Source organism: Burkholderia sp. CCA53 (genome assembly GCF_001685525.1).
Lineage (GTDB): Bacteria > Pseudomonadota > Gammaproteobacteria > Burkholderiales > Burkholderiaceae > Burkholderia > Burkholderia multivorans.
The window spans coordinates 1-56,284 of sequence record NZ_BDDJ01000003.1 but is presented as its reverse complement, the minus strand read 5'-3'; the positions used below and the strand labels follow the sequence as shown (position 1 = coordinate 56,284).

The 56,284-nt window shown below is 66.6% G+C and carries 55 protein-coding genes and 2 pseudogenes (1 of these 57 cut by a window edge); 28 read left to right on the top strand and 29 right to left on the bottom strand.

Annotated elements, in window-relative coordinates; all coding sequences use genetic code 11:
- The 7 genes from BCR55_RS27005 to BCR55_RS26975 all read right to left on the bottom strand — a co-directional run.
- Positions 1-475 carry the 5' portion of a nitrogen fixation protein NifQ gene (locus BCR55_RS27005; protein WP_065496837.1) on the bottom strand. It extends 134 nt beyond the left edge of the window, so 475 of the gene's 609 nt are visible here — the first part of the coding sequence; the start codon lies at positions 473-475; the stop codon falls past the left edge of the window.
- Positions 472-897, bottom strand: coding sequence for a molybdopterin-binding protein (locus BCR55_RS27000; RefSeq protein ID WP_006399338.1), 426 nt, complete (start codon positions 895-897; stop codon positions 472-474). Before BCR55_RS27000 ends, BCR55_RS27005 begins: the two co-directional genes overlap by 4 nt.
- Positions 898-1,017: 120 nt before the next feature.
- Positions 1,018-2,523 carry an efflux transporter outer membrane subunit gene (locus BCR55_RS26995; RefSeq protein ID WP_065496835.1) on the bottom strand — a complete coding sequence of 502 codons (1,506 nt, stop codon included), beginning with the start codon at positions 2,521-2,523 and terminating at the stop codon, positions 1,018-1,020.
- Positions 2,520-3,485, bottom strand: coding sequence for an HlyD family secretion protein (locus BCR55_RS26990; protein WP_065497187.1), 966 nt, complete (start codon positions 3,483-3,485; stop codon positions 2,520-2,522). The genes BCR55_RS26995 and BCR55_RS26990 overlap by 4 nt, the downstream gene beginning before the upstream one ends.
- A gap of 7 nt (positions 3,486-3,492) precedes the next feature.
- Positions 3,493-3,705 carry a DUF1656 domain-containing protein gene (locus tag BCR55_RS26985; protein WP_006399335.1) on the bottom strand — a complete coding sequence of 71 codons (213 nt, stop codon included), beginning with the start codon at positions 3,703-3,705 and terminating at the stop codon, positions 3,493-3,495.
- Positions 3,706-3,739: 34 nt separating this feature from the next.
- Positions 3,740-5,872: an FUSC family protein gene (locus tag BCR55_RS26980; RefSeq protein ID WP_065496833.1), complete on the bottom strand. Its 2,133-nt coding sequence runs from the start codon at positions 5,870-5,872 to the stop codon at positions 3,740-3,742.
- Positions 5,869-6,348, bottom strand: coding sequence for a MarR family winged helix-turn-helix transcriptional regulator (locus BCR55_RS26975; protein ID WP_006405507.1), 480 nt, complete (start codon positions 6,346-6,348; stop codon positions 5,869-5,871). Before BCR55_RS26975 ends, BCR55_RS26980 begins: the two co-directional genes overlap by 4 nt.
- Before the next feature lie 405 nt (positions 6,349-6,753).
- Between BCR55_RS26975 and BCR55_RS26970 the strand changes: the two genes are divergently transcribed.
- The 8 genes from BCR55_RS26970 to BCR55_RS26935 all read left to right on the top strand — a co-directional run bounded on the left by BCR55_RS26970 (position 6,754) and on the right by BCR55_RS26935 (position 16,024).
- Positions 6,754-8,166, top strand: coding sequence for a PLP-dependent aminotransferase family protein (locus tag BCR55_RS26970; protein WP_006405505.1), 1,413 nt, complete (start codon positions 6,754-6,756; stop codon positions 8,164-8,166).
- A 117-nt stretch (positions 8,167-8,283) separates the two neighbouring features.
- Positions 8,284-9,255, top strand: coding sequence for a hydroxyectoine utilization dehydratase EutB (eutB, locus tag BCR55_RS26965; protein ID WP_065496831.1), 972 nt, complete (start codon positions 8,284-8,286; stop codon positions 9,253-9,255).
- 1 nt (position 9,256) lies between these two features.
- Positions 9,257-10,261: a cyclodeaminase gene (locus BCR55_RS26960; RefSeq protein ID WP_065496827.1), complete on the top strand. Its 1,005-nt coding sequence runs from the start codon at positions 9,257-9,259 to the stop codon at positions 10,259-10,261.
- Positions 10,262-10,271: 10 nt separating this feature from the next.
- The gene (gene doeA / locus BCR55_RS26955; RefSeq protein ID WP_006399328.1) at positions 10,272-11,480 is read left to right on the top strand and encodes an ectoine hydrolase DoeA; all 1,209 of its coding nucleotides are present in this window, start codon (positions 10,272-10,274) and stop codon (positions 11,478-11,480) included.
- 4 nt (positions 11,481-11,484) lie between these two features.
- Positions 11,485-12,525, top strand: a complete 1,041-nt coding sequence (gene doeB, locus BCR55_RS26950) for a N(2)-acetyl-L-2,4-diaminobutanoate deacetylase DoeB (RefSeq protein WP_006405502.1) — start codon at positions 11,485-11,487, stop codon at positions 12,523-12,525.
- A gap of 12 nt (positions 12,526-12,537) precedes the next feature.
- Positions 12,538-13,008: an Lrp/AsnC family transcriptional regulator gene (locus BCR55_RS26945; protein ID WP_006405501.1), complete on the top strand. Its 471-nt coding sequence runs from the start codon at positions 12,538-12,540 to the stop codon at positions 13,006-13,008.
- A 123-nt stretch (positions 13,009-13,131) separates the two neighbouring features.
- Positions 13,132-14,610: an NAD-dependent succinate-semialdehyde dehydrogenase gene (locus tag BCR55_RS26940; protein WP_065496821.1), complete on the top strand. Its 1,479-nt coding sequence runs from the start codon at positions 13,132-13,134 to the stop codon at positions 14,608-14,610.
- A gap of 19 nt (positions 14,611-14,629) precedes the next feature.
- Positions 14,630-16,024, top strand: coding sequence for an aspartate aminotransferase family protein (locus BCR55_RS26935; RefSeq protein WP_059936040.1), 1,395 nt, complete (start codon positions 14,630-14,632; stop codon positions 16,022-16,024).
- 195 nt (positions 16,025-16,219) lie between these two features.
- Here BCR55_RS26935 and BCR55_RS26930 read toward each other — a convergent pair whose 3' ends face one another.
- From BCR55_RS26930 to BCR55_RS26890, 8 genes are all read right to left on the bottom strand, one after another.
- Positions 16,220-17,152, bottom strand: coding sequence for an MBL fold metallo-hydrolase (locus tag BCR55_RS26930; RefSeq protein ID WP_065496819.1), 933 nt, complete (start codon positions 17,150-17,152; stop codon positions 16,220-16,222).
- 520 nt (positions 17,153-17,672) lie between these two features.
- The gene (locus tag BCR55_RS26920) at positions 17,673-18,425 is read right to left on the bottom strand and encodes an SDR family NAD(P)-dependent oxidoreductase (RefSeq protein ID WP_065496817.1); all 753 of its coding nucleotides are present in this window, start codon (positions 18,423-18,425) and stop codon (positions 17,673-17,675) included.
- A gap of 85 nt (positions 18,426-18,510) precedes the next feature.
- Entirely contained in the window at positions 18,511-19,026 is a 516-nt protein-coding gene (locus tag BCR55_RS26915) for an Ohr family peroxiredoxin (RefSeq protein WP_006405494.1), read from the bottom strand.
- A 25-nt stretch (positions 19,027-19,051) separates the two neighbouring features.
- The gene (locus BCR55_RS26910) at positions 19,052-19,807 is read right to left on the bottom strand and encodes an SDR family oxidoreductase (RefSeq protein ID WP_065496815.1); all 756 of its coding nucleotides are present in this window, start codon (positions 19,805-19,807) and stop codon (positions 19,052-19,054) included.
- Between the two features lie 205 nt (positions 19,808-20,012).
- A complete protein-coding gene (locus BCR55_RS26905; protein WP_006405491.1) occupies positions 20,013-21,020 on the bottom strand; it encodes a LysR family transcriptional regulator in 1,008 nt (335 codons plus the stop codon).
- 107 nt (positions 21,021-21,127) lie between these two features.
- The gene (locus tag BCR55_RS26900; RefSeq protein ID WP_053299133.1) at positions 21,128-21,529 is read right to left on the bottom strand and encodes a cupin domain-containing protein; all 402 of its coding nucleotides are present in this window, start codon (positions 21,527-21,529) and stop codon (positions 21,128-21,130) included.
- A 76-nt stretch (positions 21,530-21,605) separates the two neighbouring features.
- Positions 21,606-22,085 (bottom strand): carboxymuconolactone decarboxylase family protein, encoded by a 480-nt coding sequence (locus tag BCR55_RS26895; RefSeq protein ID WP_006399314.1) that lies wholly within the window; start codon positions 22,083-22,085, stop codon positions 21,606-21,608.
- A 188-nt stretch (positions 22,086-22,273) separates the two neighbouring features.
- On the bottom strand, positions 22,274-23,158 hold the full coding sequence (locus BCR55_RS26890; RefSeq protein WP_006411389.1) for an RNA polymerase sigma-70 factor: 885 nt from the start codon (positions 23,156-23,158) through the stop codon (positions 22,274-22,276).
- 64 nt (positions 23,159-23,222) lie between these two features.
- Between BCR55_RS26890 and BCR55_RS32825 the strand changes: the two genes are divergently transcribed.
- Positions 23,223-23,498: a hypothetical protein gene (locus BCR55_RS32825; protein WP_139094097.1), complete on the top strand. Its 276-nt coding sequence runs from the start codon at positions 23,223-23,225 to the stop codon at positions 23,496-23,498.
- Between the two features lie 66 nt (positions 23,499-23,564).
- Here the strand turns inward: BCR55_RS32825 and BCR55_RS26885 are convergent, their stop codons facing one another.
- The 4 genes from BCR55_RS26885 to BCR55_RS26870 all read right to left on the bottom strand — a co-directional run bounded on the left by BCR55_RS26885 (position 23,565) and on the right by BCR55_RS26870 (position 28,373).
- Positions 23,565-24,947, bottom strand: coding sequence for an MFS transporter (locus BCR55_RS26885; RefSeq protein WP_006411412.1), 1,383 nt, complete (start codon positions 24,945-24,947; stop codon positions 23,565-23,567).
- Positions 24,948-25,117: 170 nt separating this feature from the next.
- Positions 25,118-26,818 (bottom strand): dihydroxyacetone kinase family protein, encoded by a 1,701-nt coding sequence (locus BCR55_RS26880; protein ID WP_065496814.1) that lies wholly within the window; start codon positions 26,816-26,818, stop codon positions 25,118-25,120.
- A 221-nt stretch (positions 26,819-27,039) separates the two neighbouring features.
- Entirely contained in the window at positions 27,040-28,167 is a 1,128-nt protein-coding gene (locus BCR55_RS26875) for a sigma-54-dependent Fis family transcriptional regulator (protein WP_083211900.1), read from the bottom strand.
- Positions 28,164-28,373 (bottom strand): hypothetical protein, encoded by a 210-nt coding sequence (locus BCR55_RS26870; protein WP_065496812.1) that lies wholly within the window; start codon positions 28,371-28,373, stop codon positions 28,164-28,166. The genes BCR55_RS26875 and BCR55_RS26870 overlap by 4 nt, the downstream gene beginning before the upstream one ends.
- A gap of 91 nt (positions 28,374-28,464) precedes the next feature.
- Between BCR55_RS26870 and BCR55_RS26865 the strand changes: the two genes are divergently transcribed.
- The 10 genes from BCR55_RS26865 (at position 28,465) to BCR55_RS26820 (ending at position 38,630) form a co-directional block, all read left to right on the top strand.
- A complete protein-coding gene (locus tag BCR55_RS26865) occupies positions 28,465-29,418 on the top strand; it encodes a LysR substrate-binding domain-containing protein (protein ID WP_006405482.1) in 954 nt (317 codons plus the stop codon).
- 63 nt (positions 29,419-29,481) lie between these two features.
- A complete protein-coding gene (tcuA, locus tag BCR55_RS26860; RefSeq protein WP_065496810.1) occupies positions 29,482-30,891 on the top strand; it encodes an FAD-dependent tricarballylate dehydrogenase TcuA in 1,410 nt (469 codons plus the stop codon).
- Positions 30,878-32,092, top strand: a complete 1,215-nt coding sequence (tcuB, locus tag BCR55_RS26855; protein ID WP_065496808.1) for a tricarballylate utilization 4Fe-4S protein TcuB — start codon at positions 30,878-30,880, stop codon at positions 32,090-32,092. Before tcuA ends, tcuB begins: the two co-directional genes overlap by 14 nt.
- Positions 32,093-32,146: 54 nt before the next feature.
- Positions 32,147-33,469 (top strand): MFS transporter, encoded by a 1,323-nt coding sequence (locus tag BCR55_RS26850; protein WP_006405479.1) that lies wholly within the window; start codon positions 32,147-32,149, stop codon positions 33,467-33,469.
- A 230-nt stretch (positions 33,470-33,699) separates the two neighbouring features.
- Positions 33,700-34,650, top strand: a complete 951-nt coding sequence (locus tag BCR55_RS26845) for a ketopantoate reductase family protein (protein WP_065496805.1) — start codon at positions 33,700-33,702, stop codon at positions 34,648-34,650.
- Complete coding sequence (locus BCR55_RS26840) at positions 34,647-35,039, top strand: VOC family protein (protein WP_006405476.1); 393 nt, start codon at positions 34,647-34,649, stop codon at positions 35,037-35,039. The genes BCR55_RS26845 and BCR55_RS26840 overlap by 4 nt, the downstream gene beginning before the upstream one ends.
- A 2-nt stretch (positions 35,040-35,041) precedes the next feature.
- Positions 35,042-35,503, top strand: coding sequence for a MaoC family dehydratase (locus tag BCR55_RS26835; protein WP_006399299.1), 462 nt, complete (start codon positions 35,042-35,044; stop codon positions 35,501-35,503).
- On the top strand, positions 35,503-36,723 hold the full coding sequence (locus tag BCR55_RS26830) for a CaiB/BaiF CoA-transferase family protein (protein WP_065496803.1): 1,221 nt from the start codon (positions 35,503-35,505) through the stop codon (positions 36,721-36,723). The genes BCR55_RS26835 and BCR55_RS26830 overlap by 1 nt, the downstream gene beginning before the upstream one ends.
- Complete coding sequence (gene aroE, locus BCR55_RS26825; protein WP_006405473.1) at positions 36,723-37,583, top strand: shikimate dehydrogenase; 861 nt, start codon at positions 36,723-36,725, stop codon at positions 37,581-37,583. Before BCR55_RS26830 ends, aroE begins: the two co-directional genes overlap by 1 nt.
- A 141-nt stretch (positions 37,584-37,724) precedes the next feature.
- Positions 37,725-38,630: a LysR family transcriptional regulator gene (locus BCR55_RS26820; RefSeq protein WP_065496801.1), complete on the top strand. Its 906-nt coding sequence runs from the start codon at positions 37,725-37,727 to the stop codon at positions 38,628-38,630.
- Positions 38,631-38,906: 276 nt separating this feature from the next.
- On the opposite strand, the gene BCR55_RS26815 is transcribed toward BCR55_RS26820, so the two are convergent.
- From BCR55_RS26815 to BCR55_RS26785, 7 genes are all read right to left on the bottom strand, one after another.
- Complete coding sequence (locus BCR55_RS26815; RefSeq protein WP_053299123.1) at positions 38,907-39,296, bottom strand: carboxymuconolactone decarboxylase family protein; 390 nt, start codon at positions 39,294-39,296, stop codon at positions 38,907-38,909.
- A gap of 15 nt (positions 39,297-39,311) precedes the next feature.
- Entirely contained in the window at positions 39,312-40,724 is a 1,413-nt protein-coding gene (locus BCR55_RS26810; protein WP_065496799.1) for a cytosine permease, read from the bottom strand.
- Positions 40,725-40,822: 98 nt separating this feature from the next.
- Complete coding sequence (locus BCR55_RS26805; RefSeq protein ID WP_065496797.1) at positions 40,823-42,292, bottom strand: aldehyde dehydrogenase; 1,470 nt, start codon at positions 42,290-42,292, stop codon at positions 40,823-40,825.
- 12 nt (positions 42,293-42,304) lie between these two features.
- A complete protein-coding gene (locus BCR55_RS26800) occupies positions 42,305-43,342 on the bottom strand; it encodes an LLM class flavin-dependent oxidoreductase (protein ID WP_006405468.1) in 1,038 nt (345 codons plus the stop codon).
- Between the two features lie 11 nt (positions 43,343-43,353).
- Positions 43,354-44,289: a flavin reductase gene (locus tag BCR55_RS26795; protein ID WP_006399291.1), complete on the bottom strand. Its 936-nt coding sequence runs from the start codon at positions 44,287-44,289 to the stop codon at positions 43,354-43,356.
- A 1-nt stretch (position 44,290) separates the two neighbouring features.
- A complete protein-coding gene (locus tag BCR55_RS26790) occupies positions 44,291-45,109 on the bottom strand; it encodes an alpha/beta fold hydrolase (protein WP_006405467.1) in 819 nt (272 codons plus the stop codon).
- The gene (locus BCR55_RS26785) at positions 45,078-45,680 is read right to left on the bottom strand and encodes an amino acid synthesis family protein (RefSeq protein WP_006405466.1); all 603 of its coding nucleotides are present in this window, start codon (positions 45,678-45,680) and stop codon (positions 45,078-45,080) included. The genes BCR55_RS26790 and BCR55_RS26785 overlap by 32 nt, the downstream gene beginning before the upstream one ends.
- A 110-nt stretch (positions 45,681-45,790) precedes the next feature.
- Here BCR55_RS26785 and BCR55_RS26780 point away from each other — a divergent pair, with 110 nt between their 5' ends.
- From BCR55_RS26780 to BCR55_RS26745, 8 genes and pseudogenes are all read left to right on the top strand, one after another.
- Positions 45,791-46,081 (top strand): DUF1330 domain-containing protein, encoded by a 291-nt coding sequence (locus BCR55_RS26780; RefSeq protein WP_006405465.1) that lies wholly within the window; start codon positions 45,791-45,793, stop codon positions 46,079-46,081.
- Positions 46,082-46,214: 133 nt separating this feature from the next.
- The gene (locus BCR55_RS26775; RefSeq protein ID WP_172488739.1) at positions 46,215-46,904 is read left to right on the top strand and encodes a GntR family transcriptional regulator; all 690 of its coding nucleotides are present in this window, start codon (positions 46,215-46,217) and stop codon (positions 46,902-46,904) included.
- A 188-nt stretch (positions 46,905-47,092) separates the two neighbouring features.
- Positions 47,093-48,055 carry a flavin reductase gene (locus BCR55_RS26770; protein ID WP_006405462.1) on the top strand — a complete coding sequence of 321 codons (963 nt, stop codon included), beginning with the start codon at positions 47,093-47,095 and terminating at the stop codon, positions 48,053-48,055.
- 147 nt (positions 48,056-48,202) lie between these two features.
- Complete coding sequence (locus BCR55_RS26765) at positions 48,203-49,255, top strand: ABC transporter substrate-binding protein (RefSeq protein ID WP_065496795.1); 1,053 nt, start codon at positions 48,203-48,205, stop codon at positions 49,253-49,255.
- 140 nt (positions 49,256-49,395) lie between these two features.
- A complete protein-coding gene (locus BCR55_RS26760; protein WP_006405460.1) occupies positions 49,396-50,280 on the top strand; it encodes an ABC transporter permease in 885 nt (294 codons plus the stop codon).
- A 1-nt stretch (position 50,281) separates the two neighbouring features.
- Positions 50,282-51,082: an ABC transporter permease gene (locus BCR55_RS26755; RefSeq protein ID WP_006405459.1), complete on the top strand. Its 801-nt coding sequence runs from the start codon at positions 50,282-50,284 to the stop codon at positions 51,080-51,082.
- An 11-nt stretch (positions 51,083-51,093) separates the two neighbouring features.
- Positions 51,094-52,200 carry an ABC transporter ATP-binding protein gene (locus BCR55_RS26750; protein WP_065496793.1) on the top strand — a complete coding sequence of 369 codons (1,107 nt, stop codon included), beginning with the start codon at positions 51,094-51,096 and terminating at the stop codon, positions 52,198-52,200.
- 11 nt (positions 52,201-52,211) lie between these two features.
- Positions 52,212-52,875: pseudogene (locus tag BCR55_RS26745) on the top strand (GntR family transcriptional regulator).
- A gap of 84 nt (positions 52,876-52,959) precedes the next feature.
- Here BCR55_RS26745 and BCR55_RS26740 read toward each other — a convergent pair.
- Positions 52,960-53,346, bottom strand: coding sequence for a MerR family transcriptional regulator (locus BCR55_RS26740; protein ID WP_053299116.1), 387 nt, complete (start codon positions 53,344-53,346; stop codon positions 52,960-52,962).
- Positions 53,347-53,432: 86 nt separating this feature from the next.
- On the opposite strand from BCR55_RS26740, the gene BCR55_RS26735 reads away from it, so the two are divergent.
- A complete protein-coding gene (locus tag BCR55_RS26735) occupies positions 53,433-54,377 on the top strand; it encodes an alpha/beta fold hydrolase (RefSeq protein WP_065496791.1) in 945 nt (314 codons plus the stop codon).
- Between the two features lie 89 nt (positions 54,378-54,466).
- Here the strand turns inward: BCR55_RS26735 and BCR55_RS26730 are convergent, their stop codons facing one another.
- Together BCR55_RS26730 and pdxA are read right to left on the bottom strand one after the other, a co-directional pair.
- Positions 54,467-55,264, bottom strand: a complete 798-nt coding sequence (locus tag BCR55_RS26730) for a DeoR/GlpR family DNA-binding transcription regulator (protein WP_006405454.1) — start codon at positions 55,262-55,264, stop codon at positions 54,467-54,469.
- Between the two features lie 76 nt (positions 55,265-55,340).
- Positions 55,341-56,284, bottom strand: a pseudogene (gene pdxA / locus BCR55_RS26725) (4-hydroxythreonine-4-phosphate dehydrogenase PdxA); the annotation flags it as partial.

The following is a 56,284-nucleotide window of genomic DNA, read 5'->3' as shown; positions in this document are numbered from 1 at the left end:
GCGCCGCGACCGCAGGAAAATAGCGATCGAGCATCGTCGCGACCGCGTCGCGGCCGTCGAGCCCGAGATCGCGCCACAGATGATCACCGCGCAGACACGCATGCGCGATGATCGAAGCGACGCAGTCGGCGTCGTCGACCGCCACTGCAGCGCCGACATCGCGCATCAGCAGTGCATGCAAGGTCGCGACGAACGTGGCATGTGCGGGCGGCAAGGAGCGAACGATAAAAGGCGCTGCCAATGCCGCGGCGACGTCGCCGGACAGCGCCGGAAAATGTCGCGCGAGCAGCCGCATCAATTGCGCGTGCGACAGACCGAGCAGCGCGAGCTCGTTGCGGCGCGCGCGCGCCGCAACGAGCATGGCGAACAGTCTCGCGTCCGGATTGCGCTGATCGACCGCGCCCGACAGCAGCGACGGCAACGTCTCGGCGCCCGCCGCACACGCGCTCGCATCAACCGGCTTCGAATCCTTCACTCGATGCCGACGATCACGCTCGATGCCTTGAACATCGCCGTCGCGGCGCTGCCGCTCGCGAGTCCGAGTCGCTCGACGCTATCGTTCGTGACGATCGCGATGATCTCGGTGCCGCCGGCCGTCCTGATCGCGACCTCCGAATTCACGGCACCCTTCGCGACCGACGCGACGGTGCCCGCGATGCAGTTGCGCGCCGAGACCTTGCCGGCATCGACATCGACCATCACGATGACCGACGACGCCTTCACGAGCGCGAACGCTTTCGTGCCTGTCGACAGGCCGAGCGACGCGGCGCTGCCGTGCGTGATGACCGCGACGATCTCGAGGCCGTCCTGCGTGCGCAGCGTGATTTCGTCGTTGACGGCGCCCGTCTTGACGGCGCTGATCTGACCGGTGAATTGATTGCGGGCACTGGTTCGCATGGCGAGTCTCCGGGGACGGGCCGCATCGCGCGCGGCAAATGGACAACGAAAGTGCGGTCGAGTTTACCGCCGATGCGACCGGCGTGCGGCATTCGCCCTGCACGACACGCTTATCGCGCGTTATTCGCCGCGCCGTCCGCCGTCCGCCGTCGCCGGCCGTGCCGACGACGTCTCCTGCTGCGATGCAGCGGGCGTCGCGTCACCTTCCCATCCGCCGCCGAGCGCGAGAAACAATCTCACCTGATCGGCCGCGACCTGTCCTTCGGCGGCCGCGACTTGCGCGTGCACGCTGGTCAGCGTGCGTGTCGCGTCGAGATCGGCGATGAACGACTCGCGTCCGGCGCGATAGAGCCGATGCGTTTCGTCCGCGGAGCTGCGTGCCGACTCGTACGCGGTACGCAGTTCGTCCGCGCGCTGCACGTCGGCCGCATACGCGGCGAGGCTCGACTGCGTTTCGCGCAGCGCATTCAGTACGACGCCGTCGAAATGCGCGAGCGCACCGCCGGTCGCGGCTTCGGCCTCGCGCACACGCGCGCGCTGTCCGTTGACCGGAAAGGTCCAGCTGATCAGCGGGCCGAACGACCAGCGATTCGTCGTCGACGAGAAGAGATCGGCGGCGACGCCGACCGATCCCGCCGACGCGCCGATGCTGATCGACGGATACAGCGCGGCGGTCGCGACGCCGATGCGCGCAGTCGCAGCCGCAAGTTGACGTTCGGCCTCGCGCACGTCGGGACGGCGGCGCAGCAGCGCGGCGCCGTCGCCGATCGGAATCGGCCGGCGCAGCTTCGGCAGCCGTGCGCATTCGGTGACGGCCTTCGGCAAGTCGGCCGGTGCGCGCGCGAGCAGTGCGGCGAGTTGGTACTGCGCGATCTTGCGGCGGCTTTCGAAGCGCGGGATGTCGGCGGCGAGCGTGCGGACCTGCGTGACGCCGCGCGTCACCTCGGTCTGATTGCCGCGACCGACGTCACGCAGCCGCTGCGACAGCGCGACACGCTGCCGCTGCAGCGCGACCGATTGCTTCGCGATCTCGAGCTCCTCACCGGCCGAACACGCTTCGACGTAAGCGCGCACGACGTCGGCGACGACCGTGATGCGCGCGAGATCGGCGGCGGCCTGCACGGCCTCGCTGTCCGCGCGCGCCGCTTCGACGCCGCGCCGCAGCTTGCCGAACAGATCGATCTCGTACGACACGTTGATGCCGACCGACCCTTCGTTGACGACCGGCAGCTTGTTCTCGAGCAGATACTGCTCGGCCGATTCCTGCGCGCGTTGCACCGCGGCTTCGGTGCGGCCCGAGAAGCCGCCCTGCTGGTTCGCGACCTCGAGCGCCGCACGCGATCGCGCGAGATTGGCCGCCGCGACGCGCAGGTCGGTATTCGACGTCAGCGCGCTGCGCACGAGGTCGTTGAGCGCCGGATCGTCGTACAGCTGCCACCAGTTGCCGGGTACCGCATCGTGCGAAACGAGCGTCCCGTTCGCATCGTCGAGCGCGTGATTGGCAAGCGGTGCGTTCACGTACGCCTGCTGCGGCAGCGTGTAGTCGGGGCCGACCGATTTGCATGCGCCGAGCGCGAGGGCGAGCGGTGCAAGCGTCGCCGCGACGCGAAGACCGGGCCGCTTCATTGCGACGCTCCCGCCGCGCTGGCGGCCGTGCCGGACGCGGTAGGTGCGACAGGTGCGGCCGGCGCGACCGGCTGCGCGCGATCGCGGCGCCGCGCATCGGGCGCGCGCACGGCGACGGTCGCGGTGCGCCCCGCGATCATGCGGAAATCGTCCGGCACTTCGTCGAGCGCGACGCGCACCGGCACGCGCTGCGCGAGCCGCACCCAGCTGAAGGCGGGATTCACGTTCGGCAGCAGGTTCGACCCTTGCGTGCGGTCGCGATCCTCGATCGCCGCGACGATGCTCTGCACGTGACCGCGCAGCGAGTGCGGTTCGCCCATCACGAAGATGTCGACGGGCTGACCGATATGGATGCCGCGCAGCTTGGTTTCCTCGAAATAGCCGTCGACGCGGAACGAGTTGCGATCGACGACCGACAGCACGGCACGGCCGGCCGGCACGTATTCGCCGACGCGCGGTGCGCGATCGTTCAGATAGCCGTCGACGGGGCTCACGACGGTCGTGCGCTGCAGATTCAGCTTCGCGGTGTCGAGCGACACCTGCGCATCCTGCACCGCCGCTTCGCCTTGCTCGACGCGCGTGCGGCTCTCCTCGACCTGCTCGCTCGCGACGAGATTGCCGAGCTGCAGGTTGCGCGCATATTCGCGCTTCGCTTGCGCGAGCGTCGCGCGGCGCTGGGCGAGCGTCGCTTCGGCGAGCCGTTCCGCGAGCGCGTAGCGCGCGCGGTCGATCACGAACAACACCTGCCCACGCGTGACGGCCTGGTTGTCGGCGACTTCGACGGACGTGATCAGCCCCGACACGTCGGGCGCGACCTGAATTACGTCGGCGCGCACGTGCCCGTCGCGCGTCCATGGCGAGAACATGTAGTAGTCGATCACGCGCCATAGCACGAGCGCGGCGACGACGACGACGATCAGGGTGAGCAGGACCTGTCCTGCCGAGAGCCAGGGTTTTTTCACGTTCACGTTAGGTAGCCACGAAATGGTGGGACACGATCACGACGGCGGCGAATACGAACACGTAGATGCCGAGATCGAAGATCGAACGGTGCCAGACGAGGCGGTAGAAGCCGATGCGATCGAGCACGGTGCGCACGGCGACGTTGATCAGGTAGGCGATCAGCATCAGCACGAGCGGAGCGGGCACGAACACGCCGAGAATGTCGATTTCGCCGATCATGGTCGCGGTCGGAAAGTCGGGTAGGGAAGCGGCATCATGCCTGCGCTCCGTCGGGCGTTTGCGGCGCGCGCGTGGACGCGGCCGGATACAGCGACAGACGCAGGCCGACGAGCGCATGCAGCGCGTCGCGCAGCCGGCGATGCATGACCGGGATCGCGTGCCCGGCCGGCGGCGCATCGCCGGGCGCGGGTACCGCGCCGGGCAGATTGCGGCCGACCACGCGCCGCAGCGCATCGTCGATCGATTCGAGCAGCGCGGGCGGTACCGGCTGACGCGCGTTCGCCGCGGCGCAGCGCGCGTAGTGGTCGGTTACGCCGGCGAGCACGCGATCGATCGCGTCAGACAGATCGCCGGACAATTTGCGCCGCAGCCGGCGCAGATCGAGCGCGTTCAGCGCGATGCGCAGGTCGCGGAAGCTCTCGATCGACGGATGACGGTGGTCGTCGGAGGCGCCGAGACGCGGCAGCAGTTGCGTCACGCGATCGAGCATGCGCGACGCATGGTTGCGCTGGTCCTCGAGCGGTTGCGTCGAGGCCGAGCGTGCGACGTCCTCCCAGCCCGAGCGCAGCAGCCGCCGCACCGCGAGCTCGGCGCCGAACGGCCGCGTCGCGCGTGTCCACACGTAGGCGAACAGCAGTCCCGCGACGCCTGCAAGGTTGCTGTTCAGAAACACGAAGAAGTCGGCGTCGTAGGCGCCCTGGATGCTGACGAACGTCGCCGTGTTGACCGCGACGAGCATCGTGACCATGTTGAACTGCGGTCGCGGCAGCAGCGTGCCGATCAGGATGAACGGGCCCGCGAACATCAGCACGAGCATCGGGAAATCGTGCACGTGCGGCAGCACGACGAAGAGGTAAAGCCCCGCGAACACGACGCTCGCGGCCGTCGCGAGGAAGAACCGGAACACCATCGGCGCCGGTTCGTCGAGCGCCGCGAAGAAGCTGCACGCGACGGCCACGAGCGTGACGGCGCCGGCACCGTCGTGCCAGCCCGATTCGATCCACAGCCAGCATGCGAACACGATTGCGCCGACGACGGTCAGCGTCGAGAACAGCATCATGCCGCGATCGAAGAAGCGCTCGGTGCCGCCGAGCCGCCAGTGCCGGTAGCGCGGCTGCCACACGCCCGATTCGTTCGCGATCAGCGCGCGCAGCGAACGGCAGTCCTGCCAGATGTCGATCACCTGGCGCAGCCGCCATAGCGCGTTCGACAGCAGCGCGCCGTCCCAGCTCGCGAGTGCCTCGTCGGTCGGCTGCAGCGCCGCGATGCCGGCGCGCAGGCGGTCCGCGACCGGATCGTCGGCCATGTCGCCGTCGGTGCCGGGCTTGATCGTGGGCAGCGGTGCGTCGAACCACGCCGCGGCGTCGGCGAGCAGGGCATCGAGTGCGGGCGGCCGCACGTGCAGGTCGCGCATCAGCGCGATGAGCGGATCGGCAAGCGACGACATCAGCGGCAGGAACAGCTGCATTCGCCCCGCGAGCGCCTGCGCGCGCGACAGCACGCGCGGATGCGCATGGTCGTAGCTCAGTTGGCTCAGCAGGAATTCGAGGCCCGTGATCGTGGTCGCGAGCCGCTGCCGGCAGGCGCTCAATGCCTTGCCGGCGATACGGCCGGACAGCGTTTCGCGCCCGTAGAACGCGGCATCCCTGAACCAGGCGTCGGTGCGCTCGATCAGCGTCGGCGCGAGCCGGTTCGGAAACACCGTGCTGCCGACCACGCTCGCGCAGACGATCCCGAGCACGATCTCTTCGGTGCGCGCGATCGCGACGTCGAACACGCTGGCCGGGTTCGTCACGGTCGGCAGCGCGACGAGCGGCATCGTGTAGCCGGCAAGCATGAACACGTAGCTGCGCGCGGTGCGGTCGGAGATCGCGAGGTAGAGCAGCGTGCCGCACCATGTTGCGACGATGACGCTGAACAGGAGCGGCGTCTCGACGAACGGCGGCACGAAGAAGATCGCCGCCGCCGCGCCGAGTGCGGTGCCGAGCGCGCGATACAGCGCCTTCGAGCGCGTCGCGCCGACGAACGGGTTCGACACGATGTAGACGCTCGCCATCGCCCAGTATGGACGCGGCAGCTGGAAGTACAGGCCGAGATACAGCGCCAGCATCGATGCGGCGAATGTCTTGCCCGAGAACAGCCAGTCGCGAAGGCTCGGGTAGGTCATGACGCGGAAGCGGCGGAGTGCGGCGCGCGCGGCGTCGATGCATGTGCGTCGGCGCCATTGAATGCGGTCAGCACGCGCAGCGTCGCTTCGAGGTCGCTGCGCGAGATCCCCTTGAGCACCTGCGCGCGCAGCACGCGCAGATCTTCCTCCATCTTCTCGGTGACGGCGCGGCCCTCGGCCGTCAGCGAGATCGTTTTCGCGCGACGATCGTGCGGATCTTCGTCGCGGCGCGCGAGGCCGGCCGCGCACAGCTGATCCAGCAGACGCACGAGCGACGGTCCTTCGATGCCGACGTACTCGGCGAGCGTGCCCTGACGCACGCCTTCGCCGAGGCGACCGGCGATCAGCAGCGGCGTCGCGCACGCTTCGGACACGTTGTACGCGGTGAGCATGCTGTCGCTCGCGCGGCGCCACTTGCGCGCGCTGAGCACCAGCAGGCTGCTGACGGCGAGGCGGAGATCGTGCAGATTCGTCATGGGCGAGATGATAGGGCAAAACCATTCGATAGCAAACTATCGTTCGTTGTTACCCGGCTGTCACGTCGTCGTGCGGTTCGGCCGCCCGCAACGACGAATCTAGGCCGCGCGCGACGCACGGTCAAGCGGCGCGATGCCGAGGCTGTGCCTTCGTCCGGTCCGGTGCGCTCAATATTGAATAGTCTGACGTCAGCCGTTCCGCGACACCGCGCTCGGGCACGGCGCGGGCGCCGCGCGTGCGGAGGCCGGACTGTCATCTTTTCGTAAGACATGCGTAGCAGGCACGCGAAGTGCACGCCGCGGTACGGCCCGCAGCGTCCTGCTTTCGCACGCGATTGCACTAGGACAATATTTTTCGGGTGTCTTTCTGAGCGACCATGCGGAAGCAACGACGGAGACATCGAGATGGGACGGACCGAGGTATCGACACGCTGGCACGACGCGATCGGCGCCGTGCATGGCATCGAGTCGAAATACAAGCGGCTCGTGAAAGCGATCGCCGCCGACATCGAGAGCGGCGCGCTTGCGCCCGGCGCACGGCTCGCGCCGCAGCGCGACGTCGCGGCCAGTCTCGGCGTCAGCGTGCAGACCGTGACCAACGCGTACAAGGAGCTCGAAAGGCAGGGCCTGATCCGCTGCGAGGTCGGGCGCGGCAGCTTCGTCGCCGCGCGCGTGACCGAGTCGATGTCGAACTACATGCTCGATACGGCCGAACGCGAGCTCGTCGATTTCTCGATCGCGCGCATCGTGCATACGCCGGAACACGACGCGGCATGGCGGGCCGTCTGCGCGGAGCTGGCCGGCACCGAGGATCAGCCGTGGATCCGCTCGTTCCGGCCGATCGCCGGCCTCGACGCGCATCGCGAAGCCGGCGCCGCCTGGCTCGCGTCGCTGAACATGCCCGTGCACCCGGAATCGTTGCTGATCACGAACGGTGCCGCGCACGGCATTTTTCTCGCGCTCGCGTCGATCGTCGGCCCGGGCGACACCGTGCTCTGCGAAAGCCTGACCGATCATGGCGTGATCGGCTCCGCGAACGTGCTCGGGTTTACGCTGAAGGGGCTCGAGATGGACGAGCACGGGATCCGCCCCGAACACTTCGAGGAAATGTGCGACGGCGAGCGGATCAGCGCGCTCGTTTGCACGCCGACGCTCAACAATCCCACCGTTTCGATGATGTCCGATTCGCGACGCCGGTCGATCGCGCGGATTGCGGCGCGCTACGGCGTGTACGTGATCGAGGACGACGTGTACGGCGCGCTTCCCGCCAAAACCGCCACGCCGATCGCGAGCATGATTCCCGAGCTCGGCTTTTACTGCACGAGCATGACGAAATCGGTGCTGACGGGGTTGCGCACCGGCTACCTGGCCATGCCGCGGCGCCTTGCTCTGCGCGTGGAGAGCGTGCTGCGCGTGAGCAGCTGGATGGCGACGTCGCCGATCGCCGAGATCGCGACGCGCTGGATCGCGGACGGCACCGCGCGCCGGCTCGTCGAGCTGCAGCGGCAACGGCTCGCGGTGCGGCAGGAGATGGTGAAGGCCGCGCTCGGACCGTATCTGCTCGGCGCGCATCCGAACGCGCTGTCGGCGTGGCTGCGCGTGCCCGACTACTGGCAGGCCGATCGCCTCGTGCGCGAATTGCGCACGCGCAAGATCGCGGTCACGTCGCCCGATCCGTTTCTCGTCGGCGGTACCGAGCGGCCGAACGCGGTGCGCGTGTGCATCGGCGCGGAAACCACCGACGCCGCGTGCAATGCGGCGCTCGAGACGATGGCCGGCGTGTTCGAGCAATATCCGCACGTGCACGATTTCCACTGACTTTCCGCTGCAGCGATGCGGCGCCGCACACGAGCGCCGCACAATGTACCAGGACATTCGAAAGCGCAATTTGGAACATTAGACTGGATCGCACCACATCAATGAGGCGTGCGTTCCATGTCCTTCCTGTCGCTGTCCGACGTCTACCGCGCGCGCCAACGCATCGCCGGGCGCACGTGCGTCACGCCGCTCGTCGCGTCCGCTGCGCTGTCGGCGCGCGCCGGCGTTCCCGTCCACCTGAAGCTCGAAACGCTGCAGCCGACGGGCAGCTTCAAGATCCGCGGCGCGACCAACGTGCTCGCGGAACTCGCGGCGCAGCGCGTGACGCGCGTCGTTACCGCATCGACCGGCAACCACGGGCGCGCGGTCGCTCATGCGGCGCGCGCGCTCGGCCTTGAAGCGGCCGTCTGCATGTCGTCGCTCGTGCCGGCGAACAAGGTCGATGCGGTGGCCGCGCTCGGCGCGCGCGTCGCGATCGTCGGCGACAGCCAGGACGACGCGCAGGCGGAGGCGCGACGCCTCGCACGCGACGAAGGCTATGCGTACGTGCCGCCGTTCGACGATCCGCGCATCATCGCGGGCCAGGCGACGATCGGCGTCGAGATTCTCGAAGCGCTGCCCGATGCGGGCACGCTGATCGTCCCGCTGTCCGGCGGCGGGCTGTTCAGCGGCGTCGCATTTGCCGCGAAAGCGATCCGGCCGTCGATTGCGGTGATCGGCGTGTCGATGGCGCGCGGCGCAGCCATGCATGCGAGCCTCGCTGCCGGTCGTCCCGTCGACGTCGAAGAACAGCCGACGCTCGCCGATTCGCTCGGCGGCGGCCTCGGTCTCGACAACCGCTACACGTTCGACCTCACGCGCGCGCTGGCCGACGACGTCGTGCTGCTCGACGAGCGCTCGATCGCACGCGGCATCGCGCACGCGTATCGCGAAGAGCGGCTCGTCGTCGAAGGTGCGGGCGCGGTCGGCATCGCTGCGCTGCTCGACGAAGCCGTTCCGCGCAGCCGGCGCGACGGGCCCATCGTGGTCGTCGTGAGCGGCGCGAACATCGACATGGCCGCGCATCGCCGGCTGATTGCGGAGAACTGATATGGCGCATCCCATCACGCTGCTCGGCCAGACGCAACTGCGCACGCTGGTGCCGCTCGATCTCGACGCGATCGATCAGGTCGAAGCCGCGTTTGTGTCGCTCGCGACGGAGCCCGTCGCGATGCCGCCGATCCTCAATCTCGCGCTGCCTGCGCGTCACGGCGAAGTCGATGTGAAAACCGCCTACTTGCCGCGCTTCGACAGCTTCGCGATCAAGATCAGCCCCGGCTTCTTCGACAACCCGTCGCTCGGCCTGCCGAGCCTGAACGGGCTGATGCTCGTGCTGTCCGCGCGTACCGGCCTGACCGAGGCCGTGCTGCTCGACAACGGCTATCTGACCGCCGTGCGCACCGCCGCCGCGGGCGCGGTCGCCGCGCGTCATCTCGCGCGGGCCGATGCGCGGCGCGTGGCCGTGATCGGCGCCGGCGAACAGGCGCGGCTGCAGCTCGACGCATTGCGGCTCGTGCGCGACGTCGCGCATGTGACGGTCTGGGCGCGCGATGCCACACGTACGGCGCAATTTGCTGCCGACGTGCGCAGCGCGCATGGCATCGAGGCGACCGTCGCGCGATCGGTGCATGCGGCGCTCGCCGATGCCGACATCGCGGTCACCACGACGCCGAGCCGCGAGCCGCTCGTGAATGCCGAGGATCTGCATCCGGGGCTGCACGTGACTGCGATGGGCTCCGATGCCGAATACAAGACCGAACTCGCGCCGTCGATATTCGCGGCCGCGCGCTACGTCTGCGACCGCTTGCAGCAGACCCGTGTGGTCGGCGAGCTGCGGCATGCGATCGCGGCCGGCGCCGTCGCGGCCGACGCGGTCTTTCCCGAACTCGGCGAAGTGATTGCCGGCCGTTGCGCCGGCCGCACGCATCGCGACGAGATCACGATCTGCGACCTGACCGGAACCGGCGCGCAGGACACTGCCATTGCCGTTCTCGCGCTGCAGCGCGCCCGCGCCGCGGGCGCCGGAACGATTTTTCACAACGACCTCACGACCTGAGAGGAGACAGATGTCTGCAGTCATCGAAACCTACGAAGCCGCGCCGCGTCTTGCGTTCGCGCGCAGCGAATACGCTGCGCGCATCGCGAAGACGCGCGCGGCGATGGAGCGGGCCGGCATCGACCTGCTTATCGTCACGGACCCGACCAACATGGGCTGGCTGACCGGCTATGACGGCTGGTCGTTCTACGTACACCAGTGCGTGCTGCTGCCGATGGACGGCGAACCCGTGTGGTTCGGCCGCGGCCAGGACGCGAACGGCGCGAAGCGCACCGTGTTCATGGCGCACGACGACATCGTCGGCTATCCCGATCATTACGTGCAGTCGCCGGATCGCCACCCGATGGACTACTTGTCGACCGAAGTGATTGCGGCGCGCGGCTGGGGCGCATTGCGCATCGGCGTCGAGCTCGACAACTACTACTTCAGCGCGGCCGCGTACGCGTCGCTGCAGAAGCACCTGCCCGCCGCGCGCTGGGTCGACGCGACGGCACTCGTGAACTGGCAGCGCGCGGTGAAGTCGCCGCGCGAGATCGAATACATGCGCGTGGCCGCGCGCATCGTCGAACGGATGCATGCGCATATCGTCGAGACGATCGAGCCGGGCATGAAGAAGAGCGATCTCGTCGCGCAGATCTACGCGACCGGCATCGGCGGCGCCGACGGCTTCGGCGGCGACTATCCGGCGATCGTGCCGCTGCTGCCGACCGGCGCCGACGCAGCCGCGCCGCATCTGACCTGGGACGACACGACGTTCGAGCGCGGCGCCGGCACGTTCTTCGAGATCGCCGGCTGCTACCGCCGCTATCACTGTCCGCTGTCGCGCACGGTCTATCTCGGCAAGCCGCCGGCGCACTTCATCGAGGCCGAGCGCGCGGTAGTCGAAGGGATCGAGGCCGGGCTCGCGGCCGCGAAGCCGGGCAACGTCTGCGAGGACATCGCCAACGCGTTCTTCGCGGTGCTGCGCCGCGCGGGCATCGAGAAGGACAGCCGCTGCGGCTATCCGATCGGCGCGAGCTATCCGCCGGACTGGGGCGAGCGCACGATGAGCCTGCGACCGGGCGACCGCACGGTGCTCGAACCGGGCATGACGTTCCACTTCATGCCGGGGCTGTGGCTCGACGACTGGGGCCTCGAGATCACCGAAAGCATCCTGATCACCGAAACCGGTGTCGAGACGTTCTGCAACACGCCGCGCAAGCTGTTCGTGAAGGAGTAGACCGATGCGTGCTTCACCGATTGTGCCGACCGTCGACTTCGACGCGGACGGCGAACAGCACGGCTTCCTCAAGCTGCCGTACTCGCGCGACGACTCCGCGTGGGGCGCGGTGATGATTCCGGTGACCGTCGTGAAGCGCGGCGACGGGCCGACCGTGCTGCTGACGGGCGGCAATCACGGCGACGAGTACGAAGGACCGGTCGCGCTCGCGAAGCTCGCCGGTTCGCTGAAGGCGTCGGACGTGACGGGCCGCGTGATCATCGTGCCGTTCATGAACTATCCGGCGTTTCGTGCCGGGCGCCGTACGTCGCCGATCGATGCGGGCAACCTGAACCGCAGTTTTCCCGGGCGGCCCGACGGCACCGTGACCGAGAAGATCGCCGATTACTTCCAGCGGCACCTCTTGCCGCTCGCGACGCACGTGCTCGACATCCACGCGGGCGGGCGCACGCTCGACTTCGTGCCGTTCGCGGCGATTCACGTGCTCGACGATCGCGAGCAGGAAGCGCGCTGCGAGCGTGCGATGCGCGCGTTCGGCGCGCCGTATTCGATGCGCATGCTCGAACTCGACAGCGTCGGCCTGTACGACACGGCGGCCGAAGCGGCCGGCAAGGTGTTCGTGTCGACCGAACTCGGCGGCGGCGGCACGTCGACCGCGGCGAGCGTCGCGATCGCCGAGCGCGGCGTGCGCGGATTTCTCGCGCATGCCGGCGTGCTGGCGACGCATCCGAACGAAGACGGCGGCGTCGCGCGCACGGCGCCGCGTACGACGACGCTGCTCGACATGCCCGACGGCGCGTGCTTCACGACGAGCGAGCATCGCGGGCTGCTCGAGATGTGTTGCGACCTCGGCAGCGAAGTGGAGGCCGGCGACGTGCTCGCGCGCGTGCACGACATCGACCGCACCGGCGTCGCACCGGTCGAATACGTCGCAAAGCGGCGCGGGCTGCTGGCCGCGCGGCATTTCCCGGGCCTCGTGCAGGCCGGCGACACGATCGCGGTGGTCGCCGACATCGTCGAGCGCAACATTCCGGTCGCTGCATAGGATGCGCACGCCGTGATCAAGCTCGACCGATACGATCTCGCGATCCTGCGCATTCTCGAACGCGACGGGCGCATCACGAAATCGAAGCTCGCGGAAGCCGTGAACCTGTCGATCTCGCCCGCGTGGGAGCGCGTGCGCAAGCTCGAGGAAAGCGGCGTGATTCGCGGCTACCGGGCCGACGTCGACTGGGTCGGCGCGTTCTCGGGCAGCCGCATCGTCGTCGAGGTGACGCTGTCGCGTCATACCGCGCCCGACATGCGGCGTTTCGAGGAACGCGTGAGCGCGGCGCCCGAGGTTGCGCAATGCTACGCGACGGGCGGCGGCGTCGACTACGTGCTGCAGGTGGTCGCGCGCGACATCGATCACTACCAGCGCTTCATCGATGCGCTGCTGATGGAAGACCTCGGCATCGAGCGCTACTTCACGTACATCGTGACGAAGGTCGTGAAGTGCGAATCCGGCGGCGCGCCGGACTGGCAATGAAAACTTCGCGCCGGCGCGCGGCAATACCGAAAAAACCGCAAGCGCCGGCCGCATAAACCGAAATTTCCGGAGCCGGCGGCACGACAGAATGAAGCTCGTGCCCAACCAACGAGGAGACACAGCATGCTGCCCGGACACCCCGTTCTGTTCAAGTCGATGTGCTATGTCGACGGTCGCTGGATTCACAGCGACAGTGCCGCGACGGTCGCCGTCGTGAATCCGGCCGATCAGGCCGTCATCGGCCACGTGCCGATGCTCGAGCGTGCGCAGATCGTCGCGGCGATCGATGCCGCGCAGCGTGCCTACGAAACGTGGCGCTGGACGCCGCAGGCCGCGCGCAGTGCGGCGCTGCTGCGCTGGCACGCGTTGATCCTGCGCCACCTCGACGACCTCGCCGCGCTGCTCTCGCTCGAGCAGGGCAAGCCGCTCGCCGAGGCGCGCGGCGAGATCCGCTACGCGGCAAGCTTCGTCGAATGGTTTGCGAACGAGGCGAAGCGCGTCGCAGGCCGCACGATACCGACGCATATCGACGGCGCGCAGCTCGGCACCGTGATGGAGCCGGTCGGCGTCGCCGCGTTGATCACGCCGTGGAACTTCCCGGCCGCGATGATCACGCGCAAGGCCGCAGCGGCGATCGCGGTCGGCTGTACGACCGTCGTGAAGCCCGCGCACGAGACGCCGTTCTCGGCGCTTGCCCTTGCGCAGCTGGCCGACGAAGCCGGCTTCCCGGCCGGCGTGTTCAACGTCGTGCTCGGCGAGCCGCAGATGGCGATGGAAACGCTGGTCGGCGATGCGCGCGTGCGGTCGGTGAGCTTCACCGGCTCGACGCGTGTCGGCCGCCTCGTGACCGAAACGGCCGCGCGTGCGGGCATCCGCAAGGTCGCGCTCGAACTCGGCGGCAACGCGCCGTTCATCGTGACCGAGGACGCCGATCTCGATCAGGCGGTGCGAATTGCGGTCGCTGCGAAGTTTCAGACGTCGGGGCAGGACTGCTGCGCGGCGAACCGGATCTTCGTCGCGCGCCCGCTCTACGACGCATTCGTCACGCACTATGCGGATGCCGTGCGCGAACTGAAGACCGGACCGGCGTTCGAGCCGGACGTCGACGTCGGGCCGCTGATGCATCAGGCGGCATTCGACGCCACGGTCGCGCGTGTCGACGACGCGCGTGCGCGCGGCGCGCGCATCGTGGCCGGCGGTCGCCCGCATGCGCTCGGCGGCTGGTTCTACGAACCGACGGTGATCGCGGACGCCGCGTCCGGCATGCGCGTCTACGACGAGGAAAACTTCGCGCCGATCTCGGCCGTATGCGCATTCGACACGCTCGATGAAGTCGTCGCGAAGGCGAACGACACCGAGTACGGGCTCGCCGCGTATGTGTGCGCGACGCGCATCGACACGATTTTCCAGCTCGTGCGCCGGCTCGATTTCGCGATGGTGTCCGTCAACGGCGTGAAATTCACCGGTGCGCCGATTCCGTTCGGCGGCATGAAGGCGTCGGGCCTCGGCCGCGAAGGCGGCATCGAAGGCTTCGAACCGTTCACCGAAACCAAGTACTTCTGTCTCGGCAACCTCGGCCTGCCCGTCGCGGCGGCGGCCTGATCATTCAAAGGAGTTCATCATGACGCAATCCATCGACGCGCTGCTGCGCGAGGACCGTGCCCACTTCATGCATCCGTCGACGCACGCGTACGACCACGAAACCGGCGCGCTGCCCGGCAAGATCGTGCGCGGCGGCCAGGGCATTCGCATCGAGGACCATCAGGGCAAGCGCTATATCGACGCATTCGCCGGCCTGTACTGCGTGAACATCGGCTACGGCCGCACGGAAGTGGCCGACGCGATGTACGAGCAGGCGAAGCAGCTCGCGTACTACCACACGTATGTCGGGCACTCGTCCGACGCGATCATCGAGCTGTCGTCGCGCATCATCGACTGGGCGCCGGCCGGCATGAAGAAGGTCTATTACGGGATGTCGGGTTCCGATGCGAACGAGACGCAGGTCAAGATCGTCTGGTACTACAACAACGTGCTCGGCCGTCCGAACAAGAAGAAGATCATCTCGCGCGAACGCGGCTATCACGGTTCGGGTATCGTGACGGGCAGCCTTACGGGCCTGCCGAGCTTCCATCAGCATTTCGACCTGCCGATCGACCGCGTGAAGCACACCGTTTGTCCGCACTGGTACCGGAAGGCGCCGGTCGGGATGAGCGAAACGCAGTTCGTCGCGTACTGCGTGGACGAGCTCGAGAAGCTGATCGCGCGCGAGGGCGCCGACACGATCGCCGCGTTCATCGCGGAACCGGTGATGGGTACGGGCGGCATCATCGAACCGCCGGCCGGCTACTGGCCGGCGATTCAAGCGGTGCTGCGCAAGCACGACATTCTGTTGATCTCGGACGAGGTCGTCTGCGGGTTCGGGCGCCTCGGCTCGAAGATGGGCGCGCAGCACTTCGGCATCGAGCCGGATCTGATCACCGTCGCGAAGGGGCTGACGAGTGCCTATGCGCCGCTGTCGGGCGTGATCGTCGGCGAGAAGGTGTGGGACGTGATCGCGCGCGGCTCGCAGGAGCACGGGCCGATGGGCCACGGCTGGACGTATTCGGGGCATCCGGTCTGCGCGGCCGCCGCGCTCGCGAACCTCGCGATTCTCGAACGCGAAAACCTCGTCGGCAATGCGGCCGAAGTCGGCGCGTATTTCGGCGCGAAGCTGCGCGACGCGTTCGGTGCGCATCCGCTCGTCGGCGAAGTGCGCAGTGTCGGGATGCTCGCGGCGCTCGAGTTCATGGCCGACAAGGACGCGCGTACGCCGTTCGATCCCGCGCTGAAGATCGGCGCGCAGGTGTCGGCCGCCGCGTTGCAGCGCGGTGTAATCGCGCGCGCGATGCCGCACGGCGACATTCTCGGTTTCGCGCCGCCGCTCGTGATGACGCGTGCGGAGGCCGACGAGATCGTCGCGATCGTGCGGGAAGCCGTCGACGAGGTCGCGGAGCGGAATCTCGCCGTGGCGGGGTAAGCGCGCGATTCGGCTGTGCGCGTTCTCGCTGCGGCAGCGCATAACGGGCGCCGTCGTACGAAAGTACGGCGGCGTTTTTTTTGCGAGTCTCGAAACGCTGCCTGCCGGGGAAGCGCCGCGAATCTCGTGAACGCGCGGCGACCTTTCACCAATTGTCAGTGCAACGTCGCCGGACGCACGATACGCGGGAATCGATCAGTAATCCCACGTCACGGGCACGAAACGAAAGCGATCGCCGTTCTTTGCGATGTGGCCGATGGACGGGAACGCGACATGGGCCGCGGCCAGCATCGCGCCCGTCTCGGCGGCTTCGCGCAGCAGCGCGATCCGCACGTCCACCGACGCTTCGGGATCATGCTCGAAGCCGTTCTGCCAATCGGGATGGTCGAAGTTGACTTCAAAAATCGCATCGCCGACGAAGGTCAGTTTCTCGCCTTTCGATGCGACATCGACGACACAGTGCCCCGGCGTGTGCCCTCCCGTCACGCGCGCCGATACGCCCGCCGCGATGTCGACGCGCTGATCGAACGGCACGATGTTTTCGCGGTAGCGTTCCACAAACTTCGCGGCGGCCTTGCGGAGCGCCGGAGGAACGGTCTCGGGCATCACCGTCTTGCTGAAGTCCGGATCCTTCCAGAACGCGACTTCCTTCGCCGACACGTGAATGCGCACGTCCGGGCGCAGCCGCGCCTTCACACCATCGACATTCAGGCCGCCGACGTGGTCCATGTGCATATGCGTGATCACGATATCGGTAATCGCGGCCAGGTCGATGCCGGCCGACTCCAGGCGCATCATCGACTGACCGGCGCGCGTGAAGTATTCGAAACCGTCGCCGACGCCCGAGTCGATCAGGATCAGGCGTTCGCCGCTGCGCACGAGCGCGATATTCAACGCCCAGTCGAACATGTCGCGTTGCAGGAAGCGACCGTCGAACCATGCGTTGCGGTCCGCTTCGCTCACGTTGGTGGACATGGTGGAGGTCGGCAGCGGCAGAACGCCGTCGCTGATCAGCACGACATCGACGTCGCCGACGCGCACGGCGTAGCGGGAAGGCACGAGCTCGCCCGAACCGCCTCTGCCGAGATTGTCGGTGACGGGTCGCCCATTGTGGATGGTTGCGCTCATATTCAATAGTCCTGTTGATTGAGTGGAGTCATTCGCACCGGGCAGCGCGGTTCACGAGCACGAGTGCGAAGCGTTTGCGCTTCCTTTTTGCTCGTATTCGACCGGGCATGCGAAGCATTCTAGTGAGCGGAGGCGAACGCCAGTAGCGTCGAGAATGCCCACACGATGTTGTTCTAAAGACAACAAGCCACGATGGCGAACGTTGTTCTTGGGCACGCGTTAGAGAACGATGCACGCGTCAGGCTCCCCGTCGGAGGCGTGACGGGTTTCGCCGAGCATATCCAGCAGTTCACGTTCGATCTGACGGCAGATCGGCACCGAGCCGCACGCGATCAACGCGTAAAATTGCCGTCTCGACCAGTAGATGAACTCGGGCAGCGTGTACGCTTTTCGTAGGTGCATGGTGTACGCCTCGCTGCGGGGAAACCATCGGGCGAGCCGAGATTCAGATTGTCAGCCGTGCCATACGGAATCTGAACGGCACTGCATCCGACGCGCGATCGGCGGAAACAACCGCCGCTCACGTGGCGTCGAGCCCGCCGTCGACCGTCACGACCTGGCCCGTCATCCATGCCGCCTGCGGTGAGGTCATTGCGACGATCCAGGCCGCGACGTCCTCGGGCTCGCCGCGCCGGCCGAGCGGGATGCGCTCGCGCTCTTGTGCTTTGATCGCATCGACCTGGGCGGTCGACAGGCTCATCCGCTCCGACAGGAATTCCGTTTCGGTCGGGCCGGCCGCCACCGCGTTGACGCGTACGCCGGCCGGTGCGAGTTCCAGCGCCCAGCAGCGCGTCATATGTTCGAGCGCCGCCTTGCTGGCCGCGTAGTGCGACAGCAGCGCCGCAGCCTTGTGCCCGTACGTGCTCGACACATTGACGATGCTGCCTCGCACGCGGGTCAGATGCGGCAGCGCAGCGCTCGCCAGCAACGACGGCCCGAGCGTGTTGACGGCGAAGATCGCGCTGATCGCTTCGAAGCTGGCCGACGAGAGCGGGAGGATGGCGCCGGCACCCGCGTTGTTGACGAGCACGTCGAGCCGTCCGCAGCGCGCGATCACGGCATCCACGGTGCGAGCCGCATCGGCCGCATTGCCGGCGTCCGCGACGACGTAACTGACGCCGGGCACGCTTTGCGCGATGGCGGCCAGCGCGGCCTCGCGGCGCCCCGTGATGACGACGTGCGCGCCTTCGCGCGCGAACGCGACGGCGGCCGCGAGCCCGATGCCGGCGCCACCGCCGGTGATCAGTACGACTTGCTTGTCGAATGACGGCATGAGTCCCTCATGGAAACGAAGGTGAACGTGGCGCGACGCAGACTTCCGGCACGGAAGAGCGTCGCGCGAGAATGACGACACGCGCTCAGTCTTCGCGCGAATCGTCGGCGGACGCGAGGGCCACGACCTGGGTGATGCCGTCGTGCGCCATCTTGGTGTACGGGCAGAAGCGCTCGGTATTTCGAACGAGTTCTTCCGCGACCGCGCGCTCGACGCCCGGCAACCGAACCCGGATATTGGCATTCAGCATGAACAGACCGTCCATCGGATCGCGGCAGAAGTCGATCGACGCCGACACCGACGCGCTGTCCATCGGTACGGCCGCCTGCGCGGCCAGCAGGCTCAGCGCGCCGTGAAAGCACGCGGCATAGCTCGCGGCAAACAACTGTTCCGGGTTGGGTCCGTCGCCGGGGCCGCCAAGCGCGGGCGGCAGACGCAACGCCAGCTCGAGCTGACCGTCGTCCGAGCGGGCGATGCCCGATGCGCGGCCATGCGCCGCGGCGCCGCCCGTCACGGTCACCGTGGCCGAATACAGCGTCTGGGGCTCGCGTCCGCGATACTTGTCGAGCAGCGATAGCGGCGGTGGGCGCAACGGAGTCATGGCACGCGCGATCGTCGGTATTCGCTCAGCTTGCCGCGCGGTTCTGCGCGAACCATGCGTCGAACGTGGTGGCGCCGAGATGCGCGCCGGGCCCCGGCACGAGCGTATCGTCCTGCACCGTCGCGCCGAAGTAGCCAGCCGCCGGGTCGCGGATCACCGTGCGTGCGTCGTGCGTGACGGACAGAAAGTGCTGAACGAGGTCGGCGATCGCCACGCGGTCCGGACCGCCGATTTCGACGATGCCGTTCAGCGGTGCACCGAGCGTGAAATTGGTGACGGCCGAGGCGACGTCGTCCGACGCGATCGGCTGGAAGTGGGCGGTCGTCAGCCGGATCCGTTCGCCGTCGGTACCCGATTGAGCGATCGCGCCGAGGAACTCGAAGAACTGTGTCGAGCGCACGATAGTAAACGGTATGCCCGACTCCCGGATCAGGTTCTCCTGGATGATCTTGCCGCGAAAGTACGGGCTTTGATGGAGACGATCGGTTCCGACCACCGACAACGCGACGTGATGGCGCACGCCAGCCGCGTGCTCGGCTTCGAACAGATTGCGCCCGGACACCTCGAAGAAGGCCTTCACGGCCGCCTCCTCGAACGACGGCGCGTTCGCGAGATCGACCACCACGTCCGCACCCGCCAGCGCGTCGCGCAGTCCTTCGCCGGTGATCGTATTGACGCCCGTCGCAGGCGCCGCCGCGACGGCTTCGCGGCCGCGCGCGCCGAGATACTTGACGACCTTTCTGCCGATGAGCCCGGTCCCACCAATGACGACGATCTTCACGAATGTTCTCCTTGAACGAGCGTGCGCGTCGCGCGCCGCTGCGTGTTACCGAATCCGGCGTGCGTCGCGTGGTCGCGACGACGCCTGTCTGTTGCCGAACGGCGTACGCATCGAATTGCGCGCCGTTCGAACAGTGCGCATGGTAGGCACGGACCGTTCGGCCCGATAGGGCACCACAGGCCCCTACAGTGTTGTCGCGCATGCATCAATCGACCGCCTCGAACGTCGTCGTCATCGTGGTCATCGTCGTCGGGCACTGCAGGTCGCGTGCGCGCGTCTGCTCGATCATGTAGTCGATAAATGCGCGGATGCGTGTCGGCAGGTGCTTTCGGCTCAGGTAGCACAGGTAATGGCCGCCATCGTCCGGCGCATGCTGGCCGAGGCAGCTCACCAGCTGCCCGTCGGCCAGCAGGTCGCAAACCTGGTAGGCGGGCAGCTGGGCGATGCCGAGCCCGTCGAGCACGGCACGCACGACGAGATCCATGTCGTTGAACGTGTGATGCGCGGCGAGCTGCGCCTGCTGCGCGAGCCCGTCGACCTTGAATTCCCATTCCTTCACGCGGCCCGACGCGGTGCGCAGATTGATGCATCGATGTTGCGCGAGTTCGTTGACGTGGCGCGGCAAGCCGTATCGATGCGCGTATGCCGGCGACGCGCACACGATCATCTGCATCGGAATCAACTGGCGCGCGACGATCGCGCTGTCCTCCATGCGCCCGTCGCGAAACGCGACATCGATGCGATCCGCGGAGAAGTCGACCGGCCGGTCGTTGAGCAGCAGCTCGAGCGAGATGTCCGGGTACCGCGCGTGGAAGTCGCGCAGCAGCGGTGCGATGACCTTGCGGCCGAAGCCGGGCGTCGAGCCGATCCGCAGGTGGCCGCTGGGCGGGCCGCTGCGCAGTTCGCGCATGTCCTCGAGCGCCTGCGCGAGATGGTCGATGCCCGGGCGGCAGTTCTCGTAGAACAGTTCGCCCTCGCGCGTGAGCGACATGCTGCGCGTCGTGCGCTGGAACAGCCGCGTATCGAGCCGGTCCTCGAGCCGCTGCACGTGGCGGCTGACCGACGAGCGGCCGACGCCGAGGCGGTCGGCCGCGCGGGCGAAGCTCCCTTCGGTGACAACGGCAAGAAAGGTGACGACGCCCGCATAGCAGCTCGAGAAGCTGCGGGCAAACGGATCGTCGGCGTCAGTGCGGCGGATGGAGGTGTCGGACATGGGGGCGCGAAAGTCGTGGTTCCGTATTCGACAAGACGTTTCGGCTCCGCCGCCTGTGACACCGTCGGTCCATTTTTTTTTCGGGGAAGCGGGAGGTCATGTCCGGTTCACTTTTCCGGCACGAGCACGGGCGCACCCTTGTCCTTCAACAACAGCACGATGAACTTTGCGGATTGCGTCAGGCTCGCGTTGCGGCCGACCGTGTGCAGGTCGCCCGGCGCTTCGTAGAACGTCTGGCCCGGCTTCAGCGTGACGGACTGCCCGCCCTTCACCTGCATCACGATCGAGCCCTCGACGACGTACACGAACGCGTGCGCGTAGTGGCGGTGGACGGGATCGCCCGCGCCGGGCGGGTACTCGACCGAAATCATCTCGGCTTCCTTGCCCGGATAGTCGTCGAGCGGCTTCGTCATCAGCGGCGCGACAATCGCCGAGGGTGCCGCCTGCGCGCCGGCGGCCATCACGCCGCCCAAAAGCGCGAGCAGCAGCGCGTGTTTCATGCGGATCATCTGGGGATTCCTGTGAGCCGCCGGCCGCAGTCGGACGGCGGCGATAAAAGGATGGACGAAACGGCAGGCCCGAGGCTCAGGCGAGATTCGCCTTGTCGAGGCCGAAGGCCTTGTCCGACGAACCGGGCACGGTCCGGAACGCCACGTTCGCGCGGTTCCAGCCGTTGATGGCCATCACCTCGAACGTTAGATCCGACAATTCCTTTTCGGATAGCTGGCCGCGCACGCGGTCGTAGACGTCGTCCGGGACGCCGTGTTCACCGAGTTTCGTCAGCGCCTCGGTCCATGCGAGCGCCGCTCGCTCGCGCGGCGAGAAAAGCGTCGATTCGCGCCATGTCGCGAGATGGTGCACGCGCAGTTCGCGCTCGCCATGAAGGCGGGCCTCCTTTACGTGCATGTCGAGGCAAAAGGCACAGCCGTTCATCTGCGACGCCCGGATCGACACCAGGTCGCGGATCGATTCCTCGATCGTGCTGCTGCGCAGCAGGTTGCTGAGCTCGATAAATTTCTTGAACAGTTCAGGCGATTGCTGAACGTAGTTGAGACGCTGCGTCATGACGGCTCCTGGCGATGAAGAGGGGGATCACCCGCGCTGCGCGGGTGCCGCGAGCGGCAGTGAGCCGCGCGAAGTCATCTTAGGAGTGCGCCGCCGGGTGCGGAAGGTACGGGAAGGGACGCATCGTGTTGCGTCGGCTGCATCAATCGGCGCAGGGTGGCCCACGCCCGATCGCCGATCGTCCGCCGTCACGCGGCGGGGTGGACGGCCGCGATGCGCGCCAGTTTGTCCGGATTGCGCTGCACGAGGATCCGGACAATGCGCGTGCCGTCCGTCTCGAACGCCATTGCCGATTCAAGCTGTCCGACGATGAAGCGCAGCATGGCCCACTGACCGTTCAGCACCACCGGCCGCATCTCGACACCGCTGCCGTAGCGCAGCCACGCCGCGTAGAACAGCTGAGCGATACGCCGGCCGCCGAGCATCGGCTTCGGGAAGCTCTGCACCTTGCCGCCGCCGTCGCCGATCAGCATTGCATCTTCGGCGAGCAGCGCCTGGATCGACGGGAAGTCGCCTTGCGCGGCAGCTCGCGAGAACGTCTGCAGCAACTGGAGGTGCGTCGCGCGCGGGACGGCTCGGCCCGGCCGGCGCTCGTCGCGCAGTTGCGCCCGCGCCCGGCTGACCAGCTGTCGGCAGGCCGCTTCGGTCTTGCCGATCACCTTCGCGATTTGCTCGTAGTCGACGTCGAAGATTTCGTGGAGAAGGAAGGCCGCACGCGCCTCGGGCGTCAGTCGTTCGAGCAGCATCAGAAACGCGACCGATACGTCGTTCGCGCGCTCCGTCAATTCTTCCGGCGTCGCGGGCGAATCTCCGAGTTCCGGTTCCGGCAGCCAAATGCCGGGGTATTGCTCGCGCCGGCTCTTGGCCGTCCGCAGTCGGTCGATCGACAGCCGCGTCGTCACCGTGACAAGCCACGCCTCGGCGTTCTCGATCGCCTCGCCCGTCGCCTCGTGCCAGCGCAGCCACACGTCCTGCACGATGTCCTCGGCATCCGCGACGGAGCCGAGCATGCGGTACGCGATCTTCTGCAGGCGCGGGCGAAGCGCGTCGAAGGTCAGCGCGTCGTCATTCATGTGACACCTTGCAGTCGCATATGCGCCGACGCGTCGGCGCGCGAGCGGCGAGCCGATTCATCAAATGGACGTGAGCCTGCAACGGGAACGGCGAGCGCATGTCGGTGGACGGGCCAAGGATCCGGATCGGCCGCTGTCTGCGGCCAAATGCGAAGTGAAAAAGGAATTCGGTGCACGTCTTGCAGTCATGCCGACGGTGGCTTCTACCGAGGCATTTTCGGTCAAGGTAGAGAGCCTTCGTCGTGATGCGCAATGCGGGACTGGCCAAGTGTACAACGGGCTCGGAGGTCGCGGAGAGGGCGTTTGTTGTCACATCGATGCCGCCCGCGATGAACCCTGAAACGACGAACCCGGCCGCAGCCGGGTTCGGTTCATCGTCACCGACGCACGCTCGCGTCGCAGCACCTCAACGTGCCTGTCCCGGCACCGTATCGCCGCGCAACGAACATCCGCGCGTCTCGATCACGGCGACCAGCGCCACCAGACCGACCGCGCACGCGGCCATCATGTAATAGGCGGGAATCAGCGCATTGCCGGTTCGCGCGATCAGCCAGTCGTTGACGATCGGCGCGGTGCCGCCGAACAGCGACGTCGACACGTTGTAGGCGATCGCCATGCCCGCGTAGCGGACGTGCGTCGGGAACATCGCCGGAAACATCGCGGAAATCGTCGCGAGTTGCGGTACGTAGAGCACGCCGAGCACCGCGAAGCCGATGAACGCACCGAGCACGCCATGCGTCATCAACGTAAACATCGGCACGGCGGCGACGAACAGGCCGACGAGCGAGATCCACCACATCGTCTTGCGGCCGACGCGATCCGACAGCCAGCCCGCGAACGGCAGCAGCACCATCATCGCGAGCATCCCGATCAGCGGGATCAGCAGCGACATGTTCTCGCTGACGCCGAGCTCCTTGTGCATGTACGTCGGCATATAGGCGAGCAGCACGTAGTTGACGACGTTCAGCGCGACGACGAGCCCGCCGAGCAGCAGCAACGGCCGCGCATAGCGAACCAGCAGGCGGCCGATCGGCATCGCGGCCGGCGCGGCCTGTTCGCGGCGGTGCGCCTGCTCCTCGAGTTCGCGAAACACCGGCGTTTCTTCCAGACGCGAGCGCAAATAGAAGCCGACGAGACCGAGCGGCGCCGCGACGAGGAACGGCAGGCGCCAGCCCCAGGCATGCATCGCCGTGTCGCCGAGCAGCAGCGCGAAGCCGAGCATCAGCAGCGCGCCGAGCGAGAAGCCGGCCAGCGTCGCGAATTCGAGAAAGCTGCCGCACAGCCCGCGCCGCGAGTCGGGCGCGTATTCGGCGATGAACGTCGCTGCGCCGCCGTATTCGCCGCCGGTCGAAAAACCCTGCACCATGCGCAGCAGGATCAGCGCGGCCGGGGCGAGCCAACCGGCCGTCGCGTAGGTCGGCAGGAGGCCGACGAGCAGCGTCGCGCCCGACATCGTGAGCACGGTCAGCGCAAGCACGCGCTTGCGGCCGAGCCGGTCGCCGAGCGGGCCCCAGAACAGGCCGCCGAGCGGGCGGATCAGGAACGAAATCGCAAACGTGCCGAGCGCGAACAGCGTCGCACTGGCCGTGTTGCCGGGAAACAGCGCAGCGGAAATATACGCGAGTCCGTACGCGTATATGCCGTAATCGAACCATTCGGTCGCGTTACCGAGCGCGGCGGCCGCGATCGCGACGCGCGGCAGGCTGTGCGGCTCGTCGCCGCGATGGGAAACCGTATCGTCCGGGACGGACGGCGCGGAGACGGAAGTCCACGATGGCACGTATCGCATAAGGGATCCTCGTTGGCAGCATGCGCCCGGGCGGGCGCCGACGAGGTTCAAAGTAATCCCGCCAATTTGCCATGCCCGATGTCATAGGACGATGTCGGGATTGGGGTTTTCCCCGTGCCGAAGACCCGCGCGGGCCGCTCGCCGGCGACCCGCGGCCATGAGACGCCGCGTTATCGGACGTGCGGCAGCAGCGCGCGCAGCCAGTACGCGACGGCGACCGCGCCGCCGTCGGGCGTGCCGATCGCGCGTTCGCCGAGGTAGCTCGCACGGCCGGCGCGCGGCGTCATGCGCGCGGTGTCCTGCGCACCGCGTTCGGCGGCGTCGACGGCGGCCGCCCACGCGCCGGCGCTGTCGCGGCCGTCGTCGAGTGCACGGTCGAACGCGGCGGCGGCCGGCACCAGCGCGTCGAGCATCGTTCTGTCGCCGGCACGGGCGCCGCCGAGCTCGGCGATCGCATCGACCGCGCTGCGCAATGCCGCGGCCCAGTCGCGTGCCGACGGCTGCGCGACGCCGGCGAGGCGCCGCGATGCGCGCAGCAGCGCGGTCGCGTAGAACGGGCCCGAGCTGCCCGCGATCGCGCGGCGCAGTGCGGCGCCGAGCGCGGCGAGCGCATCGGCCGGCGTCGCATACGCGGCTTCGGGCAACGCGAGCATCGCGTCGGCGGCACGATGCATGCTTGCGCCGAGGTCGCCGTCGCCGGCGGCGGCATCGAGCTCGGTCAGCGTCGCTTCGTGGTCGATCAGCGTGTGCGCGACCGCGTGCAGCGCCGGGCGCAGCCGCTCGGCCCACGCGCGGCCCGCCGCGTCGAGCGGCGGCGGCGACGGTTCCTGCGGTGCCGCGGCGGCGACGCGGATCTGCGCGTTGACGGCGCCGCCGCCGGGCCACGCGCGCGCCTGCGTCGGTGCGTCGAGCAGCGCCGCCCGTTCGTCGTTGAGCCGCAGCACCGAGATCGAACAGCCGGGCATGTTCAGCGCCGACAGGAACGTGCCGGCCCACGCGCGCTCGACCGCGATGCCGCGACGGCTCAGGTTTTCGTAGGCGGCGCGCAGCACGATCGCAAGCTCCATATCGGGCGTCGCGCCGAGACCGTTGACGAGCAGCGCGACGCGTTCGCCGCGGTCGAGCACGAGGTCGGCGACGATCGCCGACAGCAGCGTGTCGGCGAGCGCGTCGGCCGGCAGCGGCGCCGTGCGTTCGACGCCTTTTTCTCCGTGAATGCCGAGACCTAGCTCGATTTCGTCGTCGGCGAGACTGAATCCGGACTGGTCGGCGCCCGGCAGCGTGCAGCCGTCGAGCGCGACGCCCATCGTGCCGAGATCGGCGGCCGCATCGCGCGCGATCGCCGCGACGCGCGGCAGCGACAGCCCGCGCGCGGCCGCCGCGCCCGCGAGTTTGTGGATCAGCACGGTGCCCGCGATGCCGCGCCGCTGCGCGCGCTCGACGCGGCCGCGCAGCGATACGTCGTCCGCGACGATCACGGTCTCGACCGGAATGCCTTCCGCGCGCGCGAGTTCGGCTGCCAGACCGAAGTTGAGCCGGTCGCCGGTGTAGTTCTTCACGACGAGCAGCGCGCCGTTCGGGCCCGCTGTCGCGCGGATCGCGGCGAGTACCGCGTCGGTGGACGGCGACGTGAACACTTCGCCGCACACGGCCGCACTCAGCATTCCGTCGCCGACATAGCCGCCGTGCGCAGGCTCGTGCCCGCTGCCGCCGCCCGACAGCACTGCGACCGTGCGCTGCGACGGTTCGGGCAGCGGGCGGCGGACGAGCACGTGCTCGTCGCCGAGCATCGCGAGATGCGGCGACTGTCGCGCGATGCCTTCGAGCATTTCACGCACGACGTCGGACGGACGGTTCACGAGTTTTTTCATGGCGACGGTTTCCGGGCAGATGAAAGCCCGCGGGCCGAACCGATCCGGCGCCTCGGGCTGTCGGGTTGCGGGAATGCGCGCGCCGTGGCGGCGGTGGCGTGGGGCAGTGCCATGGATGTCGCCGGCGCGCGCTTCGGTGCCACGATACATCAGGTCGGCACGCCGCTCCACGAGCGGCGTGCGCGAGCGGATTCGCGCCGGCGTCGGGTAGCGAAGCGCGGCTACTTCAACGCGGCGATCTCGTTTGCGCGGATCAATCTCGCGCGTAGCACGTTGCGGCTGATGCCGAGCAAGCGCGCGGCCTGAAGCTGATTGCGGTGACTGAACTCGAACGCGACACGCATCACGGTGTCTTCGATGCGTTCGTACAGTCGGCCGTGACCTTCGTCGAACAGCGCGCGCAGCGCGGCTTCGAGTGCGGCCTGCGCGCCCGCACACGGCTCGTCTCGATGTGGTGCCGCAGCGGCCGTGCCGGCCGAGGCGAACGTCAGGTCGGCGTGCTGCAGCGTCTCGTGGCGGCTCACGAGCAACGCATGATGGATGACGTTTTCCAGCTCGCGGACGTTGCCGGGCCAGTCATACGATTCGAGCGCGCGTGCGGCGCGCGCGTCGATGCTGCGCGGCCCGTAGCCGAGACGGCGGCGGTAGTCGTCGACGAAATGGCGCGCGAGCGGCAGGATGTCGGCCGGCCGCTCGCGCAGCGGCGGCACCGCGAGTTGCACGACGGCGAGCCGGTAAAAGAGGTCGCCGCGGAAATGGCCGGCCGCAACCGCCTGCTGCAGATCGACGTTCGTCGCGGCGACGACGCGCACGTCGATCGGAATGCCGGCCCGCGCGCCGACGCGCACGACTTCGCGCTCCTGCAGCACGCGCAATAGCTTGACCTGCATCGGCAGCGGCAGGTCGCCGATCTCGTCGAGAAACAGCGTGCCGCCGTCGGCGGTTTCGAACCAGCCGGCCTTCGCGCCGAACGCGCCGGTAAACGCGCCTTTCTCGTGACCGAACAATTCGCTTTCGACGAGCGTCGTCGACAACGCGCCGCAGTTCACCGCGACGAACGGGCCGTCGCGACGACGGCTCGCCTGGTGCAGGCGACGCGCGACCAGCTCCTTGCCGGTGCCCGTTTCGCCGACGATCAGCACGTTCGCGTCGCTCGGTGCGACCGCGCGGATCCGCTCGAGCAGCGCGTGCGAGCGCGGATCGGCGAATACGCCGGCGTTCGCGCGGATCGACGAAGCGGACGCCGGCGCGCCCGTGTGTGACGGCTCGGCGGTAGCGGAATCGGCGTCGCGGTCGGCGGCGGCGAGGTCCGCACCGCTCGGCCATGAGTCGGAGAGAAAACGGTTCATGAATCGAAACGCGTCGTTGAACGGAAGGGCGCACGCCAGCGCGCATTGCTGCCGCGGTGCTGCCCGAGCAGCAAAGTGTCGATCGTTTCGCGCCGCACGGGAAACATCGATTTCTGATAAGCAAAGTCGCGAGCTTGCGCAGCGGCGCGGGCGTGCCGATGCGGTTCGAAGCGTTGCTTTCGCTGCTGCGACGCTTGCAGCGCCAACGCCGCGCCGCAAAGTCGGCCGCGCGCCACGCGAAAGACCGTCGTCGACGTTCTGTCAGAATACGCGCGTCATCCCCTGTCCGATCGCGGAATGGAACTCAGACAACTACGTTATTTTCTCAGCGTCGTCGAACACGGCAGCATGGGCAAGGCCGCGCTGGAACTCGGCGTGGTGACCTCGGCGCTGAGTCAGCAGATCAGCCGACTCGAAGGCGAACTGTCCACGCGTTTGCTACAGCGCACGTCGGGCGGCGTCATTCCGACCGACGCAGGGCTGGCGTTCTGGCGTCAGGCGCAACTCGCGCTGCGTCATATCGACGACGCGGCGCTCGCCGCGCGCTCGGCGCGTCTGTCCGGCCATGTCAGCGTCGGCATGGCGCCGAGCACGGCGAGCGTGCTCGGCGTGGCGTTCATGCAGGCAATGCGCGCGCGCTATCCCGATGTGCGGCTCCATCTCGTCGAAAGTCTGTCCGGTCACCTCGCATCGATGCTGAGTGCGCGCCAGATCGATCTTGCCGTGCTGTTTCGCGAAGAGTCCGCGCAACGCTGGAGCGTGCAGCCGCTGCTCGACGAGCGGCTGTTCCTGATCGGCGCGGCCGATCTTGACGGGATGCCGACACGCGGGTCGATCCGGCTGACCGATCTCGGCAAGCTGCCGCTCATTCTGCCCAGCGGTACGCACGGGCTGCGTTCGCTGCTTTCATCGGCGTTCAAGCGCGCCGAATACGAGCCGAACATCGTCGCCGAAGTCGACGGCCTCGCGCTGCTGATGGACATCGTCCGCACCGGCATCGGGGCGACCATACAGCCGGGCGCAGCACTCGCCAGACGCGAGAACGCGACGCTGACGAGCGTGCCCGTCGCGGAGAAATACGCGAGGCGGCCCAACCTGATCGCAAGCATTTCCGATGACGAACTGTCTCCGGCCGGGCTCGCCGCGCGCGTGGTCCTTGCCGATGTCGCGCGTCAACTCGTGCACGAAGGCCGCTGGCCCGGTGCACGGCTGCGCGAAACCGACTCTTCACAAAAAGTGAAGACCCGTTGACGGCCGCCTGATAGCGCAGCGGGCACGCGATCCCTACGATTTGTCCGAAAGGAGGCAAGTCTGATGGTCGATGTGCTCGTAATCGGAGGAGGGAATGCTGCCCTGTGTGCGGCGTTGATGGCGCGCGAAGCGGGCGCGTCGGTCCTGCTTCTCGAAGCCGCGCCGCGCGAATGGCGCGGCGGCAACTCGCAACACACGCGCAATCTGCGCTGCATGCACGATGCGCCGCAAGACGTGCTCGTCGATGCCTATCCGGAAGAGGAATTCTGGCAGGACCTGCTGAAGGTGACCGGCGGCATCACGAACGAACATCTTGCGCGGCTGACGATCCGCGCGTCGTCGTCGTGCCGGCCGTGGATGCAGAAGCACGGCGTGCGCTTTCAGCCGCCGCTGTCCGGTGCGCTCCACGTCGCGCGCACGAACGCGTTCTTCATGGGCGGCGGCAAGGCGCTCGTCAACGCGTATTACCGCAGCGCCGAAGCGCTCGGCGTCGACATCCGGTACGACACGCCCGTCGATGCGATCGAGCTCGACGGCAGCCGTTTCGTCGCGGCGCGCAGCGGCAGCCGGCGTTTCGAGGCGCATGCCTGCGTCCTCGCCGCGGGCGGCTTCGAATCGAACCGCGAATGGCTGCGCGACGCGTGGGGGCAGAACGCGCGCGGCGAATGGCCGGCCGACAACTTCCTGATTCGCGGCACACGCTTCAACCAGGGCGTGCTCCTCAAGCATATGCGCGACGCCGGGGCCGACATGATCGGCGATCCGTCGCAGTCGCACTGCGTCGCCATCGATGCGCGCGCGCCGCTGTATGACGGCGGCATCTGTACGCGCATCGACTGCGTGTCGCTCGGCGTCGTCGTGAATCGCGACGCCGAGCGCTTCTACGACGAGGGCGAGGATTTCTGGCCGAAGCGCTATGCGATCTGGGGGCGGCTCGTTGCGCAGCAGCCCGAGCAGATCGGCTATTCGATCATCGATTCGAAAGCGATCGGCCGTTTCATGCCGCCGGTGTTTCCCGGCGAAAAGGCGGACACGCTGCCGGAACTCGCACGCAAGCTGGGCCTGCCCGAACGGCGCTTCGTCGACACGCTGACGCGCTACAACGACGCGTGCCGCGTCGGCACGTTCGATCACACGGCGCTCGACGACTGCCACACCGAAGGCCTCACGCCGCCGAAGACGCACTGGGCGCGCCGCATCGATACGCCGCCGTTCTACGGTTATGCGTTGCGGCCGGGCATTACGTTCACCTATCTCGGCCTGAAGACGAACGAGCGCGCGCAGGTCCACTTCGGCGGCGAAGCCAGCGAAAACCTGTTCGTCGCCGGCGAAATGATGGCCGGCAACGTGCTCGGCAAGGGCTATACGGCCGGCGTCGGCATGTCGATCGGCACGGCCTTCGGGCGCATCGCCGGGACGCAGGCTGCACGTGCGGCACTCAAGACAACGGAGGCAAGCCGTGCAGCAGCCTGACGCACTCGCGACCGAACGCACGCACACGGCGTCGCCGGTCGATACCCCAAAAACTTCGCACGGCGGCGCGGCACGCGTGATCCCGATCGTGCCGATGAGCGCGAGCGAAACCGAAGTGGCGCGCCAGATGCAGATCTGCAACGCATGCCGCTATTGCGAAGGTTTTTGCGCCGTGTTCCCCGCGATGACGCGCCGGCTCGAATTCGGCAAGGCGGACGTCAACTATCTCGCGAATCTGTGCCACAACTGCGGTGCGTGCTATCACGCGTGCCAATACGCGCCACCGCATGAATTCGCCGTGAACGTGCCGAAAGCGATGGCCGAAGTCCGGCTCGACACCTACACCGAGTACGCGTTTCCTGCGGCGTTCGGCGCGCTGTACAAGCGCAACGGTCTGACGCTGTCGGTTGCACTCGCGGCCGGGCTCGCGCTGTTTCTGCTGCTCGGCACCGCATTGCACGGCGGCCTGTCGCGCGACGTCGGGCCTGCGAACTTCTACGCGGTCTTTCCGCACACGCTGCTCGCCGCGATGTTCGGCAGCGTATTTGTGTTCGCCATGGTCGCGCTCGGCGTGGGCGTCACGCGCTTCTGGCGTGACGTGTCGGCGGGAACGACACGCGCGAGCGCGCCGGCGGTGGCGGAAGCGGCGAAGAACGCGCTGACGCTCAGGTACCTCGACGGCGGCCACGGCGACGGCTGCAACGAACGGGACGATGCGTTCACGCTGGCCCGGCGCCGTTTCCATCACCTGACGTTCTACGGCTTCATGTTGTGCTTCGCGGCAACGGCGGTCGCCACGCTCTATCACTACGCGTTCGGTCTGGAAGCGCCGTATCCGTTTTTCAGCGTGCCGGTGCTGCTCGGAACGGCGGGCGGCATCGGACTGATCGCGGGGCCGGCAGGGCTGCTTTGGCTGAACCTGACACGCGCGCCGGAGCGCGGCGATCCGCGTCAGCGTCCGATGGACCGCGGCTTCATCGCGCTGCTGTTGCTGACCAGTGCATCCGGTCTCGCATTGCTCGCCGGTCGTACGACTGCCGCGATGCCTTCGCTGCTCGCCGTCCATCTCGGCATCGTGATCGCGCTATTCGCAACGCTGCCTTACGGCAAGTTCGCGCACGGCATTTTCCGCTCGGCCGCCTTGCTCAAATCGTCGATCGAGAAGCGGCAACGCAACGCGTCGAGCGTCGGCGCCGACTAGCGTCACGGGCGCCGCCGGCGCCCATCGCCACAAACACAATAGGCAGGAGACACCATGAGCCGTACCGAACCCATCGCCGCGACGTCCGGCGTTTCGCCGATGACGCGGGCCGCCGCCGTGCTGCGCGTGACCAGCGGCAATTTCATCGAACAGTTCGATTTCTTTCTGTTCGGCTTTTATGCGACATCGATCTCGAAGATCTTTTTTCCGTCGGACAGCGAGTTCGCGTCGCTGATGCTCACGTTCGCGGTGTTCGGCGCCGGGTTCCTGATGCGTCCGCTCGGCGCGATCTTTCTCGGCGCGTATATCGACAAGGTCGGGCGGCGTACCGGCCTGATCGTCACGCTCTCGATCATGGCGAGCGGCACCATCCTGATCGCGTGCGTGCCGGGCTACGCGAGCATCGGCCTGCTCGCGCCGGCGCTGGTGCTGCTCGGGCGGCTGCTGCAAGGATTCTCCGCGGGGGCCGAGCTCGGCGGCGTGTCGGTCTATCTCGCGGAAATGGCCACGCCCGGCAACAAGGGTTTTTACACGAGCTGGCAATCGGCGAGCCAGCAGGTCGCGATCGTGATGGCGGCGGCCATCGGTTACGGGCTGAACCAGTGGCTGTCGGCGCAGCAGATCGGCGCATGGGGCTGGCGCGTGCCGTTTTTCATCGGCTGTGCGATCGTGCCGTTTCTGTTCTTGCTGCGGCGCTCGCTGCAGGAGACCGCGGCGTTCCAAGCGCGGCGGCACCATCCGCAGGCACGCGAGATCTTCGCGATGCTGCTCGGCAACTGGCGGACCGTGGTCGGCGGCATGCTGCTGACGGCGATGACGACCACGACGTTTTATCTCATCACCGTCTATACGCCGACCTTCGGCAGATCGGTGCTGAAGCTGTCCACGTCGGACAGCCTGATGGTGACGCTGCTCGTGGCCGCGTCGAATTTCGTCTGGCTGCCGATCGGCGGCGCGATCTCGGACCGCATCGGCCGCAAGCCGCTGCTCGTCGCGATTTCCGTGCTCGCGATCTTCACGGCCTATCCGGCGCTGTTCTGGCTCGCCGATGCGCCGAGCTTCGCGCGCATGCTGATCGTGCTGCTGTGGTTCTCGTTCTTTTTCGGCATGTATAACGGCGCGATGGTCGCCGCGCTGACGGAAGTGATGCCGGTCGAAGTACGCGTCGCCGGGTTCTCGCTGGCGTTCAGTCTGGCGACCGCCTTGTTCGGCGGGTTTACGCCGGCCGTGTCGACGTATCTGATCCAGGCGCTGCATGACAAGGCAGCGCCGGGCTACTGGCTGAGTTTCGCCGCGCTCTGCGGGCTCGGCGCGACGCTGGCGCTGTACCGGCGGCGCGCGGACAGTGGCGAGTCGGCCGCTTCGTCGGCGGGATAGACATTGGGACGTCAGGTTCGAACACGCGACAAGCCCGGCTTCGCGCCGGGCTTGTCGCTTTTTGGGCGGCGTGGCGGCGAGCGCCAGCGGCTCGCAAAACGGCGTGCGCGCTACGGCAGTGCTATGTCCGTGTCGACTCAATATTGCGATCCGCAATGGCGCCATTGAATTCATTGCATTGCCGACATGTGTCGCGCGCCGTATCGTGGTCTCCATTCAAGGAGACGTTGATGAAGATCGCATTTTTGGGCGCCGGCGCGCTGGGCTGCGCCATCGGTGCCACGCTAACCGAAGCCGGTCACGAGACATGGCTCGTCGACCGGTTTGCCGCGCATGTCGCGGCCATGTCGCGCGACGGGCTGCAGATCGACGACGAGCGCGGCACGCGGCGCGTCAAGGTTCGCGCGACGATGGATCCCGCCGAAGTCGGCACGGTCGATCTCGTGATCGTGCTGGTCAAGTCGTTCCATACCGATGCGGCGATGCGCGGCGCGCTCGCGCTCGTCGGGCCGGAGACCGTCGTTCTGTCGCTGCAAAACGGCCTCGGTCATGAAGACGTGCTCGCCGAAATCGTCGGACGAGAGCGCGTGCTCGCGGGCAAAACCTACGTGGGCGGCGTATTGCACGCGCCGGGCCAGATTCAGAGCGGCGTCGCGGGCAAGCTCACGATCGTCGGCGAACTCGACGGCCGGATCACGGCCCGTGTGCAAGCGGTCGCGGACGCGTTCAACGGCGCAGGTTTGACCACGCGCGTCAGCGACAACATCCTCGGCACGATGTGGGACAAGCTGCTGATCAATGTCGCGACCGGCGCGATCACCGGCATCACGCGCCTGACCTACGGTCAGCTTTACGACGAGCCCGTCCTCAAGGCGACGGCGCTTGCGGCGATCGAAGAAGCGATGGCCGCGGCCAAAGCCGCCGGTGTCAGGCTGTCCATCGCCGCAGCGGAAGATGCGTGGAACATGGCCGCGGAAGGCCTTCCGGCCGCGTTCAAGACGTCGATGCTGCAAAGCCTCGAGAAAGCGTCGATCACCGAAATCGACTTCATCAACGGCGCCGTGGTGCGCTGGGGCGAACGGCTCGGCGTGCCGACGCCCGTCAATGCGACGCTCGTCGCCTGCATCAAGGGGATTGAACGCGCCATGATCGATCGCCGGAAAGAGGAGGTCTCGGCATGAGCGCCGCGAAAGCCTATCTCGAGCACGTCGCCATCCGGGTGAAGGACATCCATTGGCATATCCGCTTCTTCGAGGAAGTGCTCGGCATGACCATGCGCGAAGTCGACGGCAGCCGGGAAGCGCCGCGTCAATACTGGACGCTCGGCGGTCTGCAATTCATCAGCGAGCCGCATTACGACGGACCGGAGGGCCGGCTCGCGCATCTCGGCGTGATGTGCGAAGACCTCGACGCGGCCATCGCTGCGGCGCAGGCATTCGGCGTGACCGAAATGCCGCAGGGACGCAACTGGCTGCGCCTGCCCGACGGACTCGCGATCGAACTCATTCAGGCGAAACCGGCCACGTGCGTCGCACAGGCGCTGGCGATCGATCCGCGCGCGGAGGCGTGAGCATGAGCCGCATCATCGAAAAATACTGGGACGATGCGCAGGAAGGCGACGAATGCATCAGCCCGACTTACACGGTCACGCAACAACGCATTCTCGCCTATGCCGATCTCACGGGCGATCACACGCCCGTGCACGTCGATGAGGACTACGCGAACGCGAGCCACTTCGGCTGCATCGTCGCGCATGGCTTGTTCGGCTTGTCCGTCGCGGACGGCCTGAAGACGCAAAGCGACTATCGCTTCGTACCCGGCATGTCGCTCGGCTGGACCTGGGATTTCCTGCTGCCGATCAAGGTGAACGACGTGCTGCACGTCAAGTTCCGCGTCGGCGCGATGCGCGCCAGCAAGAGCAAGCCCGACTGGGGCATCGTCGTTCTGCCGTCGGAACTGATCAACCAGGACGGCCAGGTCGTCCAGCGCGGCGAGCATCGTCTGATGATTCCGCGTCGTCCGGGAGCGTACTGATGCAGGCCCGTCCCCTCGAAGGCATTCGCGTCGTCGATTACAGCCACTTTCTTGCCGGCCCGTATGTCGGCCGCTGCCTCGCCGCGCTCGGCGCAGAAGTCATCAAGGTCGAGCGCCCCGGCGGCGGCGATGCCGGGCGCCGGCACGCGACGATCCTGGACGATCAGCAAAGCGCCTATTTTCTGCAGCTCAACATGGGCAAGCGCGGTGTCAGCGTCGACATGAAGGACCCGCGCGGCAAGACGTTCATGCAACGCCTGTGCGACTCGGCCGACGTGTTTATCGAGAACTATCGTCCCGGTGCGCTCGGCAAGCTCGGTCTCGGCTACGCGGCGTTGTCGGCGCGCAATCCGCGGCTCGTCTACTGCTCGATCTCGGCGTACGGCCACACGGGGCCCGACGCGCATCGTGCGGGCTTCGGCCTGATCGCCGAAGCGAAGAGCGGCATCATGCAGATGATCGGCAATCCGGGCGAGCCGCCGCCGCTCATGCGCATTTCGCTCGGCGACATGTACACCGGCATTCACGCGGTCGCCGCGATCAACGCGGCGCTGCTCGGCCGCGTAGCGAGCGGGCGCGGGCAGCATATCGACATGGCGCTGTACGACACGCTGGTGTCGATGCACGAATATGCCGTCCAGTGCTACACGATGCAGGGCGTCGTTCCCGAGCAGACCGGCCACGACATGCCGACGTCCACGCTGTACGGCGTCTTCCGCGCCGCCGACGGCGACCTCGTCATCGCCGCGCAAGTCGACGATGCGTGGAAGCGGTTCGCGGCGGTCGTCGAGCAGCATGGCGGCCCCGCCGGTTTTGGAACCGACACGCGCTTTCACGACCTGAACGGCCGCAACGCCCATCGTGAAGCCATTCTTGCTGTGGTGAAGCCGTGGGTGGCCGGCCGCTCGGTGGCCGACGTTCTGGCGCTGCTGGACGAGGTCGACGTTCCTTGCGCGAAGGTGCAGCGCATCGACGAGGTCGTCAACGATCCGCAAATCGTCGCGCGCGGCATGGTGATCGAACAGGCGCATCCGCGCTTCGGCACGCTGCGTCTGCCGAACCTGCCGTTCCGTTTTTCCGATTGCGATACGTCGATTCGCGAAGTCGGCCCGGACCTCGGTCAGCACAACGTGGAGGTCGCGCAATCTCTCGGCTTCAGTGCAGCGGAAATCGACGCGATGCAAACCGACGGCGTGCTGTTCTCGAAAAGGAGCGCGTGATGAGCGACCAGTATGCGGTAATCGGCAATCCGATCGGGCACACGAAGTCTCCGCTGATCCACCGTCTGTTCGCCGAGGAGACCGGGCAGGACATCGCGTATGTCGCGATGGAGGCGCCGCTGGAACCGGACGGCGCGTTCGTCGACACGGTCACAGCCTTCATCGCGGCCGGTGGCAAGGGCATGAACGTCACCGCGCCCTTCAAGCTGAGAGCGTTTGCGATGGCCGACGAACGCAGCGAACGCGCGACGCTCGCGGGCGCCGTGAACGCGATGAAGTTCGAGAACGGTCGCGTCGTCGCCGAGAACTTCGATGGCGTCGGCCTCGTGCGCGACATCGAAGTCAATCTGCATCAGCCGATGGCCGGCAAGCGCGTACTCATTCTCGGCGCAGGCGGCGCCGTGCGCGGCGCGTTGCTGCCGTTTATCGGCGCGCGCCCCGCCGAACTCGTCATCGTCAACCGACATCCGGACAAGGCGCAAGCGCTCGTCGAGCAGGCAGGCGCAGGTAGCGCGCTGCGTGCGTGCAGCTATGCGGACCTCGAATCGATGGGACGCTTCGACCTCGTCGTGAACGCGACTTCGGCAAGCCTGACCGGGCAGCTGCCGCCGGTTCCGCCCAGCGTATTCAGCGCGAGCGGCAGCGCCTACGAACTCGCCTACGGCAAGGGCTTGACGCCGTTCCTGCAGCTCGCGCGCAGCGCCGGTGTGCAGGGCATCGCGGATGGTGTCGGGATGCTCGTCGAGCAGGCGGCCGAAGCGTTCGCATGGTGGCGCGGCGTTCGACCGCAGACGCGTGCGCTGATCGATCGGCTCACCGTTCCGCTCGTGCGACATGACGAGCAGGCTGCGCCCGAGTGAGCGCAACCGCCATTAGTGTGATGTTCTTGCGATCCGGAAAGCAGGGCGTCGAGTCCTGTCCGCGGGCGTCTATTCGTCGGACGTGCCGCATAGGCGCAACGAAATGACTACAATGGCGACATTGCGAAACACAATGAAGCCATGGGCACTGCCGAGCTGCCGGATCTCAAGCTGCTTCAGCTTTTCGACTTGCTGTATGACCTGCGCAGCGTGACGCGGGCGGCGGAGCAGCTCGGGCAGAGCCAGCCGACGATCAGCATCTGGCTGGGGCGGCTGCGCGAACATCTGCAGGATCCGTTGTTCGTGCGTACGCCCGCCGGGATGACGCCGACGCCTCAGGCAGACGCGTTGATCGGCCCATGCCGGGAAATCCTGGAGTCGCTGCGGCGGTTTTCGGCGTGGGAAATCTCGTTCGATCCGGCCACGGCCAAGCGGCGCTTCCGGATCTGCATGACGGATGCGAGTCACATCACGCTGCTGCCGAAAATGCTCGCGCATGTGCGTGCGCAGGCGCCGGGCATTCGACTCGAAGCGGCGAGAATCGACGGGAACACGGAGCGCGCGCTGGAATCGGGCGAGGCGGATCTCGCGATCGGGTATGTGCCGTGGCTTGGCAGCGGCATGTACCAGCAGCAGCTCTACATGCAGGATTGGGTTTGTCTCGCCAATCCCGATCATCCGCGCGTGCGCGCGAAGCTGACGCTCAAGCAATACCGCCGCGAAGGACACGTGATCATCGCGGCCGGCACGGGCGCGCAATTGCTGGAGCAGGCGCTGCTGCGCGAGAACATCGACCGCGACGTCGTGCTCGAGCTGCCGGGTATGCTCGGGCTTGGGTCGATCATCCAGTCGACCGATCTGATTGCGACGCTGCCGAGAAACATCGGGGAGACGCTGGCGCGCGTGAACGGGATCGCGGTTCATCCCTGCCCGTTTCCGGTCGACAAGTTTGCGGTGCGTCAGCATTGGCATGCGAAATACCACCACGAGGCGGGTAATCGCTGGTTGCGGTCGGTGGTGGCGGATTTGTTTCTGGATAGAAGTTAGTGGCGCAGGGCGCGGGCGGTTAAACGGCGGAATGGCCGGGCCGATGGATGACCGAATGGTAGCGAGCAGGTTGCGCTTTCGGTTTGCGTCGCGTCGCAGGAAGATCGTCGGTATGGCGCGTCGAAGCTGCAGCCGCAACGGTCGTCGGTTACGTCCGACCGCAAACGGTGAGAAGCGAGGGAAACGGTCGACACAGCGCCCCGCGCTGTAGTCCGATCACGGCTATTCAGTCCGTCGACCCAGGCCGCGATGCCACTCGCTTCTCCGGCGCTGCGCTTATTTCAATGCCCCTTCGGACACCAGCACCTCGCGTGCGGCCTTGAACGCGCTGAGCCCGTGCGGAATGCCCGAATAAGCGGTCGCGTGCAGCAATGTCGCCTTGATTTCGTCGACGCTTACGCCGTTGTTGAGCGCTCCCTTCACGTGCAGCTTGAGTTCGTTCGTATGGCCGCCGGCAGTCAGCATCGCGAGGTTGAGCAGACTGCGCGTTTTGCGGTCGAGCGTGTCGTCGCCCCATGCCCATCCCCACGCCCATGCGGTGGTGGCGCGCTGGAATGCCATCATGAAGGCGTCCGCCTTTTCCATCGATGCATCGACGTATTCGGGGCCGAGCACTTCACGGCGGATCGGCAAGCCTTTCTGAAACAGCGCCTCGTCTTCATTCATGATCGATCTCCATTGTTAATCCAGAGCGCCGGCGCCGGCCGGACACCGGCTCCGCGAACGCGAGCCGTCCCGCGACGCGAACAGGTAGCACACCAGCGCGGTGACGACGAGGCCGACCATCCACGAGACGTCGACGCCACCCAGAATCGACGCCCACGGGCCGCGGAAGAAGCTCTCTTGCATGAACGGAACCTGCACCGCAATCCCGAACACGTAGATCGCGGTGGTCTTGGCGTTGAATGCGCCGTACATGCCGCCATTGCTGCTGATGATCTCCGCGACGCGGTAGTGCCGGTTGTTGACGAGGTAGAAGTCGATCAGGTTGATCGCGATCCATGGCGCGAGCACGATGCGCAGCGCGAAGATCGCGTTCAGAAAGATCGCGATGAAGTTGCTCGACGCCCACAGGGCGATCGCGGTGGACGCCACCAGCAGCACCGCCGACACGGCGACGCGCACCTTGCGCCCCGGCACCCAGTGCGGGCGGAACGTCTGCGCGGCGGTGATGAACGACAGCACTGCGCCGTACAGATTCATTCCGTTGTGGCCGATGATGTTGACGAGAAACAGGAGGATCAGCACGTAGCCGAACGCGCCGGTCTGCTCGCGGACGGCCTGCATCGCGTCGGACGAATGTCCGGTGCTGACTGCGAGCACACCGAACAGGAACGCGAAGATCGTGCCTAGCGATGTACCGAAATAGGTATACGCAAACGTCTTCCCGAATCCGGCGGAGGCCGGCAGATAGCGAGAATAGTCGGACGTATAGGGCGCGAAGCTGATCTGCCAGATCGCGCACAGCCCGAACATCGCGAACCAGTTCGTGGAATCGAAATGCCCTCGCTCGAAGATCTGCGCGTCGAGCCCCGGCGCCATCAGCGCGATGCCGATCAGCAGCGCGCCGCCCATGAACCAGGCACCGATCTTGTTGAAGCGATGAATGAAGTGGCAGCCGATCACGCCCACCAGCGTCGCAAGCACCGCACCGACGACGGTCGCGGCGGGTACGGGTATCGCGGGCATGGCGGTGTGCAGCGTTTTGCCCGCCAGAATGATGTTCGATACGAAGAAGCCGAGGTAGATCAGCGTGGTGAACCCGACCACGAGCAGCGAGCCGTAGCGGCCGAACTGGGCGCGGCTCTGGATCATCTGCGGTACGCCGACGAGCGGCCCTTGCGCGGAAGTGAGCGCGTGAAAGATCGCGCCGAAGAATTGCCCGGCCACGATCGCGAGAATCGCGCTGACCAGGTCGAGATGAAACACCAGCACCGACGTGGCGCCCGAGATCACGGCCAGCGGTGCGACGTTCGTGCAGAACCACAGGGTGAAGAGATCGGCCGGCTTGCCGTGGCGGGCCTCCGGCGGAACATATTCGATCGAGTTGCTTTCGATGGCGAGAACGCCGCCGTCGCTGTCCTGCTTTGTCATGCTGTCTCCATCGTTATTGCCGGACCAAGCGGCGCCGCGCGGGCGCAGCCTGGTCTCCGTCGCTTATGAATCGATACGGCAGGCGATCGGATCGCCGCTTAGCGCATCACGAACGGGTCGCCGATCGGATCGTCCGACGTGCGCAGCCATACGGACTTCGTGGTCGTGTATTCGAGCGCGGCGCTCAGCCCGCCTTCGCGGCCGTGTCCGGATAGCCCAAAGCCGCCGAACGGCACGAGCGGCGACACGGCCCGATACGTGTTGATCCACACGATGCCGGCGCGCACGCGCTTCGACACGCGGTGAGCCCGCGTGAGACTGGTCGTGAAGATGCCGGCCGCGAGGCCATACGCGGTGCCGTTCGCCTTGTCGATCGCTTCCTGCTCGGATTCGAACGTGTCGACCGACAGCACCGGCCCGAACAATTCGGTCGTGATGCTGTCGGCGTGCGCGACGCCGGTGCAGTCGAGGATCGTCGGCGCGTAGTAATACCCGTCGCGCTCCAGCTTCTTTCCGCCGGCGAGCACGGTCGCGCCCTGACGCACCGAGCGCTCGACGACCGTCTCGATGTGGCGAAGCTGTCGCTCGGTACACAGCGGGCCGTATTCGGTTTCCCGCTCGCCGGGGGAACCGATGCGAATCCGCGATACGCGTTCCACGAGCATCGCGAGGAATCGATCCTTGACCGAAGCCTCGATCAGCAGGCGCGAACCCGCGACGCAGCTCTGGCCGCTCGCTGCGAAGATGGCCGCAACCTGCGCATTCACGGCGCTCTGGATGTCGGTATCGGCGAACACGATGAACGGCGACTTGCCGCCGAGTTCGAGCGACACCTTCGCGAGGTTATCGGCCGTATTGCGCACGATGTGGCGCGCGGTCTCGGGGCCGCCGGTGAACGCGACCTTGTCCACATCGGGATGGCTGCTCAGCACCGCACCGCATTCCGGGCCGAAGCCGGTGACGACGTTGACGACACCGGGCGGGAAGCCGGCCTCGTGCACGATGCGCGCGAACTCGAGCAGCGGTCCCGGTGCTTCCTCGGATGCCTTCAGCACGACGGTGCAGCCCGCGGCGAGTGCGGGGCCGAGCTTGACCGCGGACAGGAACAGCTGGCTGTTCCACGGCACGATCGCGGCGACCACGCCGACCGGCTGCCGCTCGAGCCATACCTGCATGTCGGGCTTGTCGACGGGGATGCTGCTGCCCTCGAGCTTGTCGGCGATGCCGGCGTAGTAGCGGTAATACTCGGCAACGTATGCGATCTGGCTCGACGTTTCGCGGATGATCTTGCCGGTGTCTTTCGTTTCGATTTCGGCGAGCCGCGGTGCAGCCTGTTCGACGAGGTCCGCGAGCCGGTACAGCAGTTTGCCGCGCGCCGACGCGGTCAGGCCTGCCCAGGCGCGATCGGTCAGTGCACGGCGGGCCGCCGCGACCGCGCGATTCACTTCGTCCGTGCGGGCTTCCGGCATCTGCGCCCACACGGCGCCGGTTGCCGGGTCGATGCTGCCGAAGGTGGCGGCGCCGGGCTCGAACTGCCCGTCGATATACAGCTGAAAATGTGCATTCATGACATCGTCCCCTTACCGGAACGCCGGCATCACGTCGCGGATCATCCGCTCGAGCGACGCCTTCTTGCGTTCGAACGGCATGCCCGTGTCGATCCAGAACGAGTACTCGTCGAAGCCGAGCGCCTCATAGGTCTTCAGACGTTCGATCACTTCCGCCGGCGTGCCGATCACGTTGTTCCGGCGCATCGCTTCGGGCGTGTAGAACGGATGCGCGGCGATTTCCTCGCGGCTCAGCGGCTGGATCATCCCGCGACTGACCGGACGTTCGTTCTTGAACCACGCGCCGAAGTAGTTGTAGAACACGTTGATTTCGTCGGCGGCTCGCTGCGCGTCGTCCTCGTTGCTCGCGACGTAGGTGTGACGCAGCAGCATGATCTGCGGACGCGGCACGTCGCTGTACTTCGCACACGCGGCGTTGAAATGGCCGACGAGCTTCTCGACTTCGTCGTCGCCGAGATGCAGCGGTGTGACCTGCACGTTGCAGCCGTTGGCCACCGCGAACTCGTGGCTGTTCGGATCGCGCGCGGCGACCCAGATCGGCGGATGCGGTTGCTGCAGCGGCAGCGGCGACGATGTCGTCGACGGGAACTTCCAGAATTCGCCGTCGTGCGCGTAGTTGCCTTCCCACAGCTTCTTCACGGCTGGAATCAGCTCGCGCATGCGCTGGCCTGCGCTCCACGCGTCGAGACCCGGCATCAGGCGCTCATATTCGAACGAGTAGGCGCCGCGCGCGATGCCGAGCTCGAGGCGCCCGCCCGAGATGATGTCCGTCATCGCGGCTTCGCCGGCGAGCTTGATCGGATGCCAGAACGGCGCGACGACCGTGCCCGTGCCGAGCCGTACGCGCTTCGTCTTGTTCGCGAGATCGGCGAGGTTGATGAACGGGTTCGGCGCGATCGTGAAATCCATGCCGTGGTGCTCGCCGGTCCAGACGGCGTGCATGCCGCCGCGGTCGGCGATCTGGCACAGCTCCACCATCTCGTCGTACAGCTGCTTTTGGCTGGTCTGGTCGGAGACGCGCTCCATGTGAACGAAAAGCGAAAAACGCATGATGGGACCTTTCAGGAAAGAAGCGGACGGACGGTGCCCGTGCTGTGATCGCCGAAGTACAGGCCGTAACTCTTCAGCTGGCTCTCCTTGCGATAGCGTTCGAGCATGCTGGCGAGCGCGCTGTCCTGGAACGCGTCCGCGTCGAGATCGTCGAGGCTCACGAATTCGCCGGCGGCCGCCGCTTCGTCCGGTGCGCTGCAGAGGAACGAGATGTACTGGTAGTGCGTCTCGGTATTGTTGTAGACCGAGTAGATAAAGCTTGCCGATGCGTCGGGCTGGTATTGCCGGAAAAGTTCGGCGAGCGCCTTGTCGGCGCCTTCACGGCCGATCTCCTTCGCGGGCAGTGTCCACTTGCCCTCGGCGGTGCGGATCATGAGCACCTTGTCGTCGCGCGCGATGATCGCGCTGACGACGACCTTCGGGCCTGCAATGACTTCGGTCGACAGCTTCGCCGGCGTGAAATACCCGCCGCGGTAGTAACCGAGCCCCGCATAGCCTGCCGAATGAAACGCCTCGACCTTGCCGATGATGATTGCGTGATCGCCCGCATCGATCACCTCGTGCGTCGTGCAGTCGAACCACGCGCTGACGTCGTCGATCAGCGGATTACGATGTGCGCTCAGATGCCAGCCGACGTTCGCGAAGCGGTTCTCGCTCGGGCGCGCGAACCTGTTCGACAGCTCCGTTTGCCCTTCCGCGAGGATGTTGATCGCAAAGTGGCCGGCCGTGGAAAACGTCTGGAAATTGCTCGACGTCTTCGCGATGCTGACGAGCAGCAGTGCCGGATCCAGCGACACCGACGAGAACGAGTTCGCGGTGAAGCCGAGCGGCTGGCCATCGTCGCGCGCAGTCGTGACGATCGTCACGCCCGTCATGAACGCGCCGAACGCATCGCGCAGCTCCCGGGTGTTGATCGTCGAGGCTTCCTGGCTGATTGCTTGGCTCATGTCACACTTCCGATTTCAGGGTTTCCGCCTGCGGCACGGTCTGCAGCCACGCACGCAGCGCGCGATTGACCGTGTCGGGCGCGGTCAGGTTGACCATGTGGCGCTCGTTCTCGATCACGACGGCCTTGCCATCCTGTGCGGCTTGCGCCATCTGTCGCGCCATCTCGGGCGTCGAATTCGGATCGTCCGAGCCGGTGAGCACGAGGGCGGGGCAGGCGATCCGGTGCCAGGCGTCCGCATACACCTCGTCGCCGTTCGCGAAGGCGTGGTACGCGGTCGCATAACCGACGAGGTCCACCGACTGCAGCCACGATTGCACCTTCCGTGCTGCGGCCTGCTGCGCTTCTTCCGCGTTGAACCAGCGCTTGAGCGGCGTATCGACGTCGATGGTGCCCGACCGCAGTTCGGCGGCGCGTTGCAGCACGGCTTCGCGCGCCTGCTCGGTTCGGCGGTAGACGCCGTTCAGGACTGCCACGCGCTTGACGAGATCCGGTCGCGTCACGGCGACGCCGGCCGCGATCAGCGAGCCCATCGAATGGCCGGCCAGGTTGACGGGGCCGACCTTCAGCGCTTCGATGAACTCTGCCGCCCACTGCACGAACTGCGGCAGCTCGGCGCCGGTGTCGAGCGGATCGCTTCTCCCGTGGCCCGGCATGTCGACGGAGATCACGCGAAAGTCGCGCGACAGGTCGTCGATCTGCGGATACCACGCGCTCGCCTGCATGCCGACCCCATGAATCAGCACCAGCGGTTCGCCCGCGCCCTGGTCGAGATAGTGGGCGACGCGCTTATTTGACAGCGGCAGGGTTCTTGACGTCATTTCCGAGCTCTGCGAGATCTTTGTAGCGGTCGCCGATGCGGTGATGCGGCCGGCCGGCGGTGGCCGCGCCGAGGGCAATGACGAGTTCGTCGGCGGCCGGCGCGTCCGGAATCGCGAACTGAAGCGTCAGGTAGTGCGAACGGCGGCCTTCGTCGTTCTTGTCCATCATCGGAATCAGCAGCGGCGCATTGGCCGGGCCGCGCGTGTTGTTGAACGCGAGATACGACTTCGCGCCGACGGCCGTCCGATACGTATTGCCGAAATGCAGCGTGTGGATCAGCGCGGATGCGTGCTCGATCTCGCCGTCGAGACCGACGATCGCACTCTTGCCGAACGCTTCGACGGCCTCGCCCGAACCGGCTTCGTCGAGGATCAGCTTCGTCAGGTGTTCGCTCAGTTGCGGCGCGAGCCTGCGGATCTCCGGCGACAGGTCCTCGACGTATCCGCGGCCCACCCACGGGTTCTTGATCACCGCGGCCGCGCCGATCATCTTCAGCGGTTTCGCAGCCACCTTGTCGCCATCCACGTACAGCGTTTCGACGTGGAGGACGGATTTCCGAATCAGGCTCATGGCACCTTCCTTTCATGCGTTGATTGTCGGATTCATTGTGGTATACCATGTTACGGCATGCCATGAGTGTTAACCCGTGTCTCGAAATTGCGCGAAAGCAGAGGTGAAAAATGAGTGCGTACTGGATTGCTCACGTGCAGGTGCTGGATCCCGTGAAGTACAAGGACTACACGGATCTCGCGCCGCAGGCGTTCAAGAAGTTCGGCGCCGTATTTCTCGCGCGCGGCGGCGCGTCGCAGACGCTCGAGGGCGAGGCGTTCGAGCGCCACGTCGTGATCCGCTTTCCCGATATGGACGCCGCGCTCGCGTGTTATCACTCGGCCGAATACCAGACGGCGAAGGCGAAGCGGGATGGACATTGCCGCGCGCAGATCTCGATCGTCGAAGGGCTGGAGGACTGAAACGGCGGCGTCGCCGGGCACGCTGCCGGCGGGATGGAAAGCTCGATGACAGTTAGGTCATAATATGGCATTCCATGTCGGCCGCCGCCTTTTGGGCTGGCGGCAGGCCCATTTCGTTTCCAGAGTGCCGTCCATGCAAGACCTGAAAATCGACCGCAATGCCAAGACCCTGCGCGAACTGACGCTCGACAAGCTGCGTGGCGCGATCGTGCAGGGTTATTTCCGACCGGGCGCGCGGCTCGTCGAACGCACGCTCTGCGACGAACTCGGCGTGAGTCGCACGGTGGTGCGCGAGGTGCTGCGGCATCTCGAGACGGAAGGGCTGGTCGAGACCGTGTCGCGGCAGGGGCCGGTGGTCGCGCGGCTCGATCCGGGGCAGGTCGGCGAGATTTACGAACTGCGCGGGCTGCTCGAAGCCAATGCGGCGCGCGCGTGCGCGGAGGGCGCGACGCCCGAAGTCGTGCAGCGACTGCGCGAAATTCGCGCGGTGATCGAGGATGCGTTCGAGAAGGAGGATCTGCCGCGCGTGCTCGAATACACCGAACGCTTCTATGAAGCGCTGTTCGAGGCGGCGGGCAAACACGTGTCGCTGACGGTCGTCAAGACGCTGAATGCGCGCATCAATCGGCTGCGTGCGCTGACCATCGCAATGCCGGGGCGCGGCAGCGATTCCAATACGGAGATGAACCGCCTGCTCGACGCGATCGAGCGGCGCGATGGCGACGCGGCCGCGGCGGCGTCGGCGGCGCACATCAAGCGCGTTTCCGAGCTGGCGCAGTCCGCGCTCGCGCAGCAGCAGGACGAGGCCGTCGACGACCGTTGACGACACGCCGGCGCGGGCGTCGATACGCGCGATTCACCACGAAAGGCCGTCGGCACACTTGCCGGCGGCCTTTTGTTTTGTGTGCCGATTCGACTCATGGTATTCCATAATACAGCGTCCATTGTTGTAGCCCATAAGATGGCATACCATAATCTCATCAAGCAGCACAGCCATCCCGGGAGGACGCCATGACCGAGTCGATAACCGAGCCGATCGAGCAGCAGCCATTCGACACGTCCGGCTTTCGCCGCGCCCTCGGTGCATTCGTCACCGGCGTGACGGTCGTCACGACGATCCAGCCCGACGGTTCGCCGCGCGGCTTCACCGCCAACTCGTTCACGTCGGTGTCGCTCGATCCGCCCTTGATTCTCGTGTGCATCTCGAAGACGGCGTCGAGCCATCCGGTGTTCTCGGCCACGCAGCGTTTTGCGGTGAGCGTGCTGGCGGAGAACCAGGCCGACGTGTCCGGCGTGTTCGCCTCGAAAGCACAGGACAAATTCGCCCGAGTACCGTGGGATACGCGCAAAACGGGTGCCCCGGTGATCCGGGATGCGGCCGCGAGCTTCGACTGCGTGACGCACGACGTGGTCGACGCGGGGGACCACATCATTCTGATCGGACGCGTGGTCGACTTCGCGCAGACGAGCGCGTCGCCGCTCGGCTATTGCCGCGGCGCATACGTGAACTTCAGCCTGTCGCAGGACGCGTTGTCCGCGGCGGGGTGCGCACGGGTGGGCGCGATTCTCGAACATCGCGACGGGCTGGTGCTCGTCGATACGCCGCACGGCCTGCGCCTGCCGACCGGCAGCCGGCTCGAACCGGCGAGCGACGCGGCGAGCCTGCGCGGTGTGCTGACGAAGCTCGGGCTCAACGCGCATCTCGACTTCCTGTTCGCCGTCTTCGAATCGGCCGGCGGCCGCGAGCCGGGCGTGCACATCTATTACCGCGGCCGCGTGATGCCCACCGGTTCGCCGTGGTTCGACAGCAGTATTCGCATCGTGCCGCTGTGGCAAGTTCCTTGGGACGAAATCGCCGATACCGCCGTGCGCTCGATGCTCGAGCGCTACGTGCGCGAACGCAGGCAGGACGCATATGGAATCTACGTCGGCGACACGGAGGCCGGTACGGTCCAGCCGCTGGCTGCCGCGTAACGGCATCGGCGGCGCGCGATGCGCCGCAGTGACGAACGAGGCGATCGAGCAGCCGGCGCGGCGGGCGCTGCCGGACCGAGCACGCGTATTCGGAGGGCTGCCGTTCCGGTGGCCGCAAGCCGCACCCGTTTCATCTGGAGAGAGACCATGAGCAGCAGAAGCATCCCGCGTTTCGCAGCACCGCGTCTGGCATCGCAGCTTGCCTGTATCGCACCGTTGGCCGTTCTTTGCGCCGCACCGGCGGTCGCTGCGGACCCGATCGTGTTCACGAGCTGGGGCGGGACGACCCAATCGTCGCAGCAGAAGGACTGGGCGCAGCCGTTCACGCAGGCGAGCGGCATCAAGGTGCTGATGGACGGACCGACCGACTACGGCAAGCTCAAGGCGATGGTCGAAAGCGGCAACGTCAGCTGGGACGTCGTCGACGTCGAAGGCGACTTCGCGTATGCGGCGGAAAAGGCCGGACTGATCGAGCCGATCGACTATTCCGTGGTGAAGAAGGCCGACCTCGACCCGCGCTTCGCGACGCCGTCTGCCGTGGGCAGTTTCTATTATTCGTTCGTGCTCGGCTACAACAAGGCGAAGTACACGGGGGCGCAGCCGCAGAACTGGGTCGATCTGTTCGACACGAAGCGTTTCCCGGGCAAGCGTACGCTTTACAAGTGGTCGGCGCCGGGCGTGCTCGAGATCGCACTGCTCGCCGACGGCGTCGCGCCGAACAAGCTGTATCCGCTCGATCTCGACCGCGCGTTCAAGAAGCTCGATTCGATCAAGGGCGATATCGTCTGGTGGAGCGGCGGCGCGCAATCGCAGCAGTTGCTCGCATCGGGCGAAGCGCCGATCGGCATGTTCTGGAACGGCCGTCTGCATGCGCTCGCGCAGACGGGCGTACCGGTCGGCATGTCGTGGAATCAGAACCTGACCGCGGCCGACATGCTTGTGATTCCGAAGGGCGCCAAGCATCGCGACGCGGCAATGAAGTTCCTGGCCGCCGCAACGAGCGCGGAGGCCCAAGCCAGGTTCGCCGCCAATACCGGCTATGCACCGATCAACGTGAAGTCGGCGGCGCTGATGCCGCCGGCGATCGCGAAAGCACTGCCCGACCAATACAAGGGTTCGCAGATCAATCTCGACATGAAGTACTGGGCCGAGAACCGCGATGCGATCGCGAAGCGCTGGTACGCGTGGCAGTCGAAGTAAGCCGGCGCGTGGCGTTGTACCGACCTGAACGCCGTTCAGGAGCCCGAACTGGACGGAACCGCCCGGTAGCGCAACGAACCTGCATGGGGCCAGTGGAAACAGGCACTGAAGTGCCGGCGCTGGCCGACAAAGGAGACACCATGCCAAACGTATTGAGTACCGTCGCGCATCCTGCCGCGACACCGCCGCGCAAGCGGCGCGACTGGCGCAGCGTGCGGCTGCTGGCACCCGCGATGCTGCTGCTCGTGATCTTTTTCCTGCTGCCCGTGCTGTCGCTGCTGTTGCGCAGTGTGCTCGAGCCGGCGCCAGGGCTGCACAACTACGCGCAGCTACTCGGCTCGACGACGTACGTGCGCGTGTTCGGCAATACGTTCATCGTCGCGACGGTCGTGACGCTCGTCACGCTGACCGTCGGCTTTCCGATGGCGTGGCTGCTCGCCATCGCTCCGCGCAAGCTCAGTTCGGTGCTGTTCGCGATCCTGCTGTTGTCTATGTGGACGAACCTGCTAGCGCGCACGTTCGCGTGGATGGTGCTGCTGCAGGGAACGGGGCCGATCAACCGCGCGCTGATGGCGCTCGGCGTGATCCGCGAGCCGCTGTCGCTCGTCAACAATCTGACCGGCGTGACGATCGGCATGACCTACATCATGCTGCCGTTTCTCGTGATGCCGCTGCATGCGACGCTGCGCGGCATCGACCCGTCGACGCTGCGCGCGGCCGCGGTGTGCGGTGCGAGCCGTTGGCAGGCGTTCTGGCGCATCCTCGTGCCGCTCGCGATGCCGGGCGTGGCGTCCGGTGCGCTGATGGTGTTCGTCATGGCGCTCGGCTACTTCGTCACGCCGACGCTGCTCGGCGGGCCGTCGTACATGATGCTGGCCGAACTGATCGCGCAACTCGTGCAGGAGCTGCTGAACTGGGGGCTCGCCGGCGCCGCGGCCTTCGTGCTGCTTGCCGTCACGCTCGCGCTCTATGCGTTGCAGCTGCGCTTCACGGGCAGCGCACGCGCCGCCGCCGGAGGCCGCTGACATGTTGCTCGATTTCGATCGCCTCGGCGCGCTGCGCTGGATTCTGGTGGCCGTGGGCGCGGCCGTCGCACTGTTCCTGCTGTTGCCGATCGTGTTTATCGTCGCGTTGTCGTTCGGCGATTCGCAGTGGCTCATTTTCCCGCCGCCGGGCTGGACGCTCGAATGGTATCGGCAGCTGTTTACCGACGCCGGCTGGATCGACTCGCTGCTGACCAGCGCGAAGCTGGCGATTATCGTGACGATGCTGTCCGTCGCGATCGGCTTTCTTGCCTCGCTGGCGCTCGTGCGGGGCAGGTTCCGGGGCCGCGAGGCGGTGCGCGGCTTCTTCCTGACACCGATGGTGCTACCCGTCGTCGTGCTCGCCGTTGCGCTCTATGCATTCTTTCTGCGTATCGGGCTCAACGGCACGATGACCGGCTTCGTGATCGGTCACCTGATCATCGCGCTGCCGTTTTCGATCATCTCGATCAGCAATTCGCTCTTGAGCTTCGACACGGCGCTGGAAGACGCCGCGCTGATCTGCGGCGCATCGCCGCTCACGGTGAAGCTGCGCGTCACGCTGCCTGCCATCCGGCTCGGCCTGTTTGCTGCCGCGGTCTTCGCGTTTCTCGCGTCGTGGGATGAAGTCGTGGTGTCGATCTTCATGTCGAGCCCGACGCTGCAGACGTTGCCCGTGCGGATCTGGGCAACGCTGCGGCAAGACCTGACGCCCGTCGTCGCGGCCGCGTCGTCGCTGCTCGTCGGACTGACGACCGTATTGATGCTGGCGGGCGCCGTGGTGCGCCGCGCACGCGCTCACTGAGGTACTACGCCATGACTGCTTTCCTGCAAATCCAGCGCCTGCGCAAGACCTACGATGACGTCGTTGCGATCGACCACGTGTCGCTCGACGTGCGCAAGGGCGAATTCATGACCTTCCTCGGGCCGTCGGGTTCGGGCAAGAGCACCACGCTTTATATCGTCGCGGGCTTTCAGGAGCCGACCGACGGACGCGTGCTGCTCGACGGCAAGTCGCTGCTTTCGGTTGCGCCGAACCAGCGCAACATCGGAATGGTGTTTCAGCGCTATACGCTGTTTCCACACCTGAGCGTGGGCGAGAACGTCGCGTTCCCGCTGCGCGTGCGGCGCCGGCCCGACGCGGAAGTCCGCGCCAAAGTGGAGCAGATGCTGAAGCTCGTACATCTGTCCGAATGCCGTGACCGGATGCCTGCGCAACTCTCCGGCGGCCAGCAGCAGCGCGTCGCGATCGCGCGTGCGCTGGCCTACGATCCGCCCGTGCTGCTGATGGACGAGCCGCTGTCCGCGCTCGACAAGAAGCTGCGCGAGGAAATCCAGCTCGAACTGCGCCGCATTCACCAGGAGACCGGTGTGACGATCCTTTACGTCACGCACGACCAGGAGGAGGCGCTGCGGTTGTCCGACCGTATCGCCGTGTTCAACCAGGGGCGGATCGAGCAGGTGGGCACGGGCGAGGAACTGTATGCGAATCCCGCGTCGCGCTTCGTCGCGAGCTTTATCGGCAACTCGAATTTCCTGCCGGTCAAGGTGACGAAGACACGCGACGGTCGCATGGGCGGCGTGTTTCCCAACGGTATCGAAACGGCCTCGGACGCGTTCCATCCCTCGCTCGCTGCCGGCGACGATGGCACGCTGATGATTCGTCCGGAACAGATACGCATCCGCCCGGTGCAATACGCGGGCGCGGCAACTGCGTCGGCCGTCGGCGCGGGTCTTCCCGTCACGGTGCGCGACATCACCTATCTCGGCGATGCGATGCACTACGCGGTCGCGACACCGTGGCAGCAGGAAATCTCGATCCGCACGCCGGCCGCCCATCGACACGGCAACGGCATCGTGATCGGCGCACAGGCGCTCGTCGAGTGGGATGCGCGCGACGCGCGCCTGTTCGCGCAAGCGTGACGGCAACGGCCATGCGTCACGCACTGCCGTCACTGAAAGTCGAGCGGCCTACTGCCACGCTGCGGGAGCTCGCGCTCGAGAAGATGCGCACCGCGATCCTCGACGCGCATTTCCAGCCGGGCGAACGGCTCGTCGAACGCTCACTGTGCGAGATCCTGGGCGTAAGCCGGACCGTCGTGCGCGAGGTCCTGCGCCATCTGGAAACGGAGGGCCTCGTCGACTCGGTCCCGAACCAGGGGCCCATCGTCGCGGTCCTCGACTTCGACACGGCCGCCGAGATCTACGAGATCCGCGCCTTGCTCGAGGGCGAGGCCGCGATGGCCTGCGCGGAGCATGCCGATGCGTCGCTCGTCGCAGATCTTTCGACGTGCATCGACCGGATCCGGCACGCGTTCGATACGCAGGATCATCACGCGGTGAAGGCGCTGACGTCGGCGTTCTACGAGCGCATGTTCATCGCCGGTAAAAAGCACGTTGCGTGGAGATCGTGCAGACGTTGATCGCTCGCATCAATCGGCTGCGTGCACTGACGATTGCTTCCGACGATCGCGGTCAGCAGGCGGTCGAAGAAATGCGCGAGATTCTCGCCGGGATCGCGCCGGCGACGGGAGGGCGGCACGCGAGGCAGCCGTCGCGCATGTGGCACGCGTGGCCGAGATGCGCGCAAGCTGCTGACGCATGGCCGCGAGAGCGCCGCGTGGCGCCAGGCCGGGTAGCGCGCAGGCTGCAGCGTCGCGGCCGTGGCCATTGCCACGCGCATCAATCGACCGGCGGAATCACTCCTTCATTCAAGGTCTTGAGAAGACGCGCCCGACGCTTTTCCAAATCGGCGATCTGACGCTCGATCGCCTCGAGCCTTGCCCGCTGAACGTCGGTGATCTGATCGCAAGAACGGGCACCCTCGATCAAAAGCATGCAGTCGGGGAAACCGCGAATATCGTCGATGGTGAATCCGGTCGCGATCATGCGCTGAATCTGCTTGACCTGCGTGACGGCCTTCTCGGGAAACATGCGATAGCCATTGCTCGCACGTACCGAAGCGAGCAGACCATGTTCGTCGTAGTGGCGGATCGACCGCACGCTGGCGCCAGTGAGTTGCGAAAGTTGTCCGATCGCCAGCAGCTGCCGGGAAGGCGTGTTTTTCATGCAAAGCAGCGTAGCACGATTCGCTTGACTCTCACATCAGTGTAAGGGTTGAGAGTAAGCGTACCGACACTCTCCCAGGCAAGACAATGAGCTTACGGACGTTCTCTCACCTTTTGATTTCCGCGCTCTCGGCGGTTACGCTGCTTGCGTCCGCCCCCGACGCGTTTGCCGCACCGAACAGCTATACGGTGACATCGGCGGACGGGGTAAGGATCGCCGTTCAGGAAAGCGGTAATCCGGGCGGCCCGCCGATCATTCTGGTGCATGGACTGCTCGGCAGCCGCCTGAACTGGGATGCGCAGGTGCGAAGTCGCGAATTGAGCCAATACCGGATCATTACCTATGATCTGCGCGGCCACGGTCTGTCCGGCAAGCCGTCCGGCCCGGAGCCCTATCACGACGGGAACCGCTGGGCGGACGACCTCGCAGCGGTAATCCGCGGCTCGCATGCGCGCAAGCCCGTCGTGGTCGGCTGGTCGCTCGGCGGCGTGGTGATCTCGAACTATCTCGCGAAATACGGCGATAGCGGGATCGCGGGTGCCGTGTATGTCGACGGCGTGGTCGAGCTCGCGCCCGGTCAGATCGTCGCACACCCCGACGTTTATCGCGACATGAATTCGGCCGATCTGAAGACGCATCTGGACGGCGAGCGCACCTTCGTCGGCCTTTGTTTCAATCATCGGCCCGACGCCGACACGTTCGCGCGGCTGCTCGCGAACGCCGCCATGGCATCGTGGGACATGCAGCGAGAAGTGCCGACCATGACCGTGTTCGCCGCGGAAGGGCTCGCCAAGGCGCGCGTACCGCTGCTCTTCATCTACGGAGGTCGCGACGTACTGGTCGACACGCGTGCGACGCTCGCCCGCGCGGCCGCGCTGAATCCGCACATCGTAAGTGAGGTGTACGCGGACGCCGGCCATGCGCCGTTTATCGAGGAGCCCGAGCGTTTCAACCGCGATCTGGACGCGTTCGTCAGGTCGGCATCGCAGCAAGGCCGCGACGTTTTACAGGGAGGTAAGGATGGAACGTGACGTCGGATGTTTTCGGCCGACGGTTCGCTACCTCGTCGTCGAAGGTCCTGCGCCTTTCCGCTTCGTTGTACGGCGCGCTTCGCGCAGTATTACGAGATCGCCGAGCGCGACGGCGTGTCCATATCGGCCGTCTCGACCACGACGCGTCCGAGCGCCCTGAACGGCGCAAGAAGCGCCTCGTCGGCCATGCTGGACGTGATCAACCGCCAGTCTCGTTCGAGCGGCGTCCAGTGTTGCTGCCGCGAGCGACCGAGCTTGTCGGCGTCGGCAAGCACAAACGTCTGAGCCGCGCGCCGGATGATGCAGTCCTTCAGATACGCTTGTTGCGCGCTCGCTTCGCACAGCCCGAACTCCGCGACCACGCCGTCCGCGCCGAGAAACGCCTTGTCGACGCTCAAGCGGCTCAGCGACAGCTCGGCGAGCGGCCCGAGCGTGCTCATGCTCGATTTGCGCAGATCGCCGCCGATCAACGTGAGATGGACGCCGGGCGCGTTCGCCAGCGTCATGACGGCAAGCAGGTTGTTGGTCACCACATGAAGATCGACGCGCGAGACGAGATGCCGCGCCAGCGCGGCGCAGGTCGTGCCGCCGTCGAGCAGCAGCGTATCGCCGTCGTGCACGTGAGCGGCCGCCGCGCGGGCAATCGCTTCTTTCTGCTCGCGCTGCGTCGCCTTGCGTTCCTCGAGCGACGCCTCCGGTTCGTGTGCGCCGATCAGCGCCGTCGCACCGCCATAGGTGCGCACGAGACGGCGCTGGTTCGCGAGCGTCGTCAGGTCGCGCCGCACGGTAGCTTCGGATACGCCGAGCGCGGCGCTGAGTTGTTCGACGCTGGCGTCGCCCGTCAGGACGAGATCGAGAATCGCGCGATGGCGCTCGGACGCTTTCATGGCTGACATCTGCAGGATGGGAGGTTGCCGATGTTACACCACGGCCCGCGCGCATTCCGTCACGCTGGTTGTGCGCTCAGCCGCGCCGCGTCGCGAGTTCGGCGCCCTGGCGCAGCGCTTCGAGCAGGCTGCGCTCGTCGGCGACGCCCGTGCCCGCAATGTCGAACGCGGTGCCGTGATCGACCGATGTGCGGATGACCTCCAGTCCCACCGTCACGTTGACGCCCGCTTCGAGCCCGAGCACCTTCACCGGGCCGTGACCCTGGTCGTGATACATCGCGACCACGAGATCGAAGTCGCCGCGGCCCGCACGGAAAAACAGCGTGTCGGCAGGCAGCGGGCCGGTCACGTCGAGGCCGCGTTCCTGCAACACCGCGACCGCCGGCACGATCTTCTCTTCTTCCTCGCCGTATCCGAACAGACCGTTCTCGCCGGCATGCGGATTGATCCCGCATACGCCGATGCGCGGCTTTGCGATGCCGGCCTTCACGAGGGTCGCGTGGCCGCGCTCGATCGTGCGCTGTACGAGGCCCGGCTCGATTTTGCGGATCGCGTCGATGATCCCGATATGCGTGGTCACATGAATCACGCGCAGTTGCGGCGCGACCAGCATCATCGATACTTCGTCGACGCCCGTCAGATGCGCGAGCATTTCGGTATGGCCGGGATACTTGTGGCCGCCGGCGTGCAGTGCTTCCTTGTTGAGCGGCGCCGTGCAGATGGCGTCGATCTGCCCGGCTTCCGCCAGCTTCACCGCGCGCGCGATGAATTGATAGGCCGCATCGCCCGCGACGGCGACAAGCGGCCGAAGGGCAGGTCGGCCGGAATCAGGCCGAGATCGATGCAGTCGATCGTGCCCGGCTCGTAGCGCGCGTCGGCCGCTTCCTGGATGCGACGGATCTTCGCCGTGCCGCCGACGATCTCGTTTGCTCGTTCGAGCCGGCGCGCATCGCCGATCACGAGCGGACGGCATTGCCGATAAACGACGTCGTGTGCGAGGCTCTTGACGATGATTTCCGG

Bases quoted from the DNA above. Each gene is read 5' to 3' on its own strand.
- BCR55_RS26995 (WP_065496835.1), bottom strand. From the start codon at position 2,523: ATGAAGCGGCCCGGTCTTCGCGTCGCGGCGACGCTTGCACCGCTCGCC.
- BCR55_RS32825 (WP_139094097.1), top strand. From the start codon at position 23,223: ATGGACGTGAGCCTGCAACGGGAACGGCGAGCGCATGTCGGTGGACGG.
- BCR55_RS26985 (WP_006399335.1), bottom strand. From the start codon at position 3,705: ATGATCGGCGAAATCGACATTCTCGGCGTGTTCGTGCCCGCTCCGCTC.
- BCR55_RS26890 (WP_006411389.1), bottom strand. From the start codon at position 23,158: ATGAATGACGACGCGCTGACCTTCGACGCGCTTCGCCCGCGCCTGCAG.
- BCR55_RS26880 (WP_065496814.1), bottom strand. From the start codon at position 26,818: ATGAAAAAACTCGTGAACCGTCCGTCCGACGTCGTGCGTGAAATGCTC.
- BCR55_RS26865 (WP_006405482.1), top strand. From the start codon at position 28,465: ATGGAACTCAGACAACTACGTTATTTTCTCAGCGTCGTCGAACACGGC.
- BCR55_RS26790 (WP_006405467.1), bottom strand. From the start codon at position 45,109: ATGACGTCAAGAACCCTGCCGCTGTCAAATAAGCGCGTCGCCCACTAT.
- BCR55_RS26740 (WP_053299116.1), bottom strand. From the start codon at position 53,346: ATGAAAAACACGCCTTCCCGGCAGCTGCTGGCGATCGGACAACTTTCG.
- BCR55_RS26905 (WP_006405491.1), bottom strand. From the start codon at position 21,020: ATGTCCGACACCTCCATCCGCCGCACTGACGCCGACGATCCGTTTGCC.
- BCR55_RS26920 (WP_065496817.1), bottom strand. From the start codon at position 18,425: ATGCCGTCATTCGACAAGCAAGTCGTACTGATCACCGGCGGTGGCGCC.
- BCR55_RS26800 (WP_006405468.1), bottom strand. From the start codon at position 43,342: ATGCGTTTTTCGCTTTTCGTTCACATGGAGCGCGTCTCCGACCAGACC.
- BCR55_RS26975 (WP_006405507.1), bottom strand. From the start codon at position 6,348: ATGACGAATCTGCACGATCTCCGCCTCGCCGTCAGCAGCCTGCTGGTG.
- doeB (WP_006405502.1), top strand. From the start codon at position 11,485: ATGCGTGCTTCACCGATTGTGCCGACCGTCGACTTCGACGCGGACGGC.
- BCR55_RS26875 (WP_083211900.1), bottom strand. From the start codon at position 28,167: ATGAACCGTTTTCTCTCCGACTCATGGCCGAGCGGTGCGGACCTCGCC.
- BCR55_RS26850 (WP_006405479.1), top strand. From the start codon at position 32,147: ATGAGCCGTACCGAACCCATCGCCGCGACGTCCGGCGTTTCGCCGATG.
- BCR55_RS26780 (WP_006405465.1), top strand. From the start codon at position 45,791: ATGAGTGCGTACTGGATTGCTCACGTGCAGGTGCTGGATCCCGTGAAG.
- BCR55_RS26735 (WP_065496791.1), top strand. From the start codon at position 53,433: ATGAGCTTACGGACGTTCTCTCACCTTTTGATTTCCGCGCTCTCGGCG.
- BCR55_RS26930 (WP_065496819.1), bottom strand. From the start codon at position 17,152: ATGAGCGCAACCATCCACAATGGGCGACCCGTCACCGACAATCTCGGC.
- BCR55_RS26895 (WP_006399314.1), bottom strand. From the start codon at position 22,085: ATGACGCAGCGTCTCAACTACGTTCAGCAATCGCCTGAACTGTTCAAG.
- BCR55_RS26770 (WP_006405462.1), top strand. From the start codon at position 47,093: ATGACCGAGTCGATAACCGAGCCGATCGAGCAGCAGCCATTCGACACG.
- BCR55_RS26785 (WP_006405466.1), bottom strand. From the start codon at position 45,680: ATGAGCCTGATTCGGAAATCCGTCCTCCACGTCGAAACGCTGTACGTG.
- BCR55_RS26840 (WP_006405476.1), top strand. From the start codon at position 34,647: ATGAGCGCCGCGAAAGCCTATCTCGAGCACGTCGCCATCCGGGTGAAG.
- BCR55_RS26980 (WP_065496833.1), bottom strand. From the start codon at position 5,872: ATGACCTACCCGAGCCTTCGCGACTGGCTGTTCTCGGGCAAGACATTC.
- BCR55_RS26810 (WP_065496799.1), bottom strand. From the start codon at position 40,724: ATGACAAAGCAGGACAGCGACGGCGGCGTTCTCGCCATCGAAAGCAAC.
- BCR55_RS26815 (WP_053299123.1), bottom strand. From the start codon at position 39,296: ATGAATGAAGACGAGGCGCTGTTTCAGAAAGGCTTGCCGATCCGCCGT.
- BCR55_RS26935 (WP_059936040.1), top strand. From the start codon at position 14,630: ATGACGCAATCCATCGACGCGCTGCTGCGCGAGGACCGTGCCCACTTC.
- BCR55_RS26775 (WP_172488739.1), top strand. From the start codon at position 46,215: ATGCAAGACCTGAAAATCGACCGCAATGCCAAGACCCTGCGCGAACTG.
- BCR55_RS26755 (WP_006405459.1), top strand. From the start codon at position 50,282: ATGTTGCTCGATTTCGATCGCCTCGGCGCGCTGCGCTGGATTCTGGTG.
- BCR55_RS26885 (WP_006411412.1), bottom strand. From the start codon at position 24,947: ATGCGATACGTGCCATCGTGGACTTCCGTCTCCGCGCCGTCCGTCCCG.
- BCR55_RS26970 (WP_006405505.1), top strand. From the start codon at position 6,754: ATGGGACGGACCGAGGTATCGACACGCTGGCACGACGCGATCGGCGCC.
- doeA (WP_006399328.1), top strand. From the start codon at position 10,272: ATGTCTGCAGTCATCGAAACCTACGAAGCCGCGCCGCGTCTTGCGTTC.
- BCR55_RS26760 (WP_006405460.1), top strand. From the start codon at position 49,396: ATGCCAAACGTATTGAGTACCGTCGCGCATCCTGCCGCGACACCGCCG.
- BCR55_RS26835 (WP_006399299.1), top strand. From the start codon at position 35,042: ATGAGCCGCATCATCGAAAAATACTGGGACGATGCGCAGGAAGGCGAC.
- BCR55_RS26845 (WP_065496805.1), top strand. From the start codon at position 33,700: ATGAAGATCGCATTTTTGGGCGCCGGCGCGCTGGGCTGCGCCATCGGT.
- BCR55_RS26900 (WP_053299133.1), bottom strand. From the start codon at position 21,529: ATGATCCGCATGAAACACGCGCTGCTGCTCGCGCTTTTGGGCGGCGTG.
- BCR55_RS26730 (WP_006405454.1), bottom strand. From the start codon at position 55,264: ATGAAAGCGTCCGAGCGCCATCGCGCGATTCTCGATCTCGTCCTGACG.
- BCR55_RS26805 (WP_065496797.1), bottom strand. From the start codon at position 42,292: ATGAATGCACATTTTCAGCTGTATATCGACGGGCAGTTCGAGCCCGGC.
- tcuA (WP_065496810.1), top strand. From the start codon at position 29,482: ATGGTCGATGTGCTCGTAATCGGAGGAGGGAATGCTGCCCTGTGTGCG.
- BCR55_RS26765 (WP_065496795.1), top strand. From the start codon at position 48,203: ATGAGCAGCAGAAGCATCCCGCGTTTCGCAGCACCGCGTCTGGCATCG.
- BCR55_RS26795 (WP_006399291.1), bottom strand. From the start codon at position 44,289: ATGAGCCAAGCAATCAGCCAGGAAGCCTCGACGATCAACACCCGGGAG.
- BCR55_RS26750 (WP_065496793.1), top strand. From the start codon at position 51,094: ATGACTGCTTTCCTGCAAATCCAGCGCCTGCGCAAGACCTACGATGAC.
- BCR55_RS26940 (WP_065496821.1), top strand. From the start codon at position 13,132: ATGCTGCCCGGACACCCCGTTCTGTTCAAGTCGATGTGCTATGTCGAC.
- BCR55_RS26915 (WP_006405494.1), bottom strand. From the start codon at position 19,026: ATGACTCCGTTGCGCCCACCGCCGCTATCGCTGCTCGACAAGTATCGC.
- aroE (WP_006405473.1), top strand. From the start codon at position 36,723: ATGAGCGACCAGTATGCGGTAATCGGCAATCCGATCGGGCACACGAAG.
- BCR55_RS27000 (WP_006399338.1), bottom strand. From the start codon at position 897: ATGCGAACCAGTGCCCGCAATCAATTCACCGGTCAGATCAGCGCCGTC.
- BCR55_RS26820 (WP_065496801.1), top strand. From the start codon at position 37,725: ATGGGCACTGCCGAGCTGCCGGATCTCAAGCTGCTTCAGCTTTTCGAC.
- eutB (WP_065496831.1), top strand. From the start codon at position 8,284: ATGTCCTTCCTGTCGCTGTCCGACGTCTACCGCGCGCGCCAACGCATC.
- BCR55_RS26830 (WP_065496803.1), top strand. From the start codon at position 35,503: ATGCAGGCCCGTCCCCTCGAAGGCATTCGCGTCGTCGATTACAGCCAC.
- BCR55_RS26960 (WP_065496827.1), top strand. From the start codon at position 9,257: ATGGCGCATCCCATCACGCTGCTCGGCCAGACGCAACTGCGCACGCTG.